The 54578-nt window shown below is 64.7% G+C and carries 57 protein-coding genes, 1 tRNA gene and 5 pseudogenes (1 of these 63 running past the window's edge); 35 read left to right on the top strand and 28 right to left on the bottom strand.

Annotated features, from left to right (window positions below; genetic code table 11):
* Both AC1RKE_RS12150 and AC1RKE_RS12145 read right to left on the bottom strand, forming a co-directional pair.
* Window positions 1-249, bottom strand: the 5' portion of a protein-coding gene (locus tag AC1RKE_RS12150; protein ID WP_333897356.1) for a cryptochrome/photolyase family protein. 1290 nt of this gene lie to the left of the window's left edge; the window shows 249 of its 1539 coding nt (coding positions 1-249); the start codon lies at window positions 247-249; the stop codon falls past the left edge of the window.
* A 3-nt stretch (window positions 250-252) separates the two neighbouring features.
* Entirely contained in the window at window positions 253-609 is a 357-nt protein-coding gene (locus AC1RKE_RS12145; RefSeq protein WP_348683804.1) for a thiol-disulfide oxidoreductase DCC family protein, read from the bottom strand.
* Between the two features lie 147 nt (window positions 610-756).
* Between AC1RKE_RS12145 and AC1RKE_RS12140 the strand changes: the two genes are divergently transcribed.
* Window positions 757-1218: a DUF3429 domain-containing protein gene (locus AC1RKE_RS12140; RefSeq protein ID WP_336969047.1), complete on the top strand. Its 462-nt coding sequence runs from the start codon at window positions 757-759 to the stop codon at window positions 1216-1218.
* A 72-nt stretch (window positions 1219-1290) separates the two neighbouring features.
* Here AC1RKE_RS12140 and AC1RKE_RS12135 read toward each other — a convergent pair.
* Both AC1RKE_RS12135 and AC1RKE_RS12130 read right to left on the bottom strand, forming a co-directional pair.
* Window positions 1291-1365, bottom strand: a tRNA-Gly gene (locus AC1RKE_RS12135).
* 266 nt (window positions 1366-1631) lie between these two features.
* Window positions 1632-2414: an SDR family NAD(P)-dependent oxidoreductase gene (locus AC1RKE_RS12130; protein ID WP_191554925.1), complete on the bottom strand. Its 783-nt coding sequence runs from the start codon at window positions 2412-2414 to the stop codon at window positions 1632-1634.
* 55 nt (window positions 2415-2469) lie between these two features.
* Here AC1RKE_RS12130 and AC1RKE_RS12125 point away from each other — a divergent pair, with 55 nt between their 5' ends.
* A complete protein-coding gene (locus AC1RKE_RS12125) occupies window positions 2470-2868 on the top strand; it encodes a YkvA family protein (protein ID WP_054764619.1) in 399 nt (132 codons plus the stop codon).
* Window positions 2869-3027: 159 nt separating this feature from the next.
* Here the strand turns inward: AC1RKE_RS12125 and AC1RKE_RS12120 are convergent, their stop codons facing one another.
* Window positions 3028-4029, bottom strand: coding sequence for an NADPH:quinone oxidoreductase family protein (locus AC1RKE_RS12120; RefSeq protein WP_348684724.1), 1002 nt, complete (start codon window positions 4027-4029; stop codon window positions 3028-3030).
* Window positions 4030-4211: 182 nt separating this feature from the next.
* Between AC1RKE_RS12120 and AC1RKE_RS12115 the strand changes: the two genes are divergently transcribed.
* Together AC1RKE_RS12115 and AC1RKE_RS12110 are read left to right on the top strand one after the other, a co-directional pair.
* Window positions 4212-5084 carry an isoaspartyl peptidase/L-asparaginase family protein gene (locus AC1RKE_RS12115; protein ID WP_287103754.1) on the top strand — a complete coding sequence of 291 codons (873 nt, stop codon included), beginning with the start codon at window positions 4212-4214 and terminating at the stop codon, window positions 5082-5084.
* A gap of 77 nt (window positions 5085-5161) precedes the next feature.
* Window positions 5162-8029 carry a M16 family metallopeptidase gene (locus tag AC1RKE_RS12110; RefSeq protein WP_395941917.1) on the top strand — a complete coding sequence of 956 codons (2868 nt, stop codon included), beginning with the start codon at window positions 5162-5164 and terminating at the stop codon, window positions 8027-8029.
* 104 nt (window positions 8030-8133) lie between these two features.
* Here the strand turns inward: AC1RKE_RS12110 and AC1RKE_RS12105 are convergent, their stop codons facing one another.
* The 3 genes from AC1RKE_RS12105 to AC1RKE_RS12095 form a co-directional block, all read right to left on the bottom strand.
* Complete coding sequence (locus tag AC1RKE_RS12105) at window positions 8134-8964, bottom strand: S1 family peptidase (RefSeq protein WP_395941916.1); 831 nt, start codon at window positions 8962-8964, stop codon at window positions 8134-8136.
* Between the two features lie 19 nt (window positions 8965-8983).
* Window positions 8984-9424 (bottom strand): DUF350 domain-containing protein, encoded by a 441-nt coding sequence (locus tag AC1RKE_RS12100; RefSeq protein WP_054764615.1) that lies wholly within the window; start codon window positions 9422-9424, stop codon window positions 8984-8986.
* A 69-nt stretch (window positions 9425-9493) separates the two neighbouring features.
* Window positions 9494-9826 (bottom strand): metalloregulator ArsR/SmtB family transcription factor, encoded by a 333-nt coding sequence (locus tag AC1RKE_RS12095; RefSeq protein ID WP_054764614.1) that lies wholly within the window; start codon window positions 9824-9826, stop codon window positions 9494-9496.
* A gap of 90 nt (window positions 9827-9916) precedes the next feature.
* On the opposite strand from AC1RKE_RS12095, the gene AC1RKE_RS12090 reads away from it, so the two are divergent.
* A complete protein-coding gene (locus AC1RKE_RS12090) occupies window positions 9917-10828 on the top strand; it encodes an acyl-CoA desaturase (protein WP_054764613.1) in 912 nt (303 codons plus the stop codon).
* Window positions 10825-11286, top strand: a complete 462-nt coding sequence (locus AC1RKE_RS12085) for a hypothetical protein (protein WP_054764612.1) — start codon at window positions 10825-10827, stop codon at window positions 11284-11286. The genes AC1RKE_RS12090 and AC1RKE_RS12085 overlap by 4 nt, the downstream gene beginning before the upstream one ends.
* On the opposite strand, the gene rlmN is transcribed toward AC1RKE_RS12085, so the two are convergent.
* Both rlmN and AC1RKE_RS12075 read right to left on the bottom strand, forming a co-directional pair.
* The gene (gene rlmN / locus AC1RKE_RS12080; protein ID WP_348685045.1) at window positions 11258-12418 is read right to left on the bottom strand and encodes a dual-specificity RNA methyltransferase RlmN; all 1161 of its coding nucleotides are present in this window, start codon (window positions 12416-12418) and stop codon (window positions 11258-11260) included. The genes AC1RKE_RS12085 and rlmN overlap by 29 nt on opposite strands.
* An 80-nt stretch (window positions 12419-12498) precedes the next feature.
* Entirely contained in the window at window positions 12499-12798 is a 300-nt protein-coding gene (locus AC1RKE_RS12075; RefSeq protein WP_348684722.1) for a DUF6356 family protein, read from the bottom strand.
* A gap of 159 nt (window positions 12799-12957) precedes the next feature.
* On the opposite strand from AC1RKE_RS12075, the gene AC1RKE_RS12070 reads away from it, so the two are divergent.
* Window positions 12958-14328 (top strand): trypsin-like peptidase domain-containing protein, encoded by a 1371-nt coding sequence (locus AC1RKE_RS12070; protein ID WP_348684720.1) that lies wholly within the window; start codon window positions 12958-12960, stop codon window positions 14326-14328.
* 293 nt (window positions 14329-14621) lie between these two features.
* Window positions 14622-14966, top strand: coding sequence for a DUF2794 domain-containing protein (locus AC1RKE_RS12065; RefSeq protein WP_348684718.1), 345 nt, complete (start codon window positions 14622-14624; stop codon window positions 14964-14966).
* Between the two features lie 6 nt (window positions 14967-14972).
* Here AC1RKE_RS12065 and AC1RKE_RS12060 read toward each other — a convergent pair whose 3' ends face one another.
* Together AC1RKE_RS12060 and AC1RKE_RS12055 are read right to left on the bottom strand one after the other, a co-directional pair.
* Window positions 14973-15536 (bottom strand): carboxypeptidase-like regulatory domain-containing protein, encoded by a 564-nt coding sequence (locus AC1RKE_RS12060; RefSeq protein ID WP_333897568.1) that lies wholly within the window; start codon window positions 15534-15536, stop codon window positions 14973-14975.
* A gap of 176 nt (window positions 15537-15712) precedes the next feature.
* Window positions 15713-16462: a Bax inhibitor-1/YccA family protein gene (locus tag AC1RKE_RS12055; RefSeq protein ID WP_152949408.1), complete on the bottom strand. Its 750-nt coding sequence runs from the start codon at window positions 16460-16462 to the stop codon at window positions 15713-15715.
* A 131-nt stretch (window positions 16463-16593) separates the two neighbouring features.
* Here AC1RKE_RS12055 and thpR point away from each other — a divergent pair, with 131 nt between their 5' ends.
* Together thpR and AC1RKE_RS12045 are read left to right on the top strand one after the other, a co-directional pair.
* Window positions 16594-17133 (top strand): RNA 2',3'-cyclic phosphodiesterase, encoded by a 540-nt coding sequence (gene thpR, locus AC1RKE_RS12050; RefSeq protein WP_152949407.1) that lies wholly within the window; start codon window positions 16594-16596, stop codon window positions 17131-17133.
* Window positions 17130-17678, top strand: a complete 549-nt coding sequence (locus AC1RKE_RS12045) for a GNAT family N-acetyltransferase (protein WP_395941915.1) — start codon at window positions 17130-17132, stop codon at window positions 17676-17678. Before thpR ends, AC1RKE_RS12045 begins: the two co-directional genes overlap by 4 nt.
* Window positions 17679-17938: 260 nt before the next feature.
* On the opposite strand, the gene AC1RKE_RS12040 is transcribed toward AC1RKE_RS12045, so the two are convergent.
* Window positions 17939-19483 (bottom strand): methyl-accepting chemotaxis protein, encoded by a 1545-nt coding sequence (locus AC1RKE_RS12040; RefSeq protein WP_395941914.1) that lies wholly within the window; start codon window positions 19481-19483, stop codon window positions 17939-17941.
* 297 nt (window positions 19484-19780) lie between these two features.
* On the opposite strand from AC1RKE_RS12040, the gene AC1RKE_RS12035 reads away from it, so the two are divergent.
* The 6 genes from AC1RKE_RS12035 (at window position 19781) to mmcB (ending at window position 23034) form a co-directional block, all read left to right on the top strand.
* On the top strand, window positions 19781-20299 hold the full coding sequence (locus tag AC1RKE_RS12035) for a lipocalin family protein (protein WP_395941913.1): 519 nt from the start codon (window positions 19781-19783) through the stop codon (window positions 20297-20299).
* Window positions 20300-20432: 133 nt separating this feature from the next.
* On the top strand, window positions 20433-20966 hold the full coding sequence (locus tag AC1RKE_RS12030) for a carbonic anhydrase (protein ID WP_395941912.1): 534 nt from the start codon (window positions 20433-20435) through the stop codon (window positions 20964-20966).
* A gap of 109 nt (window positions 20967-21075) precedes the next feature.
* Window positions 21076-21435 (top strand): type II toxin-antitoxin system RelE/ParE family toxin, encoded by a 360-nt coding sequence (locus tag AC1RKE_RS12025; RefSeq protein WP_182713382.1) that lies wholly within the window; start codon window positions 21076-21078, stop codon window positions 21433-21435.
* Window positions 21432-21722 (top strand): helix-turn-helix domain-containing protein, encoded by a 291-nt coding sequence (locus tag AC1RKE_RS12020; RefSeq protein ID WP_395941911.1) that lies wholly within the window; start codon window positions 21432-21434, stop codon window positions 21720-21722. The genes AC1RKE_RS12025 and AC1RKE_RS12020 overlap by 4 nt, the downstream gene beginning before the upstream one ends.
* A gap of 117 nt (window positions 21723-21839) precedes the next feature.
* Window positions 21840-22472 (top strand): HAD-IB family phosphatase, encoded by a 633-nt coding sequence (locus AC1RKE_RS12015; protein WP_395941910.1) that lies wholly within the window; start codon window positions 21840-21842, stop codon window positions 22470-22472.
* Window positions 22473-22578: 106 nt separating this feature from the next.
* Entirely contained in the window at window positions 22579-23034 is a 456-nt protein-coding gene (gene mmcB / locus AC1RKE_RS12010; RefSeq protein WP_395941909.1) for a DNA repair putative endonuclease MmcB, read from the top strand.
* Window positions 23035-23313: 279 nt separating this feature from the next.
* Here mmcB and AC1RKE_RS12005 read toward each other — a convergent pair whose 3' ends face one another.
* Window positions 23314-24099: a C40 family peptidase gene (locus AC1RKE_RS12005; protein ID WP_395941908.1), complete on the bottom strand. Its 786-nt coding sequence runs from the start codon at window positions 24097-24099 to the stop codon at window positions 23314-23316.
* 175 nt (window positions 24100-24274) lie between these two features.
* Here AC1RKE_RS12005 and AC1RKE_RS12000 point away from each other — a divergent pair, with 175 nt between their 5' ends.
* The gene (locus AC1RKE_RS12000; protein ID WP_395941907.1) at window positions 24275-24760 is read left to right on the top strand and encodes a hypothetical protein; all 486 of its coding nucleotides are present in this window, start codon (window positions 24275-24277) and stop codon (window positions 24758-24760) included.
* Window positions 24761-24762: 2 nt separating this feature from the next.
* On the opposite strand, the gene AC1RKE_RS11995 is transcribed toward AC1RKE_RS12000, so the two are convergent.
* Window positions 24763-26145 carry a leucyl aminopeptidase family protein gene (locus AC1RKE_RS11995; RefSeq protein WP_395941906.1) on the bottom strand — a complete coding sequence of 461 codons (1383 nt, stop codon included), beginning with the start codon at window positions 26143-26145 and terminating at the stop codon, window positions 24763-24765.
* A gap of 76 nt (window positions 26146-26221) precedes the next feature.
* Here AC1RKE_RS11995 and AC1RKE_RS11990 point away from each other — a divergent pair, with 76 nt between their 5' ends.
* The 6 genes from AC1RKE_RS11990 to AC1RKE_RS11965 all read left to right on the top strand — a co-directional run bounded on the left by AC1RKE_RS11990 (window position 26222) and on the right by AC1RKE_RS11965 (window position 31158).
* Window positions 26222-27085 carry a tetratricopeptide repeat protein gene (locus AC1RKE_RS11990; protein WP_395941905.1) on the top strand — a complete coding sequence of 288 codons (864 nt, stop codon included), beginning with the start codon at window positions 26222-26224 and terminating at the stop codon, window positions 27083-27085.
* 51 nt (window positions 27086-27136) lie between these two features.
* Window positions 27137-27802 carry an HAD-IA family hydrolase gene (locus AC1RKE_RS11985; protein WP_152949397.1) on the top strand — a complete coding sequence of 222 codons (666 nt, stop codon included), beginning with the start codon at window positions 27137-27139 and terminating at the stop codon, window positions 27800-27802.
* Between the two features lie 50 nt (window positions 27803-27852).
* Window positions 27853-28308 carry an iron-sulfur cluster assembly scaffold protein gene (locus AC1RKE_RS11980; protein WP_152949396.1) on the top strand — a complete coding sequence of 152 codons (456 nt, stop codon included), beginning with the start codon at window positions 27853-27855 and terminating at the stop codon, window positions 28306-28308.
* Between the two features lie 79 nt (window positions 28309-28387).
* Window positions 28388-28636 (top strand): membrane protein insertion efficiency factor YidD, encoded by a 249-nt coding sequence (yidD, locus tag AC1RKE_RS11975; protein ID WP_054764596.1) that lies wholly within the window; start codon window positions 28388-28390, stop codon window positions 28634-28636.
* A complete protein-coding gene (gene thrS, locus AC1RKE_RS11970) occupies window positions 28633-30567 on the top strand; it encodes a threonine--tRNA ligase (RefSeq protein ID WP_395941904.1) in 1935 nt (644 codons plus the stop codon). Before yidD ends, thrS begins: the two co-directional genes overlap by 4 nt.
* Window positions 30568-30657: 90 nt before the next feature.
* The gene (locus AC1RKE_RS11965; protein ID WP_054764594.1) at window positions 30658-31158 is read left to right on the top strand and encodes a YciE/YciF ferroxidase family protein; all 501 of its coding nucleotides are present in this window, start codon (window positions 30658-30660) and stop codon (window positions 31156-31158) included.
* Window positions 31159-31210: 52 nt separating this feature from the next.
* Here AC1RKE_RS11965 and AC1RKE_RS11960 read toward each other — a convergent pair whose 3' ends face one another.
* The 5 genes from AC1RKE_RS11960 to argB all read right to left on the bottom strand — a co-directional run bounded on the left by AC1RKE_RS11960 (window position 31211) and on the right by argB (window position 36377).
* Entirely contained in the window at window positions 31211-32353 is a 1143-nt protein-coding gene (locus AC1RKE_RS11960) for an AGE family epimerase/isomerase (protein ID WP_336968981.1), read from the bottom strand.
* A 2-nt stretch (window positions 32354-32355) separates the two neighbouring features.
* Window positions 32356-33828 carry a D-glycero-beta-D-manno-heptose-7-phosphate kinase gene (rfaE1, locus tag AC1RKE_RS11955; RefSeq protein WP_395941903.1) on the bottom strand — a complete coding sequence of 491 codons (1473 nt, stop codon included), beginning with the start codon at window positions 33826-33828 and terminating at the stop codon, window positions 32356-32358.
* A 97-nt stretch (window positions 33829-33925) separates the two neighbouring features.
* Window positions 33926-34795: a 2,3,4,5-tetrahydropyridine-2,6-dicarboxylate N-succinyltransferase gene (dapD, locus tag AC1RKE_RS11950; RefSeq protein WP_183217473.1), complete on the bottom strand. Its 870-nt coding sequence runs from the start codon at window positions 34793-34795 to the stop codon at window positions 33926-33928.
* Window positions 34792-35451, bottom strand: a complete 660-nt coding sequence (locus AC1RKE_RS11945) for a pyrimidine 5'-nucleotidase (protein WP_152949390.1) — start codon at window positions 35449-35451, stop codon at window positions 34792-34794. Before AC1RKE_RS11945 ends, dapD begins: the two co-directional genes overlap by 4 nt.
* Complete coding sequence (gene argB / locus AC1RKE_RS11940) at window positions 35448-36377, bottom strand: acetylglutamate kinase (protein WP_054764589.1); 930 nt, start codon at window positions 36375-36377, stop codon at window positions 35448-35450. The genes AC1RKE_RS11945 and argB overlap by 4 nt, the downstream gene beginning before the upstream one ends.
* Window positions 36378-36519: 142 nt before the next feature.
* Between argB and AC1RKE_RS11935 the strand changes: the two genes are divergently transcribed.
* The 7 genes and pseudogenes from AC1RKE_RS11935 (at window position 36520) to AC1RKE_RS11905 (ending at window position 44296) form a co-directional block, all read left to right on the top strand.
* Window positions 36520-37812 carry a glycosyltransferase family 4 protein gene (locus AC1RKE_RS11935; protein ID WP_395941902.1) on the top strand — a complete coding sequence of 431 codons (1293 nt, stop codon included), beginning with the start codon at window positions 36520-36522 and terminating at the stop codon, window positions 37810-37812.
* An 88-nt stretch (window positions 37813-37900) separates the two neighbouring features.
* Window positions 37901-38785 (top strand): class I SAM-dependent methyltransferase, encoded by an 885-nt coding sequence (locus AC1RKE_RS11930; RefSeq protein WP_483458079.1) that lies wholly within the window; start codon window positions 37901-37903, stop codon window positions 38783-38785.
* Window positions 38786-38940: 155 nt separating this feature from the next.
* Window positions 38941-39645 carry a class I SAM-dependent methyltransferase gene (locus tag AC1RKE_RS11925; RefSeq protein WP_395941900.1) on the top strand — a complete coding sequence of 235 codons (705 nt, stop codon included), beginning with the start codon at window positions 38941-38943 and terminating at the stop codon, window positions 39643-39645.
* Between the two features lie 3 nt (window positions 39646-39648).
* Complete coding sequence (locus AC1RKE_RS11920; protein ID WP_395941899.1) at window positions 39649-40860, top strand: glycosyltransferase; 1212 nt, start codon at window positions 39649-39651, stop codon at window positions 40858-40860.
* Window positions 40857-42395 carry a glycosyltransferase gene (locus tag AC1RKE_RS11915; protein WP_483458078.1) on the top strand — a complete coding sequence of 513 codons (1539 nt, stop codon included), beginning with the start codon at window positions 40857-40859 and terminating at the stop codon, window positions 42393-42395. The genes AC1RKE_RS11920 and AC1RKE_RS11915 overlap by 4 nt, the downstream gene beginning before the upstream one ends.
* Window positions 42392-42751: pseudogene (locus tag AC1RKE_RS11910) on the top strand (tetratricopeptide repeat protein); the annotation flags it as partial. The gene AC1RKE_RS11915 and the pseudogene AC1RKE_RS11910, both read left to right, overlap by 4 nt.
* Window positions 42752-43159: 408 nt before the next feature.
* A complete protein-coding gene (locus tag AC1RKE_RS11905; RefSeq protein ID WP_492897185.1) occupies window positions 43160-44296 on the top strand; it encodes a hypothetical protein in 1137 nt (378 codons plus the stop codon).
* A 39-nt stretch (window positions 44297-44335) separates the two neighbouring features.
* Here AC1RKE_RS11905 and AC1RKE_RS11900 read toward each other — a convergent pair whose 3' ends face one another.
* The 4 genes from AC1RKE_RS11900 to AC1RKE_RS11885 form a co-directional block, all read right to left on the bottom strand.
* The gene (locus AC1RKE_RS11900) at window positions 44336-45100 is read right to left on the bottom strand and encodes a hypothetical protein (RefSeq protein WP_492897128.1); all 765 of its coding nucleotides are present in this window, start codon (window positions 45098-45100) and stop codon (window positions 44336-44338) included.
* Window positions 45101-45180: 80 nt separating this feature from the next.
* Complete coding sequence (locus tag AC1RKE_RS11895) at window positions 45181-45858, bottom strand: ABC transporter ATP-binding protein (RefSeq protein WP_492897126.1); 678 nt, start codon at window positions 45856-45858, stop codon at window positions 45181-45183.
* Window positions 45855-46739, bottom strand: coding sequence for a KpsE/RkpR family capsule polysaccharide export protein (locus tag AC1RKE_RS11890; protein WP_492897124.1), 885 nt, complete (start codon window positions 46737-46739; stop codon window positions 45855-45857). Before AC1RKE_RS11890 ends, AC1RKE_RS11895 begins: the two co-directional genes overlap by 4 nt.
* A gap of 295 nt (window positions 46740-47034) precedes the next feature.
* Window positions 47035-47856, bottom strand: coding sequence for an ABC transporter permease (locus AC1RKE_RS11885; RefSeq protein WP_492897122.1), 822 nt, complete (start codon window positions 47854-47856; stop codon window positions 47035-47037).
* 166 nt (window positions 47857-48022) lie between these two features.
* Between AC1RKE_RS11885 and gmd the strand changes: the two genes are divergently transcribed.
* From gmd to AC1RKE_RS11865, 4 genes are all read left to right on the top strand, one after another.
* Entirely contained in the window at window positions 48023-49099 is a 1077-nt protein-coding gene (gmd, locus tag AC1RKE_RS11880) for a GDP-mannose 4,6-dehydratase (protein ID WP_492897120.1), read from the top strand.
* Window positions 49089-50027, top strand: coding sequence for a GDP-L-fucose synthase (fcl, locus tag AC1RKE_RS11875; protein WP_492897118.1), 939 nt, complete (start codon window positions 49089-49091; stop codon window positions 50025-50027). The genes gmd and fcl overlap by 11 nt, the downstream gene beginning before the upstream one ends.
* Before the next feature lie 827 nt (window positions 50028-50854).
* Complete coding sequence (locus AC1RKE_RS11870) at window positions 50855-51661, top strand: capsular polysaccharide export protein, LipB/KpsS family (RefSeq protein ID WP_492897116.1); 807 nt, start codon at window positions 50855-50857, stop codon at window positions 51659-51661.
* Between the two features lie 21 nt (window positions 51662-51682).
* Window positions 51683-52417 carry an acylneuraminate cytidylyltransferase family protein gene (locus AC1RKE_RS11865; protein WP_492897114.1) on the top strand — a complete coding sequence of 245 codons (735 nt, stop codon included), beginning with the start codon at window positions 51683-51685 and terminating at the stop codon, window positions 52415-52417.
* A 2-nt stretch (window positions 52418-52419) separates the two neighbouring features.
* Here AC1RKE_RS11865 and AC1RKE_RS11860 read toward each other — a convergent pair.
* From AC1RKE_RS11860 to AC1RKE_RS11850, 3 pseudogenes are all read right to left on the bottom strand, one after another.
* A pseudogene (locus tag AC1RKE_RS11860) lies at window positions 52420-52533 on the bottom strand (IS481 family transposase); the annotation flags it as partial.
* A pseudogene (locus tag AC1RKE_RS11855) lies at window positions 52510-52665 on the bottom strand (IS481 family transposase); the annotation flags it as partial. The pseudogenes AC1RKE_RS11855 and AC1RKE_RS11860, both read right to left, overlap by 24 nt.
* A gap of 9 nt (window positions 52666-52674) precedes the next feature.
* A pseudogene (locus AC1RKE_RS11850) lies at window positions 52675-52899 on the bottom strand (transposase); the annotation flags it as partial.
* Window positions 52900-53278: 379 nt separating this feature from the next.
* Between AC1RKE_RS11850 and AC1RKE_RS11845 the strand changes: the two are divergent.
* Window positions 53279-54127 carry an FkbM family methyltransferase gene (locus AC1RKE_RS11845; RefSeq protein ID WP_492897112.1) on the top strand — a complete coding sequence of 283 codons (849 nt, stop codon included), beginning with the start codon at window positions 53279-53281 and terminating at the stop codon, window positions 54125-54127.
* Window positions 54128-54137: 10 nt separating this feature from the next.
* Here the strand turns inward: AC1RKE_RS11845 and AC1RKE_RS11840 are convergent.
* Window positions 54138-54578, bottom strand: a pseudogene (locus AC1RKE_RS11840) (DDE-type integrase/transposase/recombinase); the annotation flags it as partial.

Genomic DNA, 54578 nt, shown 5'->3' with positions numbered 1-54578 from the left:
GATGGAGCCGCTGTTGTCCGGGTCGTCGATCGCCACATAGCGCACCCGCACGCCCCGGGCCCTCAGCCGTTCGGCGTGGTTGCGCATGGCGGCGAAGACCAGGGCGATCTTCTGCTTGTGATGGCGGACGTAGGTCGCCTCGTCGCGCACCTCGGCCATCAGCACCGTGTCCGCGGCGGGATCCAGCCCCTCCAGGGCGGTCAGCCTGTCCGACAGTTGATCGCCCAGCACCAGTCTCAGCACCGCCATGGCTCACCCCGCCCTTCGCGCCAGGGCCTGAAGTCGGGGCCGCACCATCAGAAACAGGCGATAGGCCGCCTCCAGCCCCGCCAGCACCGCCGGCGACCGCGCCGCCAGCCCCAGGGGCCGCAACAGGGGAATGGCCCGCCACATGGCCGCAAAGGCCGCCGCCCCCGACAGGATCCGCCCCTCCTCGCGCGCATGAAACCGGGCCAGCAAGGCTTCGCGATCCAACGGGCAGGCGACACCCCCGTCGCCCGCCACATCGACGAATTCGATGGCGCCGCGGCGATCCAGCCGTCGCATCAGGGCGATCTCGCGGCGGCACAGGGGACAGGCCCCGTCGTGCCAGACGACCAGCCGGCTCATCGGCTTGGTTCAGAACAGGGCGCGGGGCGGGCTGAACGTCGGATCATCGGGGAGGAGGGCTTCCGGAGGGCGCGGCGCGCGGTGATCGTGATATACGAGCCGGCGCCGGGGATCGGATTTGCCTCCCTGCGTAGACGCCGGATCGAGATGGACACGAACGCCCCCGCCCGCCTTCCCTCCCTCGCCCGCCTGCTGGGCTTCTCGGGCCTGCTGCCCCAGGCGGCGGCGGTCGCCCTGCTGGTCGGCGGCGGGGCCGAACTGCGCCCCCTGGCCCTTGGTCTGGCCTTTGGTTATGCCGCCCTGATCTTCAGCTTCCTGGGCGGGGTCTGGTGGGGACTGGCGGCGGCCGCGCGCGGCAAGGCTCCCGCCTGGGTCTGGGGCGTGGCGGTGCTTCCGTCGCTGCTGGCCCTGGCTGCGGCCTGGCCCCTCGCGTCGGGCGAGAGCGATATGGGCCTCTCGCTCGGCCCGCTGGGGGGCTTCATCGCCCTCAGCGTCCTGGTCGATGTCCGGCTGAAGGCCCTGGGCCTGACGCCCGAGGGTTGGCTGGGGCTGCGGCTACCCTTGTCTCTGGGCCTCGGCGCCCTGACGCTGGCGGCCGCCCTGCTCTGAGACATCGTTGGGTTTCAGGCAAAAAATCGGGGCCTGCCGAGAACGACAGGCCCCTGATTTTGCATCCCGACATGGAGCGGGCGAGGCGATTCGAACGCCCGACCCCAACCTTGGCAAGGTTGTGCTCTACCCCTGAGCTACGCCCGCACTCCGTAGGGAGCGATGTGTGCTCCCCGTCGAGGAGGGGGCGTATAGCGGAGGGTTGCGGCGGACCGCAACCCCTTTTTTTCGGCCTATCGCACTTCGTGCTGCTTGAGGCTGAGAGACCGCCTTTTGATCACGGCCGGAGCCCCTTCGCGCTCAAGCAGCGAGCCTCGTCATTCCCGCGAAGGCGGGAACGCATCGCGAGCGTAGCGCCCTTCCGCGCTCAAGCAGCGAGCCGCCGCGCGGCGAGCGATAGCGCGCTAAAGATGTCAGCGCGGCGCCAAACGTATGGCCCCGTCCAGGCGGATGCACTCCCCGTTGATATAGACGTTGCGCGCCAGCTCCAGCACCAGGGAGGCGTAGTCGGCGGGCGTGCCCAGACGGCTGGGGAAGGGGATGGCGGCGGCCAGGGCGTCCTGAATCTTCTGGTCCATGCCGGCCATCATCGGCGTCCACATGATGCCGGGCAGGATGGTGTTGCAGCGCACCCCTTCCTGGGCCAGGTCGCGCGCGATCGGCAGGGTCATGGCGTAGACCCCGCCCTTGGAGGCCGAATAGGCCGCCTGGCCGATCTGGCCGTCCTGGGCCGCCACCGAGGCGGTGTTGACGATCAGGCCGCGCTCGCCGTCCGCCATGGGCTCCAGGGTCACCATGCCCGCCGCCGACTGCGACAGGACGCGGAAGGTGCCGAACAGATTGACCCGCACGGTGCGCTCGAACTGGGCCATGTCGTGGGCCTTGATCTCGCCGGTGTCCTTCTTGCGCGAGACGGTCTTCATGCCGGTGGCGATGCCCGCGCAGTTGACGGTCAGCCGCTCCTGGCCGTGGGCGGCGCGCGCCTTTTCGAAGGCGGCGGCCACCGAGGCGTCGTCGGTCACGTCCACCTGGCAGAAGACGCCGCCGATCTCGGCGGCAATGGCCTCGCCCCTTTCGGCGTTCAGATCGAACAGGGCCACCTTGGCGCCCGTGGCGGCGATGGCGCGGGCCGTGCCTTCGCCGAGGCCGGACGCCCCGCCCGTGACCACGGCGGCGATGCTGCTGTCGAGTTTCATCTCGGTCTTTCCTATGTTGTAATGAACCTGAGTTTCGTTTGAGGATTTAGCGGCCATGACCGCCAAAGCCAAACCCGTCTCGCCCGAAGACGCCCTGGACCCGAAAAAGGCCCTGGTCCCCACCGTGGTGAAGGTCAATGAGGCGCGGGTGACGCGCGGCTTCTGGCCCAAGATCCAGCGCACGGCGGCCCGCATCCCCTTCGCGGATCAGGCCCTGGCCGCCTGGTACGCCGCCCGCGATCCCCAGACTCCGCTTCCGGCCAAGGGGATGATCTTCGCCGCCCTGGCCTATTTCGTCATGCCGGTGGACGCCATTCCCGACCTGTTCGCCGGCATAGGCTACACCGACGACGCGGCGGTCATCGCCGCCCTGATCGCCACCCTGGGCGCCAACATCAAACGCCGCCACCGCGACCAGGCCGAAGAGGCGGTTGAGCGGCTGAGGGGCGGATGACCGACCTTCCCCCGCTCGCGGGGGAAGTGTCAGGCCGTGGCGCGCAGCGACACGCCTGACGATGGGGGAAGTCTTCCTTTCGGCGAAACTCTCCTCTCCGTCGCTGGTCCGCTACGCGGACGCCGCGACACCTCTCCCGCAAGCGGGAGAGGGTCTGATCTAATCCCCCACCGTCACCACGATCTTGCCCAGGGCCTGACGGTCGCCCAGGGCCTTGATCGCCGCCCCCGCCTTCTCCAGCGGGAAGGTCTTGGACACGCGCGGCTTGATCTTGCCCTCGGCGTACATCCGCATCAGCTCGGCCATGTTGGCGGCGTGGCCCTTGGGATCGCGCGCCACGGCCGCGCCCCAGAAGACCCCGATCACCGACACCGACTTCAACAGGGTCAGGTTCAGCGGCAGGGACGGGATCCCCGCCGGGAAGCCGACGACCAGATAGCGCCCGTTCCAGTCCATGGCCCTGAGCGCCGGATCGGCGTAGTCGCCGCCGACCGCGTCATAAACGACGTCCGCGCCGTCGCGGCCGGTCGCCAGCTTGAACTCGCCCGACAGTTCCTTCTGCGCCGCCTTGTCCATCGGTCCCGACGGATAGATCAGGCCGTTGTCGGCCCCCAGCTCCAGGGCGAACTCGACCTTGTCATTGGTCGAGGCGGCGGCGACCACGCGAGCGCCCATGGCCTTGCCCAGCTCCACGGCGGCGGCGCCGACGCCGCCTGCGGCGCCCAGCACCAGCAGGGTCTCGCCCGGCTTCAGCTGCGCCCGGTCCTTCAGGGCGTAATAGCTGGTGCCGTAGGTCATGATCAGGGCCGCCGCCTCCTCGAAGCTCATGGCCTCGGGCATGGGAATGACCGTCTCGGCCCTGACCGCCAGCCGTTCGACCAGCCCGCCCCAGCCGGGCACGGCGATGACCCGGTCGCCCTTGGCCACGCCCTTGACGCCCTCGCCCACCGCCTCGACCACGCCCGCCACCTCTGCGCCGGGCGAGAAGGGCCGTTCGGGGCGGAACTGGTATCGGTCCTCAATGATCAATGTGTCGGGATAGTTGATCCCCACGGCCTTGACCTCGATCACCACCTCGCCCGCCTTGGGCGTCGGATCGAGCACCTCTTCCACCACCAGGGTTTCGGGACCGCCGGGGGTCTTGGACAGGACAGCGCGCATCATTCCTCCTTTGGGCCTACCGCGCTTCGCGCTGCTTGAGGCCCGTTTGTTGAGCCTACCGCGCTTCGCGCTGCTTGAGGCCGTTTGTCTTCGACCGACATGGCGCGGCCTTCATCGCGACGCTAAAGAGCGCCACGCCCGATTGAAAGAGGCGACGAAAAGCAGGTTCGGAAAGACAGACCATGACCGCCCTCATCCTCCACGGCGGCGCCGGCGCCCGGCGCGAACGCAACTATGACGCCGAGGTCGCCCACATGCGCCAGGTGGTCGAGGCCATGAAACCGCGTCTGGACGCGGGCGAGAGCGCCCTGGACGTCGCCGTCGCCGCCGTCGTCATGCTGGAGGACTCCGGCCTCTATGTCGCCGGCAAGGGCGCCTCGCCCAATCTGGCCGGCGCCTATGAGCTGGACGCCAGCCTCATGGACGGATCGACGAAACGGGCCGGGTCCGTCGCCGCCCTCCAGGGCTTTCGCAACCCTGTCGTCGCGGCCCGCGCGGTGATGGAGCGCACCCCCCACGTCATGCTGGTGGGCGAGGGCGCGGCCCTGTTCGCCCAGGATCAGGGGCTGGAGCCGATCGCCGACGAGGCCGCCTGGTATACGGGCGCCGGTCAGGGCGAGGACAATCATCCGCCCGGAACCCTGAGCCACGGCACGGTCGGCGCTTGCGTGCTGGACAGCCAGGGCCGTCTCGCCGCCGCCACCTCGACCGCCGGGGTCTTCGGCAAGATGCCGGGCCGCGCCGGCGACACCCCCATCCCCGCCGCCGGAACCTGGGCCGACGGCCACGCCGCGACCTCCTGCACCGGCCAGGGCGAATATTTCATCCGCGTCGCCGCCGCCGCCCAGGTCGCCTGGCGTGTCGCCGCCGGTCAGTCGCTGGCCGATGCGACCCAGGCCGTCATCGACGAGATCGGCCAGATGGGCGGCGACGGCGGCCTGATCGCCCTTGACGCCGCGGGAAACATCGCCGCCCCTTTCAACAGCCAGGGAATGAAACACGCCTGGCTGACGCCGGACGGCGAGATCGGCGTCGAGGTGTTTGAACGACGATAATTACAGCTCGGTAAGGTGCATGTCAGCCGAGGGCTGATACGGTCTCATCGCCCGGCGCTCCGGGCCTGGAGACCCGCATGAAATTTCGCCTCACCGCCACCGTCGCCGCCTCGGCCCTGCTGCTGGGCCTCGCCGCGCCCGCCTTCGCAGCGCCGGCCGCCGCACTCGCGCCTGCGCCTGTCACGGCCCAGGCCCAGCAGGGCGTGGTCGTCCCGCCCCTGGGCTTCACCAAGCGCGTCCTGCCGAACGGGCTGGAAGTCTACACCGCCCGCGACGCCGACACCTCGAACGTGACGGTTCAGGTCTGGTACAAGGTCGGGTCCAAGGACGACCCGGCCGGCCGCTCGGGCTTCGCCCATCTGTTCGAACATCTGATGTTCAAGGCGACCAAGAACCTGCCGCCCGAGACCTTCGACCGGCTGACCGAAGATGTGGGCGGCTCCAACAACGCCTTCACCGCCGACGACACCACCGCCTATTTCGAGACTGTCCCCGCCAACCACCTCCAGCGCATGCTGTTCGCCGAGGCCGAGCGGATGGGCTCCCTGGTCGTGGACGAACCGACCTTCGTCGCCGAGCGCGACGTGGTGAAGGAAGAATATCGCCAGCGCATCCTAGCCAACCCCTATGGCCGTCTGTTCGGCCTGTTCGTGCCCGAGACCCTGTATCAGGAAAGCCCCTATCGCCGTCCCGGCATCGGCTCGATCGAGGAGCTGAACGCCTCGTCCCTGGACGACGTCCTGCGTTTCCACGCCACCTACTATCGGCCCGACAACGCCTATCTGATCGTGGCCGGCAATTTCGACCAGGCCCAGCTGGACCGCTGGATCGATCAGTATTTCGTCCCGCTGAAGAACCCGGCCACGCCGCTGCCGACCAACAATGTGGCCGAGCCCGAGCCGACCGGGCCGCGCGACGTCACCTATTATGCGCCCAACGTCCCCCTGCCCGCCGTGGTGATCGGCTGGCCCACGGTCAAATACGCCGACGCCGACCGCGCCGCCCTGACCGTGCTGGACGGCATACTGTCCACCGGTGAATCGAGCCGCCTGTACCGTTCGCTGGTCTATGATCAGCAGATCGCCGCCCAGATCGGCTCGACCCCCGACTTCGCCCAGCAGGCCGGCAATCTGACCGCCCTGGCCATCATGGCCCAGGGTCATACGGCGGAAGAGGGAATCGCCGCCCTGAACGCCGAGATCGCCAAGCTGCGCGACGCCCCCGTCACCGCCGCCGAACTGACCGAGGCCAAGAACGAGATCGTCGCCGACGCCCTGCGCAATCGCGAGACAGTGGACGATCGCGCCTCGGCGCTGGGCTTCGCCCTGATCAACACCGGCGACGCCGCCGCCGCCGACCGCGAGATCGCCGAGATTCAGGCCGTCACGGTCGCCGACGTCCAGCGGGTGGCCCGCAAATATCTGACGCCCCAGCGGCAGTCGACGATCCGCTATCTGCCGGCCGACGAGCAGAACCCGCCTTCGGTTCAGAAGATGAACGTGGACGCGCCCGTGAAGGTCGCCGACCTGGCGCCGGCCGGAACCCCCGCCGTCCTGCTGCCGGAGGCCGAACGCACGCCCCTGCCCCAGCCCGGCGCGGAAGTGGCCCCGGCCACCCCCGCCGTCGCCGACTTCCGCCTGGACAACGGCCTGCGCGTCCTGGTCGCCCCGACCGACGGCCTGCCTCTCGTCTCGGCCCGTCTCAGCTTCGACGCCGGCTCGTCTGACGATCCGGCGGGCAAGGCCGGGGTCGCCACCCTGACCGCCGCCCTTCTGACCCAAGGGACCAAGACCAAGACCGCGCCGGAAATCGCGACCGAGATCGAACAGCTGGGCGCCTCCATCGGCGCCGGCGCGGGCGTGGACTTCACCAATGTCTACGCCAACGCCCCGGCCAACGCCTTTCCCCAGACGGTCACCCTGATGGCCGATCTGGTGAAGAACCCGACCTTCGCCGCCGAGGAGCTTGAGCGTCAGCAGGCTCAGACCCTGGACAATCTTCGAGTCGCCCTCAGCCAGCCGGGCTCCATCGCCGGCCAGGCCGTGGGCCGGGTCGTCTATGGCGACGCCCCCTATGGGGCGCCGGGCTCGGGCACGGTCCAGTCGGTGCCCGCCATCACCCCGGCGGACGTCGCGGCCTTCCACGCCGCCCGCTATCGCCCCTCGGACGCCACCCTGGTCTTCTCCGGCGACATCACGCCCGCCGCCGCCCGCGCCCTGGCGCAACAGGCGTTCGGCGACTGGCGCCCGGCGGGTCAGGCGGCCGCGCCCGTCGCCGCCCCGGCCGGTCAGGCCCTGGCCCCGCGCATCGTCGTGGTGAACCAGCCGGGCGCGGGTCAGGCTGCGGTCGTCGCCGCCATTCGCGGCGTGTCGCGCACCGACGCCGACTATTTCCCGCTCACCCTGGGCAACACCCTGCTGGGCGGCGGCTTCTCGTCGCGGCTGAACCAGGAGATCCGCATCAAGCGCGGCCTGTCCTACGGCGCCGGCTCGTCCCTGGGCGCCCGCGCCGATGCGGGCCTGTTCACCGCCTCGACCCAGACCAAGAACGAGACCGCCGACGAGGTGGCCGATCTGATCCTGGCCGAGATCGCCAAACTGGGCGCGGAAACCCCGACCCAGGCCGACCTGGCGCCGCGCCGGGCCACCCTGATCGGCGGCTTCGGCCGCTCGCTGGAGACGGTCGACGGCCTGGGCGCCCTGGTCGCCAACCTGGCCCTCTACGACCTGCCGATGAGCGATCTGGCCGACTACGCCGGCCGCGTCCGCGCCGTCACCCCCGAACAGGTCCAGGCCGCCTTCGCCGAACACCTGCCGGTCAATCGCGCCAGCCTGGTGATCGTCGGCGACGGGTCGCTGTTCCTCGACGCCCTGCGGGCCAAACACCCGAACCTGGAGGTCATCGAGGCGAGCGAACTGAACCTGAACAGCGGTTCGCTGAAGTAGGGGTGAAGTGAAAAGTGCTGGGGCTAGTGAGCAGAATGGAAGGCAGCCTCGGCTTCGTTCTCCCCTTGCTCACTAGCACCACTCACTAGCACGGATCGCCTCTCTCAAACCGACAGACACACCACCTGCGCCACCCGCAGATCCCGCCGCAGCGTGTCCGCGACGCGGCCGTAGTTGTCGATGGTCACCGGCTCGCCCAGCGCCGCCTCGTCCGCCCGCTGTTCGCCGCGAATGGCGGGGGCGAAGGATTCAGGGGCCGTGGTGTAGATCCGGCCCCGGCGCGGCGCCTCGGCGATGGTGACGCCCAGCACCCGCCCGCGCCCGTCCATCACCGGCGCGCCCGACAGTCCCGACAGGGTCCCCTCCAGCCCGTCGGTGCGCCCGACCTCGGCCCAGGCCAGAACCGGTTCGTCATGGGCGCCGCGTCCGAACACCTTCAGGGTCTCGCGCCCCAGCAGGCGCGAGGTCACCTCGCCCGCCCGCCCCTGGGGAAAGCCGGGGTGAAAGGCGCGCTGGCCCTTGCGCAGCGGGGCCTGGACCGCGACCGGCAGGGCGGGCGGCCCGCCTTCGGTGAGCAGCAGGGCCACGTCGGCCCGGGGGGCCAGGCGCACGTCGGCCGCCACCGCCCGACCGCCGCCCACCACCAGGGCCGGCCGACGACAGCCCTCCACCACATGGCGGGCCGTGACCCAGCGACCGCGTCCGGCGATCGAAAAGGCGGTGCCGGATTTCGGCGTAAAGGGCGTGTCCGGCGCGTCCAGGGTGACGGCCGTGTCGAAGGGGGTGATGGGGCCCAGCAGGGCGCCCTCGATCTCGTCGGGCGGCGGCGGGGCGGGCGGGGCGTCGGCGTTTTCGCGCCGGCCCAGCGACACCGCCAGCAGCACGCCCGCCACCGCTCCGTAGATGGCCCAGTCCGGCAGGCGGGGGAATTGCATGACGCGATCCGTTCGCCGCTCAGCCGGTCAGGGCGGCCGACAGGATCAGGGCGGTCGCCAGCTTGGCCCCGACCAGGACCACCGAGGCCGCAACCTCGCCGTCCTTGATCCGCTGCGGCAGGCCGTGCAGCATCAGGTCCACAACCCGGAAGGCCAGCAGCTGCAGCACCAGGGTCGCCACGCCCCAGATGGCCACGTCCCGCACCGAGGTCGAAACCGACAGGGACACCGCCAAGGGAATGGCCAGACCCACCAGAATGCCCGCGAACGCCACGGCGGCGGCCGGATTGCCCTCGCGGATCAGGGCGATCTCCTTCCACGGCGTCAGCAGGGCGTAGACCGTCGCCCCCGCCGCCAGCAGCAGCAGGGTGACGATCAGGTGCGTGACCATGACCGGAAAGCCCGAGGCGAAAGCCTGCACCTCGGCGCTCGACAGGACGTTCGTCAGTGAGGGGTCCATGTCTCTACGCCTTGCCCGATTGCCGCCCCAATCCGCAAGCGCGGCGAAGCAACACCTTGTGACGAAAGATTACAGGCCTGCGTCATCCGGCTTGTTCGCGCGCGCCTTGGCCAGGGCCGCGCTCTCGCGTTTCAACGGCTTGGCGACCGGGCAGACCTCCTGGACATAGCCGTTCAGGGTGTTGGTCAACTGGTCCGGCGCCAAGCTGTAATGGACGTACTGGCCCTTCTTCTCGCTGGTCACCAGACCCGCGACCTCGAGCACCGACAGGTGTTGGGACACCGCCGGCTTGGAGATCTCGAACTTGGCCGCAATCTCCCCGGCGGTCAGGTCCGCGTGGGCCAGATAGGCCAAGATCTTGCGGCGGACGGGACTGGAAAGGGCTTCGAACACGCGTTGCATGGGCGGTATTTAAGCGATTTGCTAAGCGCTTGCCAGCGGGTCATTTCAATGTTTAAGTGATTGCCTAATTACCTACGAAGGGAGGCCGACATGGACCACGCTGATCCCTGCGCCGTGAACAGTCTCGTCGAGACGCCCGGCTGCAGCCCGATCGAAGGCCGTGTCGTCTGGGACCCGCGTCACTCGCTGTGGAACGGCGCCATGTTGGCCGCCGCCCTGATCTTCGGCGCCAAGACCTTCAGCCTCGCCGCTGTCGCAGTCTTCGTCGTCGTGACAGGGACGACGCTTCTGCTGGGCCATTCGGTCGGATTTCACCGTCGGCTGATCCACGGCAGCTTCGATTGCCCGCTGTGGCTGGAGCGCGTCTTGGCCTGGTTCGGGACCCTGGTCGGCATGAGCGGCCCCTTCTGGATGATCCGCACCCACGACATCCGCGACTGGGCCCAGCGCCAGACCGACTGTCACGACTATCTGGCGCACCGGCGGCCGATGGCGGTCGACGCCTGGTGGCAGATGCACTGCCGGCTGGTGCTGGAACGGCCGCCCCAGTTCGAGCTGGGCCGGATCGGCCGCGATCCCTTCTATCGGTTCCTGGAACGGACCTGGATGCTGCAACAGCTTCCTGTCGCGGCGGCGCTGTGGCTGATGGGCGGCTGGGGTTTCGTGGTCTGGGGCGTCTGCGCCCGGGTCTCGGCCAGCGTCATCGGCCACTGGTTCGTCGGCCATCTGGCCCACCGTCGCGGTCCGCAAACCTGGCTGGTGCGCGAGGCGGGCGTCCAGGCCCATGACGTCCCCTGGGCCGCCATCCCCACCATGGGCGAGGCCTGGCACAACAACCACCACGCCTATCCCGGCTCGGCGAAGATCGGCCTCTACCCGGGCCAGAGCGACTGGGGGTTCCGGTTCATTCAATTGCTGGAACGGCTGGGTCTGGCCTGGGATGTGCGGACGCCGGAAAGCATGGGTCCGAGACCTCTAAACAGAGTTGTGGCTAAGATATGATCAAGTCGATGTCGGATCGGCTTGGTACGCTCATCATTGCAAACGTCCTTGCCGCAAGCACCACAGCTGGAATGTCGGCCATAGGAATGTGGATCAGCATAATCGTTTCGCCCGGCGAAACTGGCTTGGGCAACGCCCTGGGCGGGGGACTTCTGTTCGGGCTGCTCGCAGCCCTCTACGGCTTCATAATCTCTTTCCCGGTCTATCTTGTTGGCCTGATCGTCGTCGGAATTCCAACTTGGTGGATTCTGCATAATTCAGGCCGAACCAGCGTAGGCGCCTTCTCGATTACGGCCGCAATCGAAAGCGTTATCGCGGGCGCAATCGTCTTTCGGCTTCTTGCCCCGGGCACGGAATTAGCCGCCCCACTGTTGGCGATCCCAGGCGGGCTGGCCGGATGGATCATTTGGAGGCGTAGTTACAGGCCGCTCACGCCGCCGCCTGCTCCGCCTTCCTGATTGCGCTCGCCCGCAGCTTCTCGCTTTCGGACTTCAGCTGGCCGCAGGCGGCCAGGATGTCGCGGCCGCGGGGGGTGCGGATGGGGCTGGCGTAGCCGGCGCGGTTCAGGATGGCGGCGAAGGCCTCGATCGTCTTCCAGTCCGAGCACTGATAGTCCGTGCCGGGCCAGGGGTTGAACGGGATCAGGTTCACCTTGGCGGGAATGCCCTGGATCAGCTTGACCAGGGCGCGCGCCTCATCCGGGCTGTCGTTGACGCCCTTCAGCATGACATATTCGAACGTCACCCGCTTGGCGTTGCCCAGGCCCGGATAGGCGCGGATGGCGGCCATCAGCTGGTCCAGCGGATATTTCTTGTTCAGCGGCACCAGGACGTCGCGCAGCGAGTCGTTGGTGGCGTGCAGGCTGATGGCCAGCATGGTCCCGGTCCGCTCGCCCAGTTCAGGGATCATCGGCACGACGCCCGAGGTCGAGACGGTGATCCGCCGCCGCGAAATGGCGATCCCCTCATTGTCCGAGATGATGTCGATCGCGTCCGAGACGTTGTCCAGATTATAGAGCGGCTCACCCATGCCCATGAAGACGATGTTGGACAGGCGGCGGTCTTCCTTGGGCGACGGCCATTCCTCCAGATCGTCGCGGGCCACCTGGACCTGGGCCACGATCTCGGCGGCGGTCAGGTTGCGGACCAGCTTCTGGGTGCCGGTATGGCAGAAGGTGCAGTTCAGGGTGCAGCCGACCTGGGACGAGACGCAAAGGGCCCCGGCCCGGCCGACGTCGGGGATGTAGACGGTCTCGATCTCTATGCCCGGGGCGGTGCGGATCAGCCATTTGCGGGTGCCGTCCTTCGACACCTGGCGTTCCACGATCTCGGGCCGGGCCAGGGTGAAATGCTCGGCCAGCCTGGCCTGCATGTCCTTGGCGACGTTCGACATGGCCGCGAAGTCGGTGACGCCGTAGTGGTGGATCCAGCTCCACACCTGGCTGGCGCGCATCTTGGCCTTTTCAGGCGGGCAGACGCCCGCATCGATCAGGGCCTGGCGCAGGCCGGCGCGCGTCAGACCGGACAGGTTGACGGGGGCCTTCACAGCGGGCGCGTTCGAGACACGGGAAAGATCGAGCGTAATGCTCAAGGCGGCGATCCTGGATGCGGTTTAGCCCGCCTCTATAGCACAAACCCCGGCAATTGCATGACCGGGCCGGTCGGAGCGCCCTAAAGCCCCACGTCCCAGACCCCGGCGTCGCGCATCCGGCTCTGTTTCGCCTCCTCCGCCCGGCCGCCCATCTCCTGGGCCATGCCCCGGATGGCGGTGGAGACGGTGGTCTTGTGCACGCCGGGGATCAGGGCGTGGGCGAAGGCGGCGCCCGCCAGCCGCAGCAGGCGAAAGCCGAAGGCGGTCGAGGCGGCCATGTGCTGGAAATAGGTCTCGCCCACCTCGCGCGGATGGTCGCGGAACAGGCGGTCGAACGCCGTCGAGCCCCGGCGGGCGCGGTCGATCGTCGTCTGGCTCATGCGGCGGCTCCCGGTGTTCGCCCGACGATGGTCACGCGGGAACGGTCGCCGCGCAAGCCCTGTTTCGCGGATCCGACGCGACGGCCTTTGATCGGGACGGCGCCCATCGTCAGTTTGATCAAGTCGGGCTAAGGTCGGGGCTCGATCAAGGGACATTCCATGACGCTTCGCTTTTCGGCCGCCGCCTCCCTGACTGTCGCGACCGCCCTTTTGGCCGCCGCCGGCCCCGTCCTGGCCCAGTCGGCGCCCACCGTCCTGCCCTATGACGCGCGTCGCGGCGTCTTCAGCTTCGCCGCAGGTCTGGAAAGCTCGCTGCCGGCCGTGGTCAAGGTGACGACCCTGGGCCAGTCGCGCGGCCCCAGTTCCGATGCGGACGATCCCAAACCCTACGCCTCCGGCTCCGGCGTCGTCATCGACGCGGCCCAGGGCCTGGTGATCACCAACAACCATGTGGTCGAGAACGGGCGGAAATTCACCGTCGATCTGATCGACGGCCGGCTGTTCGACGCCGTCCTGGTCGGGGCGGACAAGGCCACCGACATCGCCGTGCTGCGGATCACGCCCGACGGGCGGCCGCTGAACCTGAAACAGGTGCAGACGGTGGATTCCGACACCCTTCGGACGGGCGACCTGGCCTTCGCCGTCGGCTATCCCCTGGGGCTGGACCAGACCCTGACCATGGGGGTGATCTCGGGTCTGAACCGATCGGGCCTGGGCGATGCGGTGGAGGACTATATCCAGACCGATGCGGCCGTGAACTCGGGCAATTCGGGCGGGCCGCTGCTGGACAGCCGGGGCCGGCTGATCGGGATCAACACCGCCATCCTGTCGGGCGGCATGGGCGGGGGCAATGACGGCATCGCCTTCGCCGTCCCCACCCGCATCATGCTCTATGTCGCCGACCAGCTGCGCACCCAGGGCGAGGTCAAGCGCGGCGAGACCGGCGCCATCTTCGCCTCCCTGACGCCTGAGCAGGCGCGCCGGATGCGGCTGGGCATCGTGCGCGGCGCCGTGGTGGCCGATGTGGCCCCCGGCTCGCCCGCCGAACGCGCGGGCCTGCGCGAGGATGACGTCATACTGCGCCTCCAGGGGCGACCGGTCGCCAACGCCGGCTCCGTCAACGCCACCGTCGGCGTCGCCGCGCCGGGCTCCCGCCTGAACGTCGTCTATCTGCGCGGAGGGCGCGAGGCCACGACCGCCCTCGCCGTCGAGCCGCCGGTCGAGGCCCCGGTCCAGGTCGGCGTGGACCGCGTCCTTGCCTATGGCGCCACCCTGCGGGACATGGAGGGCGAGGTTCAGGTTTCGGCCGTCGAGGCCGGCACGCCCGCCGCCCAGGGCGGAATGCTGGCCGGCGACCTTGTTCTCGCCGTCGACGGCGTTGCGACGGCGGACATCCGGGCGGCGGCTCGGGCGCTGGAGGCCGCAGCCGGCTCCGTCGCCCTGGAGGTGCGGCGCGGCGGCGACACCCAAACGATCACATTGGAGAAGACGCCCCGGGAGAAGACGGCTGAGGAGAAGACGCCCGCCTGAGCGGCTCCAGCCGGGCTCCAGACAGCGAAACGCCCGCCTTGCCTGGGAGGGGGAGGGGATCGGCAGGGCGGGCGCTCGCTTGGAGGAAGCATCGGCCGCCGGAGCCCTTGTTGGAAACATCCAGGGGGCTGGGGGGGCTGTTCAGGATCCGGACGCTTCCGAACTCCGACGAGCCGATGATCGTTATTTCGCCGCCCAAACGGGCGGGCGAAGGACCGAAACGGGGCCATTTGGTGTCTGAAGCGCTTTTCCCCCCCTCTGGCGTCCCGCGCCGATGCGCCTAAGTTCAGATCATGAGCCTGACCCCGCACGAGCCGCCGCCCCCCTCTCCACCGGCCGGCCCGGTCTTCTTCGAACGGCGCGAGTTGGACCTGATCCTGCGGGTCTACGGCCGGATGGTGGCCCTGGGCGACTGGCGCGACTACGCTATGGTGGGCCACAAGGACTTCGCCGAATTCGCCGTCTTCCGCCGCTCGGGCGACGCGCCCCTGTACCGCATCGAAAAACGCCCGGCCCTCCAGACCCGCCAGGGGCAGTGGGCCGTCATCGGCGAGGGCGGCCAGATCCTGAAACGCGGCCGCGACCTGGCCCAGGCCCTCAAGGTGTTCGACGGCCGGAAGTTCCAGGTGGTGGACTGAATCCGGTCACCTCTGGCGCACGACAGGGGAAAGCCAATCGTCGTCGCTCAAGCGAATGTTCAGCTGAGCCCTTGATTGTCCGCCGGATACTCTGACCGATTTCAGCACAATATCAAAGCCTTCGCCAAAATCGTCGGCCGCGTAGGCTGGAGGCGAAATCTGGGCCATCACGAGGTAGCCGCCGTCCGGTACGCCTTCGAACCGAAACGCGCCTCCTGCGCCGCAGGTCGCTTCTCGGATTAAACCCGTCGGCTCGGGCCACCGCCACTCAGTCGGGGATCCGTTCCGCCAGACGCCTTCCTCCTGGAGGGGCAACCACATCCTGTTCGCGATGAGCCATCGATTTCGGGGCGTGTCCGGAATAAGCCGAATCGCCTTGCCTTCACACGTCAGCGTCTCCTTCGGCCCAAAGCCCATGCCGGTCGGCAGAGGGCGGGTGAGACGGGCGGTCATCTGCAGCATGCCAGACAAGGGAAAGCCCTGCGCTTGGAACCACGTGAGTTCAGCGGCTCCAGGCTGGCGAAATCGATCTGCCGCCTGCTCCTCGTGCAGCCTTTGATAGGCGGCCAATGTCAGGCACCCCCCGAGCGACGACGTAATGAGCAAGCTCGCGACAAGCCCTGCCAAGCTCCGTCCGCGTTTCAACATCGCTCATCCCCCCTTTGGTCGAGCCAAGGCTAAACATCATGCCGCAAAAAGAAAGGGCCCCGCGAGGGGCCCTTTCCGCATCCGTCTTGCGACCGACCTCAGTTCCGGTTGCCGCCCATGAAGGCCAGCAAGAACTGGAACAGGTTCACGAAGTTGATGAACAGGCTCAGCGCGCCGAAGCCCGTGGCCACGCCCATGGCGTTCTGGTCGCCGCCCAGGGCGTAGTAGGTCATCTTCAGACGCTGGGTGTCATAGGCGATCAGGCCCGCGAAGATCAGCACGCCCAGACCCGAGATGATCAGATAGAAGGTCCCGGATTGCAGGAACATGTTGACGATCATGGCGATGATCAGGCCGATCACGCCCATGATCAGGAAGGTGCCCATGCCGGACAGGTCCTTCTTGGTGGTGTAGCCCACCAAGCTCAGACCGCCGAAGGCCGCCGCCGTGACCAGGAAGGTCGAGGCCAGCGAGGCGCCCGTATAGCGCAGGAACAGGATGCCCAGGCCCGCGCCGATCGAGGCCACCACGGCCCAGTACAGCAGGTTCACCCCCTTGGCCGTCGGGTTCTTCATGAAGAACATCGAACCGAACAGCAGAACCAGGGGCGAGAACTGGACCGCCATGCCCAGCACCGTCAGGCCGACGCGGCCGTCGGGCGTCACGCCGAACAGCAGCTGCTGCACCGCCGGCACATTGCCGGTGACATAGGCCAGGGCCGCCGCGACAACGAGGCCCAGGGCCAGCTTGTTGTAGACGCCCAGCATGAAGCTGCGCAGGCCGGCGTCGACCGACATGTCGGCCGTCTGCGGAAGCGGGCGGGCGTAGCCGTTGTTGAAATCGCTCATGGCGACGAACCTTCTCCGAGTCGGCCGGGGAGACTTCCCCGGTCACAGGCCTTGAATATCGGAAGCCGAGGCTCCCAGTGCAAGGAAAACCGGACTTGGAAGCGGCGGTTCCGACCGCTACCAACAGTCGCATGTTGCGTCTGTTCACCGCCCTGACCCTGCCGCCGGACGTCGGCGAGACCCTGCAACGGCGTCAGTCCGGCCTGCCCGGCGCCCGCTGGCGGCCGCTGGAGGCCCTGCACGTCACCCTGGCCTTCTACGGCGAGACCGACGAGCGGCGGGCCGACGACCTGGCGTCCGAACTGGCCCGCGTGGCCGGCGCCCCCTTCGAGATCGTGCTGAAGGGGGTCGGCGCCTTCGGCGACAACCATCGCAGCCACACGATTTGGGCCGGCGTCGAGACGCCCAACGAACCCCTCTCGGTCCTGGCCGGTCGCTGCAGGAAGGCGGGCGAGCGGGCGAACATCGTCCTGGAGAAGCGCGACTATCGCCCCCACGTCACCCTGGCCTATCTTAAGCCCCAGACCAATCCGGACCGGATCGGCGCCTGGATGGCGGGCCACAATCTGCTGCATTCGCCGCCGATCCGCATCGACCGTTTCGGCCTCTATTCCAGCGTCCTGACCGACGACGGCAGTCACTATGAGCTGGAGCGGGAGTATCTGCTGTGACCGAGATCCGCATCGAGACCGAACGGTTGACCCTGCGTCCCCCGAGGATGGAGGACTTTCCGCGTTGGGCCGAGTTCCAGGCCGATCCCGATGCGACGCGCTTCATCGGCGGCCCCAAGACGCCGGCCGAAACCTGGCGGATCATGGCGACCGTCGCCGGCGCCTGGAGCCTGACCGGCGAAAGCTTCTTCTCGGTGCTTGAGAAAACCACCGGCCGGTGGCTCGGACGGATCGGGCCGTGGCGACCCCACGGCTGGCCGGGGCCGGAGGTCGGTTGGTCCCTGCACCCTGACGCCACGGGACGGGGCTATGCGCTCGAAGCCGCCGCCGCAGCCATCGACTACGCCTTCGACGTCCTGGGCTGGGACGAGGTGGTGCACACGATCGACCTGGACAATACGGCCTCGATCCGGCTGGCCGAATGGCTGGGCTCCACGGCGCGCGGCCCCACCCGCCTGCCAGAACCCTTCGCCGACCTGCCTGTCCATCTGTGGGGCCAGACGCGCGCCGACTGGGCCAGGAACCGCCTCGCCCTGGCGGGCTAGGGCCAATCTTCCCGCGTCAGCGGAAGGGAAAACGTCTGGCGGCGGAACGCTGATTGAGGGCGGGTTCATCACAACGGGGCACGACGAGGTCACGGCGAACACGGCGCGTTCAGACGGCGTCGTGACCGTTGTGAATCCGCCGTGATCGCTGTGATGAACCCGGTCGCCGCATCAAGGCCCTCTGACGCGGAAAGAGCGGCCTGACCGCAGTCAGCAGAATGTCGATTGAACCTAGAGCCGATCAGGCTCTGGGGGCGCCGTCAGAACTCTTCCCAGTCCTTGAGCGCAGCATTGCCCTGGGTCGCCCCGACGGCGAGCGCGAGCCGTCTTTGGGCCTTGCCGACCGGATTGTCGGCCGGGGCGTGGCGGCCGGCCTGGGCCGGCTGAGGCCGGTTCGCGGCCTCTCCGGTCTGGAACCGCGCCACCAGCCGCTCCAGCTCGCCCGCCTCGTTGCGCAGATTGGCGGCGGCGGCGGTGGTCTCCTCCACCATGGCCGCGTTCTGCTGGGTGACCTGGTCCATCTGATTGACGGCGGTGTTGACCTCGTTCAGCCCCGTGGACTGTTCCTGCGACGACTGGGCGATTTCGGACACCAGCCCGTCGATGTCGGCGATCCGCTTGACGATCCCCCCCAGGGCCTTGCCTGTCTCTCCGACCAGTTTGACGCCGCGCTCGACCTGGGCCGTGCTGTTGGCGATTAGGGCCTTGATCTCGCGCGCCGCCTCGGCCGAGCGCTGGGCCAGGGCCCGGACCTCCTGGGCCACCACGGCGAAGCCGCGCCCGGCGTCCCCGGCGCGCGCCGCCTCCACGCCTGCGTTCAGGGCCAGAAGATTGGTCTGGAAGGCGATTTCGTCGATCACCCCGATGATGTTGGTGATCTGTTTGGAGCTTTCCTCGATCTCGCCCATGGCGGCGACCGCCTCGCGCATCTCCTCGCCTGAGCGGGCGGCGCCGACGGTGGCGTCGGAGGCGGCGGCGGAGGCCTGTTTTGCGCCCTCGGCGCTGCGTTTCACGGTGGCGGTGATCTGGTCCAGGGCGGCGGCGGTCTGTTCCAGACTGGCCGCCTGCTGTTCGGTGCGGCGCGACAGGTCGTCAGAGGCCGAGGCGATCTCGTCCGAGCCGGCCCGCAGCCCGCTGGTGGAGGTCGAAATCGCGCTCATGGCCTCGCGCAGACTGTCGATCGCCGCGTTGAAATCGTCCTTGATCTGCTGATAGCGCCCGTTGAAGGGCGCGGTGATCACCGCCGTCAGATCGCCGCGCGCCAGCCGGTTCAGACTCTCGGCCAGGGCGGCGACCACCGCATCCTGCTCCTCGGCGACGCGCCGCCGTTCCGCCTCGACCAGGGCGCGCTCCTCGTCAGCCTTGGCGTTCAGGATCTGAAAGTAGTTGAACATCACGACGCTGGCGTCGGAAAAGACCGACCGCATCAGGCTGAGCATCAGGGCATGGTCGGCCTTCTCGTTCCAGGGCTTTTCCTTCATCAGCCCCGACGCCAGGCCGGCGGCGTAGGCGGCGTAGGTCTTGCTCAGATAGGTCGCGTAATCGAGGCTGCTCGAGATGTTCTCGGTGATCACCGCCTGCTGTTCGAAATATTCGGGCGGAAAGTCCCCGCGCGAAATGAAGGCGAACTTCCGCTTCTCGTTCTCCCACACGTCACGCGGCAGGGCGTCCAGCGTCGGGTCGATCACGCGATAGGCGTCCAGCAGGGCCTGTTCGAGATGTTTGCCTGCACGCTTATAGACCACTTCACCCACTTCGCGCTGCTGCGCGTTCCAGGTGACGATCTTATTGCTGATATCAGACATTTGGACTCGCTCTTCTAAATACTTTTGGTCCTAAGCATATGCGATGTTCGCATCTCTATTTCGATTTACTAAGGCGATCGACGCTCTTAACGAAGCGTGAACCTCGTCCCGCTCCACGGACCACGGTTCGAGACTGCGGGGCGGACCTGTCTCAGATCTGCGACAGGTGTCAGGATTTTTTCCTCTCAGACCGACGCCTGGCCCCGGCGACGGCGTCGCCGCGCGCGCGTGTGTGGGGGGGCAACCGCGCCTCGCCGTCGGACGTATCAAGACGAGATTCAACGAGGATCACCCCGGATGTTCCGCGCCGCCCTGATCGCCGTCTCGCTCATCGTTGCGCCGTCCGCAGCCCCGGCCCAGTCGCGCGCCGTCGATCTGGATCGGTTTGACGGTCGGTGGTTCGAGATCGAGCGCAGCCACAACGACGTCCAGAAGGATTGCAGCCGGACGCAGATCGACTTCACCCCCCAGGGCCGGCCCGACCGGTACGGCCTCGTCGTCACCTGCACCCGCCTCGCCGACGACCGCAACGAGACCCTGCGCGCCGACGCCCGGATCACCGACACGACCACCAACGCCAAGTTCCGCTTCACCCTGCCCGGCCTGCTCAGCTTCGGCGGACTGGCGGGGCAGAACTATTGGGTCTGGGATCACGATCCGGACTATCAGTGGGCCATACTGGCCCTGCCGAACAAGTCCGACTGGTGGATCTGGCATCGTGACCAGAACGCCTCGGCGGCGGATCGCGCCCGCCTTCTGGCCCGCGCCCGCGCTCTGGGACTGGACATGAGCCGGGTCGTCAGCACCGGTCGTTAGGGCAGGCCGGCTTCGCTCGGACGCGCTGCGATCGTTAACGTCAGGTTGTCTGCCGGCTCCGGAAGGGTACGAGCTAGGCGCTCTGAACGAACGTCGTTACCCGTGATCGCCTGATCAATCCGGAGCGATCGCCATGCCCGACTGCTGCACCCACACCCCGTCCCTGTCCCGCCGCGGCGCCTTCGGCCTCTTGGCCATGGCCGGCGGCGTCAGCCTTCTGTCCACCCTGGCGCCGGGCGTAGCCCGGGCGCGGGGCCATACGGAAATCCTGCTGCTGACCTGCATGGACTACCGCCTGACCGACGACACCGTCGCCTATATGGAAGGCCACGGTCTGCACGACAAATACGACCACGTCGTTCTGGCCGGCGCCTCCCTGGGCGCCCTGACCGACAAATTTCCCAGCTGGGGCCAGACCTTCTGGAGCCATCTGGACGTCGCAATCGACCTGCATCACATCCACAAGGTCGTGATCATCGACCACCGCGACTGCGGCGCCTACAAGGTCATCCTGGGCGCCGAGACGGTGGACACTCCCGACAAGGAGCTGGCGATCCACACTCAGCAGCTCCACGCCCTGCGCGACGCGATCAAACAGCGCCACCCCCATCTGGAGGTCGAACTGGCCCTGATGGACCTGGACGGCCATGTCGAAGAGATCGCGTAAGGCGGAGATCGCCTAAGACGGGGCGCAATCTCGCACCCCGTCCTTCTCGGTCCGATTCAGTGTCGCCGCCGGATTGAAGTGTGGGCGTCATTGACGTATATCTCGGTCGATGCAGACGCGCCCGATCACCGTCGCCGAGACGCAGGCCTTCGTGCGCTCGGCCGGAACGATATGGAGCGATGAGGAACGGGCTGCGCTCATTGATTACGTGGCGCGCAATCCGGAAACAGGCGACCTGATCCCCGGCACGGGCGGCGTGCGCAAGCTGCGCTGGGGACGATCGGGCAGCGGCAAGCGCGGCGGCGCCAGGGTGATCTATTTCTATTATCGCCCCGACTGCCCGCTGTACCTGTTGCTGGCCTACGCCAAGGCGCAGGCGACCGATCTGACGTCGGATGAGAAAAGGACGGTGTCCGCATTGGCCGGCGCCATCAAGGCCGCTGCGGACAGAGAAGGAGACAGGCAATGAGCACCTTTGGACAGGATCTGATCGCAGCGATGCAGGAGGCCGCCGACCATGCGCGCGGCGCCGGCGAGCCGGCCGGCCTCCACACGATCGACGTTCCCAACGTGCGCGCGATCCGCGAGGGGCTGGGCCTGTCGCAACAGGCGTTCGCGACCGCCTATCGCATTCCCTTGGCGACGTTGAAGGGCTGGGAACAGGGCCGCCGTCAGCCGGATGCGACCGCCAGCGCCTATCTGTCGGTCATCGCCCAACTGCCGACCCAGGCCCGCGACGCCTTGCGCGCCGCCTAACAGGCTGATCGCCGACCGCAGGTCTGCCGCTGGAGGCGCTCCGAAGCCTTGCCGACCTGCCCCTTCCCCATGGCGCATGGATATTCCCGCGAAGCGAAAACCGTATAGATTCGCTATATGGCTGTCGCTCCGACTGTAGTCTTCGATCTTGATGGAACGCTGATCGACGGCGATTCCACCACCCATTGGATGCTCGGCAGGATTAAAGCAAGTTGGTGGAGGATCGCACTCGCGTTCTGCTTGATCCCCATTGGCGTGTCGCTGACACTGCTCTCTAGGCGTCTCGGTTCGTCAATGCCTCTATGGGTCGCCAGCGTCGGTATGGGTGAAAGAGCCCTTCGTGGCTCTTTCTCGGCAGCCGTTGGTCCCGCTTGGCGTTCGGAAGGACTTAAGGTGCTCCAAAAGCACATTTTGCAAGGCGACCGTGTCGTGATTGCTACCGCCGCGCCTCGCTGGCTCGCCGAGGCAATGTTTGAAAAGCTTGGTGTCGAACTGCCCATTATTGGATCGGAGCTCGCACCGTTCTGGGCTGGCTGGATAGGCGCGCGGCACTGTCGCAATGACGCAAAATGCCATGGGCTGGCTGATTCCGGATACCATCAAGGCTGGGCCGTCGCGTATTCCGACAGTGCCGATGACTGGCCGCTTCTCAAGCGCGCGGAGAAATCTTTCCTTGTCAACGCTTCACCAAAAACCGTCGCGCGACTGGCACGAAAGGGTATAGCCGCGCATCGCGTGGAATGGCGGTGATCACGACCCGAGACATGGATCTAGGCCCGCTTGGTTGAGGTCCCCATGCCATACCAGCCACCATAGGCCGCTTGCGTTCAGAACATAGCCGGAACATAAAGTCGGCATGGCCGCCGCCGCCCTTCATCTCGAACTGGTCTTCAGCCGGCCGGAAACCACGCTTTCGGTCACGCGCGGGGCGGCGCGGCTGATGTTTGACCTGGGCTATGCGCCCTTGCTGGAGGTCGGCCTGCCCAATGGGCGACGCGCCGACGTCATGGCCCTGGGGCCGCGCGGCGACGTCGTCATCTGCGAGGTGAAGTCCGGCGTCGACGACTATCGCGTCGATCGCAAATGGCAGGAGTACGGCCCCTTCTGCGACGCCTTCTATTTCGCCGTGGCGCCCGAGTTTCCCCAGGACATTCTGCCCGAGGCGCCGGGGCTGATCGTCGCCGACGGCTTCGGCGGGGCGGTGGTGCGCGAGGCGCCGGCCACCCCCCTGGCGCCGGCCCGACGCAAGGCCCTGACCCTGGCCTTCGCCCGTCTGGGCGCCCTGCGGACCTTCCGCGACGAACGCCCCTAGTTTCGCAAGGAGTCCCTCGTCGATTCAATCGGTTGCGAAACAGGCCGGCGGTTCGACGCGACCGGGGCGCGGCCGGGGCTAGGCTGGCGATCCGGTCTTTGACATGGCGAACCGACTGAGAGGACGCCGACCGTCCTCCCCTCGCTAGATTCAATGCCGAATTTCAAAAATGAAACCGCCCGCCGCAGCCTGAACCGGACACATCGGACACATCGGACACATCGGACACATCGGACAGTCTTTTTAGGGGCGTCACAACCCCGAGGGTCCCGCCCGGTCTCAGAGGCGGCGGAAGATCGCCGTCGCAAAGCCTTCGGCGGTCAGCCGGGCCTCGACCTCGGCGAGGGGTTCGATCAAGACCCCCTTGCCGCCCGTGGCGTGGATGATCCGTTCGGCGTCGATCATCAGGGCCGAATGGCCGGTCCAGTCGTGGTCGCCGCCGGGCGCCAGCCAGATCACCAGGTCGCCGCGCGCCGGGGCCTCGGCCGAAACGGCCCGGCCCAGTTCGGCCTGGGCGTCGGACCGGCGCGGCCCCGGCAGGCCGCAGGCCAGCAGGGCCTGCTGCACCAGACCCGAACAGTCGGTCGAGACCGAGGACCGGGCGCCCAGTTCATGCGGCCGGCCCAGCAGGCGTTCGGCCACGGAGACAGGATCCCGCTCAAAGGTTCCGATCGGCGCCAGGTCGGCGTCCGCAACGCCCTCCGCCGTCTCGACCACCAGGGCGTTCAGCGGCAGGGCCGCATCGACCGCAGCCACCCTTCGCGTCGGCAAGGCCGCGCCGGCCGACAGACTGTCCAGAACCACCCAGCCGACCACGCCGTCGCGGCGCGCCCGACCCCAGGCCCGGCCCTCCGAACGATCCAGAACGTCGAAGATCTCGCCATGCAGAAGCTGATCGATCCGCTCGCCCCCGTCCGACCAGACGTCGGCGACGGCCACGCGGCAGGACATGGCTTCGGTCGCCCGATAGGCGGTCGCCCGCACCAGACCCTCCAGCGCCTGTTCGGCCAGGTCCGGGCGGGCGAGACGATCGCCGGGCGGAAGAAGATCGAGGCGGTCAGTCAAACCTGGGCTCGCATTGGCTGAAGCGGCAGTCTTATCCCCGGAAGCCGAATCGGCCGTTAATGGGCACGGTCTTTCTGTGGAATTCTCATCCGCAGGCCGACCTTGCGTCTGGTCGATGGACGCCCATCTCGATGCGGAACGGCCAAGCCGCCGTGCGCCGTCCTGGGGATTTTCGATGCTCGCGCCCTTGTGTCTGCTGATCGTCCTGGGATTGACGCGGTTCGACCAGGGCCCCGTCGGAACCGTCCTGCGGCTCTGGCTGGTCGAGCGGCCTGCATCGCTCCTGTCGCGCCTGACGCGCGGTCAGATCCTGGGCGTGATCCTCGTCATCGCTCTCGGTGCGGCGGTGGTCGCCCTGTTCGAAGCGGAAGGCGTGCGGCTGTTCGCCATGGCCGCGCCGGACCTGATCGCCTGGGTCCTGATGTTCGACGTGACGGTGCTGTTCGATCTCGCCATCCTGGCCCTGAGCCTTCGCGCCGTCGCCGGCTGGCGTGGCCTGGTCAGGGCGGGCGAGGCCGTCCGGGCCCAGACCCGCCTTGCGGTGCAGCGACTGCGATCCCGCACCCGCGCCCGCCGCGTCCGCCGCCTCCGGCCGCCGCGGCCCCGCTCGCCCGACGATGAGCCTCAGGGGGCGTGGACCTTCGGGCTGAGCCCGGCCTGACCTCAACCGCCGTAGCGCGCCTTCAGCACGGCGTAGCAGGCCCTTATGGCCTGGGCCTCTCCCCCTTCGGGGAAGCCGGGCCGGGCGCGGGGATTCCAGGCGAAAATGTCCATATGGGCCCAGGCGCCGCTGGCGGGGGCGAACCTTTGCAGGAACAGGGCGGCCGTGACCGACCCGGCTTGCGCCCAGGCCGAGGCGTCGTTCTTGATGTCGGCGATCTCGGTGTCCAGGGCGGCGCGATAGCCGGGCCACAGGGGCATGCGCCACAGGGGGTCGCCCACCGCCCGCCCTGCGGCCAGCAGATCGGCGGCCAGGGCCTCGTCATCCGTATAAAGGGGCGGCAGCTCCGGCCCCAGGGCGATCCGCGCCGCCCCCGTCAGGGTGGCGAAGTCCAGGGTCAGATCGGGCGAATGCTCCCCCGCCCGCGTCAGGGCGTCGGCCAGGATCAGCCGCCCCTCCGCATCCGTATTGCCGATCTCGATCGTCAGACCTTTTCGGCTGTTCAGTATGTCCCCCGGCCGGAAGGCGTCGCCCGAAACCGCATTCTCCACCGCCGCCACGATGACCGCCAGCCGCACCGGCAGATCGGCCTGCATGACCAGCCGCCCCAGGGCCAGGGCGTGGGCGGCCCCGCCCATGTCCTTCTTCATATTGCGCATTCCGGCGGCCGGTTTCAGGTCCAGCCCCCCGGTGTCGAACACCACCCCCTTGCCGACCAGGGCCACCAGAGGCAGGTCGGTCCGGTCCAGCTTCCAGCCGATCTCGATCAGCCGCGGAGCGCGGTGCGGAGCGGCCGCACGACCGACCGCGTGGACCGCCGGATAGTTCGCCTCCAGCAGGGCCTCGCCGGTGGTCACGGTCACGGCAGCCCCCGCGCTCTCGGCGATCTCGCGGGCGATGGTCTCGATCTGCAGCGGCCCCATGTCGGCGGCGGGGGTGTCGACCATCTCGCGGGCCAGGGCGCAGGCGGCGACGATCCGCGTCGTCTCATCCAGGTCCAGCCCCTCGGGCGCGACCAGCCGAACCGGCGCCCGCTCCGGCCGGGCCTTGTAGCGGTCAAAGACATAGGCCCCCAGGAGGAAGGCCAGGGCCGCCGCCCGCGCCGTCTCAGGCTCGGCCTCCAGCCGGTACAAGCCGCCGGGCAGCCGCGCCGACAGGCCGCGCGCCAGGGCCGGATCGAAGGCCGCGCCGCTGCCCAGGAGCACCTGACCGATCCCTTCGCCCTCCGGCACGATCAGCAGTTCCCCGGCCTTGCCGGTGAAGCCGTGCCGTTCGCCCCAGGACTTCGCCGCCCCGTCCAGAACCGCGCCCGGCGCCGACAGGCGGATCGGAACGGCCCGCTCTCCGGCGTTCGCGGCGACCAGCAGGGGATGGGAGGCGAGCATGGCGAACCTTCTTAACCAAGAGTTGACGCGAACCGGCGATTCTGAGGCGGACCGAGGAACCGTCAGGACTCCCCCCATGTCGCCCATGCCCGCCCTTCTCGCAACCGTCGCCCTTCTCAGCCTGTCGGCGGCCCCCGCCGTCGCGGCCGCCCCGGTCCAGAGCCAGGGCGCGCCCCAGAACGCCGTCCAGAGCGGCGGTCAGAGCGCGACCCGCGCGCCCGCCTCGGCCGAGGTCCGCGCCGCCTATGATCGGATGGACGCCCTGGCGCGTTCGGTCTTCTGGTCGGGCGAGCACGACCTGAACCCGGCCGATCCCGTGGCGGCGATCAAACTGGCCCAGGCCCTGCGCGAACTGGGCCGCTATGATCAGGCCGCCCAGACGGCCGAGGCCCTGCTGGCCCTCCAGCCCGCCAATCTGGACGCCCTGCTGGAGCTGGGCCGCGCCCACATCGGCCGGGGCCAGGCCTTCTACGGCATCGCCCCGCTGGAAAAGGCCCGCGACCTGGCGCCCCGCGACTGGCGGCCCTATTCGCTGCTGGGCGTGGCCTATGAGCAGGTGCGCCGGTTCGACGACGCGCGCGCGGCCTGGAACCAGGCCCTGGTCCTGTCGCCCGACAATCCCGACGTCCTGACCAACGCCGCAACGGCGGCCCTGACCCACGGCGACGCCCCCGGCGCCGAGGCCCTGCTGCGACGGGCTGCGGCCCAGCCGACGGCCTCCAGCAAGGTGCGCCAGACCCTGGCCATGACCCTGGGCCTGCAAGGCAAGATGGGCGAGGCCGAACAGATCCTGCGCCGCGAACTGCCCCCCGAGCTGGCCGATCAGAACCTGGCCTGGCTGGCGGCGCGCAATACGCCGGCCGCGCCCCAGCCGGAGGTCGCCTCCGCCCCATCGCCCAGCGACACCGCCCGCACCTGGTCCTCCTTGAAAGGCGGCTGATCGGCAGGAACGTCGGCTTGCCGCCCGGCCGGCGCCGTGCTGGATAGGGGCATGACCGTCTCCCCCGGGTCCGCCCCCCGCGCCTATCGCGCCTTCCTGTTCGACATGGACGGCACCCTGATCACCTCCACCGCTGCGGCCGAGCGTGTCTGGACCCGCTGGGCCGAACGGCACGGGATCGACCCGGTCGCCTTCATCCCCACGATCCACGGGGTGCGCACCGCCGACACCATCCGCCGCCAGAACCTGCCGGGCGTCGATCTGGCGGCCGAGGTCGCCTGGGTCGAACGGGGCGAGATCGAGGATGTCGAGGGCGTCGCCCCCATTCCCGGCGCGATCGACTTCGTCAAACGCCTGCCGCCCGACCGCTGGGCCGTCGTCACCTCGGCTACGGCGCCCCTGGCCCAGGCCCGGCTGAAGGCCGCAGGGGTCGAACCGCCCGCCGTGCTGATCACGGCCGAGGACGTGGAACGCGGCAAGCCCGATCCCGCCGGCTATCGGCTGGCGGCGCAGAGGCTGGGCGTGGACGTCGCCGACTGTCTGGTGTTCGAGGACGCCCCGGCCGGCATCGCGGCCGGCGAGGCGGCCGGGGCGGACCTTCTGGTGGTGACCGCCGCCTGGACCCACCCTCTGGCGACGGACCACCCGCAGCTGTCCGACTATGGAACCGCGACCCTGGTGGTCGAGGCGGACGGCGGTCTGACGCTGAGCGTCTAGCGGACGTTTCACGCCTTCCACTCGCCCCTTCAGCCCCCTATCTTCCGGCCATGATCGACGACCTCTACAGCGCGCGCATCCTGACCCTGGCGGCCAACCTGCCCCATGCCGGTCGGCTGGCGTCGCCGGAAGGGACCGGCGAGCGGGTCGCCAAATTGTGCGGCTCGCGGGCGATCGTCGATGTGAGCCTGGACCACCAGGGGCGGGTCATGGACTTCGCCCAGGACGTGAAAGCCTGCGCCCTGGGCCAGGCGGCCGCCGGCGTCCTGGGCCAGTCCGTCCTCGGCGCCTCGGCGGATGAGATCAGGGAGGCCCGCGACGCCATGACCGCCATGCTGAAGTCCGGCGGCGAAGGCCCCGACGGTCGTTTCGAAGGACTTCGTGTGCTGAAACAGGTCGCCGACTATCCCGCCCGTCACGCCTCGACCCTGGTGGCGATCGAGGCGACGCTTGAGGCGGTCGATCAGGCCCTGGCGGGGCGAACTCGTCTCGCCGGCGCGGCCTGACGGGCTCTGACCGGTTGATCCCCCTGCTGTGACAGGGGATAAGCGCGGCGAACCCATCCAGCCCCCGGCGAAGGGACAAATGTCTCTCTATGAACGCGGCGTCCGCGCGGCCCATCGAGGCTACAAGTTGACGCTGTCTCCCCTGATCGGCCAGCAGTGCCGGTTCCTGCCGACCTGTTCGGACTATGGGCGCGACGCCCTGATCCGGCACGGGCCGCTCAAGGGGGGATGGCTCACCGTGCGTCGCCTCTGTAAATGCCATCCCTTCGGCGGTTCGGGTTATGACCCGGTCCCGCCCCTGAAGACCGACGAAAAAGAACAGTCATGATCGATCTGAAATTCCCCGACGGCGCGGTGCGTCAGTATCCGGCCGGTTCGACGGCGCGGGACGTGGCGACTTCGATCTCGCCGTCCCTGGCCAAGAAGGCCGTGCTGGCCGAGCTGAACGGCGAGCAGCGCGACATGGGCCGGGTGCTGGAGACGGGCGGCGACTTCCGCCTGATCATGCGCGACGATCCCGAGGCCCTCTACACCATCCGCCACGACACGGCCCACGTCCTGGCCGAGGCGGTCCAGACCCTGTTCCCCGGCACCCAGGTCACCATCGGCCCGGCCATCGAGGACGGCTTCTATTATGACTTCTACCGCGAAGAGCCCTTCTCGACCGACGACTTCGCCGCCATCGAGAAGGAGATGGCCCGGATCGTCGATCGCGACGCCAAGTTCGAGCGCGAGGTCTGGGACCGCGACGAGGCCATCGTCTTCTTCGAGGCGCGGGGCGAGAAGTTCAAGGCCGAGCTGATCAAGGACCTGCCCGAGAACGAGACCATCACCCTGTACAAGCAGGGCGACTGGATCGACCTGTGCCGCGGGCCGCACTTCCCCTCGACCCGCCACGTCGGCAAGGCCTTCAAATTGACCAAGCTGGCCGGCGCCTATTGGCGCGGCGACTCCAAGCGCGAACAGCTGCAGCGCATCTACGGCACCGCCTGGGCGACCAAGGAGGACCTGGACGCCTATCTGCAACGGCTCGAAGAGGCCGAAAAGCGCGACCACCGCAAGGTCGGTAAGGCCATGGAGCTCTTCCACATGCAGGAAGAGGGCCGGGGCATGGTCTTCTGGCACCCGAAGGGCTGGGTGCTGTGGCGGGTGCTAGAGGCCTATATGCGCCGCCGCCTGGACGCCGCCGGCTATGTCGAGGTCAAGACGCCCCAGGTTCTGGACCGCAAATTCTGGGAGGCCTCGGGCCACTGGGACAAGTACCGGCCCAATATGTTCGTCTGCGAAACGGTCGAGGGCGAGACCCTGAGCCTGAAGCCGATGAACTGCCCCGGCCACGTCCAGATCTTCGACCAGGGCCAGCGCTCCTATCGCGAACTGCCGCTGCGCATGGCCGAGTTCGGCGCCTGCCACCGCTATGAGCCATCGGGCTCGCTGCACGGTCTGATGCGGGTGCGCGGCTTTACCCAGGACGACGCCCACATCTTCTGCCGCGAGGACCAGATCGTCGAGGAGACGGCCGAGTTCATCAAACTGTGCCGCAGCGTCCATGCGGATCTGGGCATGGAGACGGCCTACATAAGCCTGGGCACACGGCCCGAGCAGCGCGCCGGCACCGACGAGTTCTGGGACAAGGCCGAGGCCCAGATGCTGGAGGCCGCCCGCGCCGCCGGCTCCGAGCCGATCATAACCCCGGGCGACGGCGCCTTCTACGCGCCCAAGCTGGACTTCATCGTCAAGGACGCCATCGGCCGCGAATGGACCTGCGGCACGATCCAGCTGGACTATGTCCTGCCGGAACGTCTGGATGCGACCTATATCGCCGAGGACGGTCAGAAGCACCGGCCGGTCATGCTGCACCGGGCGATCCTGGGATCGTTCGAGCGGTTCATCGGCATCATGATCGAGAACTACGCCGGCGCCTTCCCCCTGTGGCTGGCCCCGGTCCAGGCGGTGGTCGCCACCATCACCTCGGACGCGGACGACTACGCCCGCGAGGTCATGGACCGATTCAAGGCGGCGGGCCTGCGCACCGAGATCGACCTGCGCAACGAAAAGGTCGGCTACAAGGTCCGCGAACACTCGGTCGGCAAGGTCCCGGTCATCGCCGTCGTCGGCCGCAAGGAGGCCGAAGAGGGCAAGGTCGCCATCCGCCGCCTGGGCTCCCAGGAGCAGACGGTGGTGACGGTCGAGGAGGCCATTCGCCTTCTGACCGACGAGGCCACGCCCCCGGATCTGAAGCGGGCGACGGCCGCCTAAGCCCGGATTCCGACACAGGAACATAAGCCGGCCTGATCGCTTGTGATGGGGTGCGCCCCCGCGCCCCATCATCATTGCGAAAGACGACCCATGGCCGAGAAGACCCTCGACACCCTGTTCCACGACACGCTCAAGGACATCTATTACGCCGAGCGCAAGATCCTGAAGTCCCTGCCCAAGATGGCCCGCGCCGCCCAGTCGCCCGAGCTGAAGGCGGCCTTTGAAAAGCACAAGGACCAGACCGAAGGCCAGATCGAACGCCTGCAGCAGGTGTTCGAAATCATCGGCAAGGCCCCGCGCGGCAAGACCTGCGACGCCATCGAAGGCATTCTGGCCGAGGGCGACGAGATCATGGAAGAATACAAGGACAACCCGGCCCTCGACGCCGGCCTCCTGGCCGCCGCCCAGGCGGTGGAGCACTATGAGATCACCCGCTACGGCACGCTGAAGCGCTGGGCCAATGTCCTGGGTCTGAAGGACGCCGTCGCCCTGCTGGACGAGACCCTGCAGGAAGAATCCCAAACCGACGAAGACCTGACCGGCATCGCCGACGCCGCCGTCAACAAGGACGCGATGAAGAGCGCCGCCTGAGACCCTTGAAGCGAGGCGGGAGGCGGGGCTGCGCCCCCTCCCGCCCTTCGTCCTAAAGGTCCGCCCGCTCCAGCTCGGCCACGGCCGTGGCGATGTGATAGAGCGAACTGGCCGGGACCGGGGTGTCCAAAAAGCCGCCCGCCCCCGGATCCCATTGTTCGAACCAGAGACCGGGCGTCGGGGTGTTCAGGAACCGGCTCAGCGCCCCCCAGGCGTCAGGCCAGCTTGGCGCCAAGGCCGGGACGCGCAGAGCCGCCTTCAGCCATTCACCGTGCGGCCAAAGCCGGACGCCCGCGACGGCGACCGCGCCGTCCTCGAACACCTCGCCCCGCAACAGGCCCGACGCCGGGTCCAGGCCGTGCGCAAGGGCGAACCGCCCCAGCCGCTCGGCCTCGCCGTCGGCGCCTGCGCTCGTGTCCATGCCCAGCCGCTGCGCCTCCCGCAACAGCCAGGCCCATTCCATCTGATGACCCGGCTCGACCACGGCCCGCCCTTTCGGCCGCAGCGGGGCCGTCAGATCGTCCTGAAAATACTCAAACAGAAGCCCCCGCGCCCCGTCCATGAACCGTCGCCGACACAGGCCGACCAGTTCCGCCGCCAGGGCGGAGAAGGCAGGGTCCGGCATATGTTCGACACAGGCCAGGGCCGCCTCCAGCAGATGCATATGCGGATTCTGCCGACGCGGGGCGCGCGGCGGCAGGGCCTCGACATAGCCGCCTGCTGGATGGCGCATGGACGTTTGGATGAAGTCTAAGAGCGCCAGGGCCTCCGCCTTCAACCGACCGTCCCTCGTCAGCCTATAGGCATGGGCCAGGGCGAAGAGGACAAAGGCCAGGTCGTACAGATCGCGCGTCTGATCCAGGCCCTCCCCGTCCAAGTCCAGTCGACTGATGAAGCCGCCGTCCGGATGGCGGGCGCGGTTCAGCAAAAAATCCAGACCATGCTCAACCGCCGCGCCGGCGTCCGAGACGCCGCGCTGCGCCCCCTGGGAAAAGACATAGATCTGGCGGCTCAACACCCGCAGCCGCTTATAGTCGTGGACCGGGCTGAGGTCGTGGTGAGACAGGGCCTCATAGAAGCCGCCACGCCGACGATCGACGCCGTGTTCCAGCCACAGCGGCAGGGCCGTCTCGTAAAGCCAAGCTGTCGCCTGGCGCGCGGCGGCCTTCAGCTCGGTGCTGGGATCGGGGCTCATATCTAGGCCGAGGGCGTACGGCTGCGGTCCACCAGGCCGGTGGTGGAATGGCCGGCCCTCAGCTCGACCCGGACGATGATCCCGCCCTTGGCCCTGACCAGATCGGCGCCGACGATCTGATGCTCCTGATAGTCCGCGCCCTTGACCAGGACGTCGGGCTCCAGGGCGGCGATGAGTTCATAGGGGGTGTCCTCTTCGAACAGGACCACCGCGTCCACATGTCGGATGGCGGCCATCACCTCGGCGCGCGCCCCCTCGCTTTGGATCGGCCGAGTCTCGCCCTTCAACCGCCGCACCGAGGCGTCGCTGTTCAGCCCGACGATCAGCCGGTCGCAATGGCTCGCGGCCTCACGCAGCAGGGCCACATGGCCAGGATGCAGCAGGTCGAAACAGCCGTTGGTGAAGCCGACCGAAAGCCCCTGATCCCGCCAGGCGCCGCGGACGGCCCGGGCGTCTGCGCGCGACAGGATCAGTCCGTCGCGATGGTCGTCGCGCTGATCCTGGAGATTCAGCACGGTGCGCAGCTCCGCGGCGGACACCACCGCCGTCCCGGCCTTGGAGACCACGATGCTGGCCGCCGTATTGGCCAGGCGCATCGCCCGCACGACCGGCAGGCCCGAGGCCACGCCCAGGGCGAAGGCGGCCATGACGGTGTCGCCGGCGCCCGAGACGTCGAACACCTCCGCCGCCTCCGTCTCCAGCAGGATCGCCTCCCCGTCCACGCCATAGAAGGCCATGCCCTGTTCGGAGCGGGTCACCAACAGATTGGCGCCGGTCTGGTCCACCACCTGCCGGGCCGCCTCGCCCACGGCCGCGTCGTCGTCGCAGCGCCGACCGGTCGCGCCCGCCAGCTCCGACCGGTTCGGCTTGATATAGGCCGCGCCGCGATAGGCGGAAAAATCGGGACGTTTGGGATCGACGAAGACGGGAACCCCGACCTCGCGCGCCCGATCGAACACGGCCGCCAGAACCGCATCGGTCAGACATCCCTTGGCGTAATCCGACACGATCACCGCATCCGCCTGATCCAGCGCCTGTTCGAACAGGGCGATCAGGGCGGCCTCATCCTCGGCCGACAGGGCGTTTGAGCCTTCGCGGTCGATCCGGACCACCTGGTGGGCGCCCGCCAGGACCCGGGTCTTGGTCGTGGTCTCTCCGCCCTTCAGTCCCAGCAGCCGGCAGGAGACGCCCGCCTGTTCGGCGATCGCGCGCAGCTGATCGGCGGCCTGGTCATCGCCCACCACCCCGATCAAACGCGCCGAAGCGCCGAGCGCCACGGCGTTCAAGGCCACATTCGCCGCGCCGCCGGCCGTGAACCGGTCCCGCGCATGTTTCACCACCGGCACCGGCGCCTCGGGCGAGATGCGGCTGACGTGGCCCTGGAGATAGGCGTCGAGCATCACGTCGCCGATCACCACAACCGTCACGCCCTCGAAACTGGTGAAACGGTCCAGCGGCGAAGTCCGATCGGTCATTGCAGGTCTCAACGGAAGGCGGGGTCAGAACGGCGGGCGCGACGCAGTGTGCGCCCTCGGACGCCGCGGCGTCAAAGCCAGGGCGGGCGGCGGACGATCAGTCGCGCAGCAGCTCATTGACGCCGGTCTTGGCGCGGGTCTGGGCGTCCACCCGTTTGACGATGACGGCGCAATAGAGCGAAGGCCCGCCGTCGGCGTCCGGCAGGGCGCCGGGCACCACCACCGAATAGGCGGGCACCTCGCCCCGGAAGACCTGACCGGTCGCCCGATCGACGATCTTGGTCGAGGCGGACAGATAGACCCCCATGGCCAGCACCGCGCCTTCGCGCACGATCACGCCCTCGGCCACCTCGGCTCGGGCGCCGATGAAGCAGCCGTCCTCGATGATTGTCGGATTGGCCTGGAGCGGCTCCAGCACCCCGCCGATGCCGGCGCCGCCCGACAGGTGCACGTTCTTGCCGATCTGGGCGCAGGAGCCGACCGTGGCCCAGGCGTCGACCATCGACCCCTCGTCAACGAAGGCGCCGATGTTCACGAAGGACGGCATCAGGACGACGTTCCTGGCGATGTGCGCGCCCCGCCGGACGACGGCGCCGGGAACCGAGCGGAAGCCGGCCGCCTGATAGTCGCCCGCGCTCCAGTCGCCGAACTTGTTCGCAACCTTGTCCCAGAACGGGCCGAGGGCGGCCGGATGATCGGCCGACAGAGGGATGGTGGAGGCGTGGCCGGCCCGCATGATCTGGTTGTCGTTCAGGCGGAAGGACAGCAGCACCGCCTTCTTCAGCCACTGGTGCGTGGTCCAGGCGCCGTCCGCCCCCCGCGACGCCACACGGGCCTGGCCGGAATCGAGCAGGTTGAGCGCGGTCTCGACCGCGTCCCGGACCTCGCCTCCTGTGGCGGGCGACACCTCGGCCCGGTTGTCCCAGGCGGCCTCGACGACGGATTCGAGATGCGACAGGTCGGTCATGCGGCGTCCTTGAAGGTCAGGGCGTTGAGAAAGTCGAGAAGATCGGGGGCGATATGGTCGATATGATCGCCCAGGGGCTTTCCATGGCCGTCGCCGATCAGGACGGTCGCCATCCCCAGGGCCTTGGCCGGCTCCAAATTCCTAGGCGTGTCCTCGAAGAAGGCGGCGCAGCGCGGCTCGAAGTCGAACCGCTCGATCATGCGACGAAAGGCCGACGGGGCCGGCTTGGGCGTCAGATCGCCGTCCTCGATGGCGAAGACCCCGTCGAAACAGTCGGCGATCCCGATCCGGTCCAGAACGCGGTGGGCGTAGTCCCTGGCCCCATTGGTGAAGACGAACCGGCGCCCGGGCAGAATCTTCAGCCGCTCGGCCAGACGGGGATTTCGCTCCACCCCGTCCAGGGGCACCTCATGCACCACCCTCAGAAAGTCCTCGGGATCGATGGTGTAGTTGGCCATCAGCCCGGCCAGGGTGGTGCCGTGCTCGTCCAGGAACTGGCGCTGCAACAGCCGCGCCTCCTGGGGCGCCAAGCCGACGGCCTCGACCACATAGGCGTTGATCCGCGCCTGAACCAGGGACATCAGCCCCTGTTCGCGTGGATACAGGGTGTCGTCCATGTCGAACACCCAGGCGTTGACGTGCGACAGGTCGATCAAGACGCCTTCACCAGGGTGCCCGCGCCGAATTCGGTGAACAGCTCCACCAGCATCGCATGGGGCCGGCGGCCGTCCAGAATCACCACGGCCTCGACCCCGGCCCGCACGGCCGCCATGGCCGTCTCCAGCTTGGGGATCATGCCGCCCGAGGCAACGCCCGTGTCGATCAGGCCTTGCGCCTCCTCCAGGGTCATCTGGCGAATGATCTCGCCGTCCGCCCCCTTGACCCCCGGCACGTCGGTCAGCAGCAGCATCCGCTTGGCGTTCAGCGAACCGGCCACGGCGCCCGCCACCGTATCGGCGTTGACGTTGTAGGTCTGGCCGTCTTCGGCCACGCCGATGGGGGCGATGACCGGCACCCAGTCTTCGGTCTCCGAGGCGATCAGCCCCTTGATCAGCTTGGGGTCCACCTTGGTCGGTTCGCCGACGAAGCCCAGATCGACCTCATGCTCGATCATACTGTCGGGATCGCGCTTGGTCCGGCGGGTCTTCTCGACCGTCAGCAGGCCGGCGTCCTTGCCCGACAGGCCGACGCCGCGCACGTCCGCCTCCTTGCCCGCCATGGTGATCCAGTGGGCGATCTCCTTATTGACCGCCCCGGACAGGACCATTTCGGCCACCTCCATCGTCGCCGGATCGGTGACCCGAAGACCATCGACAAAGGCCGACTTGACCCCCGCCTTGTCCAGCATGGCGCTGATCTGCGGCCCGCCGCCGTGCACGACGACCGGGTTCACCCCCATCAGCTTCAGCAGCACCACATCGGCCGCGAACTGTTTCGCCACGGCGCTCTCGCCCATGGCGTGACCGCCGTATTTGATGACCACGGTCTCGCGGTCATACACCTGAATATACGGCAGGGCCTCGGCGAGCGTCTTCGCCGTTTCCCAGCTGCGTTCCTCGGATTGGCGCTCGGTTTCGTTCATCACCGGCGCGAGATAGCGGGGGATGGCGGCGGTGTCACGCGGTCCATCCCGATTCTTGCCGCTGCGCCTCAGTGCAGTCGGCCAGACGCGGAAAACCACTCGCTCCATTCCATTAGCCCACGAAAAATTCTAGGCACTATCCATGAGCACAGTTTGCATTGACGGTTATAATCTGGCGCTTCCGAACGGGACCGGCATCGCCACCTACGGACGCAATCTCTTGTCGTCGATGAAAAGTCTCGGCTTGGGTCGGCAGGTGCTGTTTGGGCCGCCGAATGCGATCAGCGGGGACAATGTCCTGAACGAGGTCGCCCTCGCGGATTCGCTAAACACATCTGCGAAGATCCGGAAAGGCCAGAGGTTCGTCAAAACGCTATCGACGCGGTTTGGGCGCAGCGCCACCGGCGTTCAGCCGAGTGGCGAAGTGATATGGCCAAGCCGCAGCGGCGGACGGCCGGACGCGGACTCCTTCTGGGCCGCGCAAAATCTATTTCACTACGCGCTGCGGGGTTTTCAGGTCTATGGAACGCCTACGCCTGTGACCTTCGACGCATCGCACGCCGCCAAGCCGGATGTGATGCACTGGACCGCGACTTTGCCGCTCCACGCCACAAACGCCGCAAACATCTACACGATCCATGATCTGATCCCGCTTCGCTTGCCGCACAGCACCACCGAAAACAAGGCTTCCTACCGCAAGCTCTGTAATCACATCGCGAAGAAGGCCGACCATATCGTCGTCGTATCGGAAACAACCCGACAAGACGTGATTCGCCTGCTCGGGGTCGATGAAAACAGGGTTACGAACACTTACCAGGCTGTAGAGGTGCCGGAGGAACTTCGTACTCGACCGCAGTCCGAGATCGAATTGGAGCTGGACGGCATCTTCAATCTCGAATGGAAAGGCTATTTTCTTTATTTCGGCGCAATTGAGCCGAAGAAGAACGTAGGACGCATGATCGAGGCCTATCTGTCGTCAGGCGTCGAAAAACCACTGATTATCGTTGGAGGTCGGTCCTGGTTAGCAGAGGGCGAGACCGCGTTGCTGGACCAGGTCAAGCGAGACGGCGGTCGCAGCGCGGACCGCGTCAGGCGTTATGAGTATATGTCTCAATCGATGCTGATCAGCCTGATCAGAGGCGCTCGCGCCACGCTGTTCCCCTCCCTCTATGAGGGGTTCGGATTGCCCGTGCTGGAGTCGATGCTCCTTCAAACAGCGGTGCTGACGTCCACCGCGGGCTCCTTGCCCGAAATCGCTGGAGAAGCCGCCTTGATGGTGGACCCGTATGACGTGCGCGCGATAACTAGGGGGATCAAGGCGTTGGCTTCAGATAATGATTTAGTAGCGTCCCTGACTGAAAGAGGTATCGCTCAGGCAGGTCGCTTCTCTGCCGAACGGTACAAGGACAGATTGATGTCCGTGTACAAACAATAAATTGAGACTGTCGACTGAGCCATAGCCGCATTCCAAGTCCTATGGTACCTCGAACGTACACTGTTAACTTATACCCAAGGAGATCAAGGTGCTCACCGACCGCAGCGAAGAACTATTTCATAAGTATCAGGTGCCGCCGGAGGACGTGGATGTCGACCCCAATTGCTTTGCAAATTGCTTTGGCGTGCAAACACGCGCGGACCTCTTCTACACTGCTTCCGGCTATTCAGGTCAGATGATACCTGGCTTTCCCATCCCCGACGACCGCGTCTACGGCGGTCAGGCAGAGTACACAGGACTCCTGACTGCATTCGAGCACCGCGCGTCGCCGTCTAGCTTCGTCGCTGTTGAGCTTGGAGCGGCCTGGGGGCCCTGGGTTGCGCTAGCCGGAGTGGTTGCAAAGCGTAACGGGGTGAAAAACATCTCCTTAGTAGCCGTTGAGGCGAGCGAGCAAAAGATCGGTGCCTTGCACGATCACCTCTCCAGAAACGGCTTAATTGGCGCTGAAGGCATCGACACACGTATAATACACGGGGCCGCTTGGAGCGAAGACACTACTCTCCACTTCCCCAAGGAAATGCCGATTACCGACTATGGAGGAGCCGCGTCGAGTGTAGAAGCGGAGAATGACTATCGAGGCTTCACATATGAAACAGTACCGGTGAAAGCTTTTTCCTTGGCGACTCTCTCTGAGGGGCTTTCTAGAATTGACTATATGCACTGGGATATTCAGGGTGCCGAGCGCGACCTCGCGCTATCGTCAGGTGATTTTCTTGATGCGCGTGTGAAGTATCTTTACATCGGCACCCATAGCCGATCCATCGAGGGCGTGTTGATGGATAAATTCTTCCAAATGGGTTGGGATCTTCTTTGGCAGCAACCGTGCTCATTCACGTATGACAAGTCGAAGCCGTCTCTCGAGGGTATGACTACGACCGATGGTGAAATGCTGTGGGTCAACCCTAAAATTTGAGGACGCCTATGCGCCTATATCCATGTGGGAATTTTTTTCTCTCCCTCCCCGATGACCATAAGCTGCCGGAGATTCAGAAGACTCACGCGCTCTATGACAGATCTTATGCGAGCATTTTGAGGCCCTTGTCAGGCTGGAGGCCCTCGGGAGCTATCGTGGATATAGGCGCAAATGTCGGCGATACGGCTGCCTTCATAAGAACGCATATTGGAAACCCAATCGTATGCGTCGAGGGCGGTAATAACTTTGTGACGCACTTGCGGCATAACGCTCGTATCATTGATGACCACAATATTCACATATTAGACAGATTTGTCGCTCCGGACAGCAAGGCACACCTTCCTGCAGCCTACGTGGAAAAAGACGGCACCGGCTATCTCCATTTAGAGGGAGAGGGACGGGTAAATTTTATCACAACAGGGGATTTATTGAGTTTTGCGAGGGATTTAGGGCAGGGGGAAATCGCCTTGCTTAAAAGCGATACAGACGGAATGGATGGCCTGATTATAAGGGACGTGATCAATCAAGATCCCGATTTCGCCATTCATTTCGAGTGTGATTATATGGTAACCCAGTCGCTGGGCCGCCCCGATCTGTGGAACTCTATATTTGAAGATCTTGAACGTCTTGGTTGGTCATCCATTATTTTTGACAATTGCGGATTGCCATTCATGTTTATGGATAAAACATCTTCGTCTATAATAGATAATATCCAGGGATGGATTCATCTTCAGCGTCAGCTTGGGGTTGTTCGCACACATTACATAGACGTTTTTTCATTTCCGCCTACAGCTAGGGCGGTTTACGATGCAGCGAAGTCTTGCATCGGCGATAGCTTTCTTCAGCCGTACAGATATTGAGGCATGACCTTGACGCCTCCATTAGCTCGCTCTGGTGACGGACGTGTTTTTGTTTGTGACCCCATGTGCGTCCTCCCCTTCGGACATAACGTTCCGGCGATGGGCTATTTCCGGGATTGGTTCAAACGAACCACCAGGGACGTTGTGGCGGTCTGCTGCCGCGAACTGCCGGGGCCTATTGCGCAAGCAAACGGCTTCACGCCCTTCTTTCGTTTTTACTATGAAGATTATTTCCCGCGAATTCGGAACAGTTCGCCCGGCGGCGACGCTTCTGGGTGGTTTATCGACAACGCAGAGCGAATGGCGACACAAGACGCCCTGGCCCTGCTGAAAGAATTTGATGTAGGCCCCTCCGACACGCTCTTTCATCCCCATCTGGACTTCTATGGCGGCCTTGGGTTGCTCAACGCCTTGAAGAATTGGCCGAAGGATCGACGCCCTCGGCTGCTGCTGCGCTTCATCGGAGTGATGGAAAATGCGTCCCACGCCTACCGCGACCCGCTCGCCGAACTGCTGGGTCGGCTGAAGCAGGCGATGGCTGACGGGGTGGAGATTTCGTTCAGCGCCGAGACGCCCCGCTATGCCGACATGCTTGCGGAGGAGCTCGGCACGATCGTCACCGTGACGGCCTACCCGGAGATGTCTCAACCCCTCCCTATGCGTGAGCACGGGCCCTTTGTCTTCTATTGTGCGGGCTCGGCTAGGCACGACAAAGGCTTCATGCGCCTTCCGGAGATCTTTTCGGCGGTCCGGCGACGTGACCCGGAAATGACGATAAGGTTCGTCACTCAGATGCTGCCTGCAGCTGAACTGAAGCAGCACCTGGCCGTCGCCCGCGCGCTGTACGCCATTCCTGGTGTTGAAGTTCAGGGCTCCGCGATCTCGGCCGAAGAGATGATCGCGACCTATGAGCGGAGCCACGCCGTTCTTCTCCCTTACGACGCCGCCACGTACAGATATCGGGGTTCCGCCGTGCTTATGGAGGCGGCATTCCATGGCCGCCCTGCGATCACCTTCGATGGTTCTGCGTTTGCCGATCTCGCCCGACATTATAACCTCGGCGTTGTTGTGAGCGACGTGCCGGCGATGGTTGAAGCTATTTTCCGAATGGCTGACACGCGACGCTCGACACTTTCCCATAGAGCCGCACAGGCGCGTCATCGTTTTGACCTGGATAACACGGCCGCCTTTGAGAGCTGGTTGAAGCTGCCATGAAGACTCTGCTGTTCGTCGATCATGCTTTTCATACATCCACAGCTTCCAGCAGGTTTTTCACCGACCTTTTGAAGAGACGGTTTGATGTAAAGATCGCCTATGTCGATCCACCCTCAAATATCGCTGCTGAAACGCTCTCAATTGCTGCATCGGCCGACGTCGTCGTCATCTGGCAGATGGACTACCTTGCTCCCATTTTCCTGTCGCTGGGCGTGCCGACAGTCGTGGTGCCAATGTACGATGGTTCTGCGACGATGCCGGATCTCCATTGGGCGTGCTCTGCGCAAGCGCAATACATCAATTTCAGCTTTACGCTGCACCATCGCATCGTCGGCTTGGGAAACAGGTCGTTCCTCGCCCGGTACTTCCCGTCGCCAGCCCCAGAGGATGATCGAGCGACCTTTGATGAAGGACTCAAGGCGTTCCTTTGGCAAAGACGCCCCGAGCACGGGATCAATGCGCCGGCCGTCTTACGCCTGCTTGAAGGGCAGGTCAGCTCACTTCACGTGCACAATGCGCCAGACGTGGCAGATTTGGATATGCGTCCCTATAAGGTGACGTCAACCTCGGCTTGCGAGGTAACGCAAACCAAATGGTTCCCTAAGGCGGAGGACTACCGTGCGGCGCTTGGTCGCGCTAACGTGTTCATTGCTCCGCGACGCGCTGAAGGCATCGGCATGGCGACGCTTGAAGCTATGGCGCGCGGCATGTTGATCATCGCTGGTGATGAACCTACTCAAAATGAGTACATCGCTAACTGGCTGAATGGAATTCTGTATGACCCAGATGCGGCCCAGTCCATTCGGATCGACAAGGATACTGCGGAAGGGATGGGTCTGCTGGCGTACGAGACCGTCCGCAGCGGCCGGCAACAGTGGGAACTCCAAGCGCTGGAGATATTGGCTCTCGTAGAGAGCGGTCGCCCGACCGAGCCGGTCGATATCCCCGACCTGGTGAGCTTTTCAGACGCGCTCTCCCGGGCCTACTATTCGGGTGTACGATCCTACACGGCGTTCATGCTGAACAACGCAGATTTGATGTCCAGAGTTGCGGGTAGGGAACTGCGGGGATGTTTTGACGAAGCAGGCCAGCGCTTGCTTCCAGACCACGACGCTCGGGAAACAGCCACAGACAAGCCTTGGCTAGAAGAGGGCCGGGTGTCCCTCTCGCCTAAACAGTCAGATCGCTACCTCACCGCAGGCGCTTTAGAACACGCTGGCAGGACCGCATGGCTTTGCGGCCACTGTGCAGAGTTCCAGTTCAGAGCGGATCCCCTTACTGCGGCTTTCAGCACCCTCACGATCCGCTTAGAACTACCGGCGGGGCTGGAGCGACAGCAACTCGTCGCTACCCTCAACAATTGGACGCTTGGTATTGTAGAACTGAACCCCGCCGACGAGACGGTAGATTTCGATCTGCCTCTGCATGTTGTCGAAGGCTCAAACACGCTACGCATCCAAACTGCAGCTCTTGGCGAGGGAGCAGGAGTACACGGCTTCGTATCGCTGGGTCTAAACGAAATCCGATTCTTATGAAGCGACAGGTAGCGAGATTTTACCGTCGGCTAAGGAGGGCTTTGAGACCCGAAGCCTTGCCGGCGCGGGAACATGCTCGGAATGGAGATGTCGCACGTGATTCAGGTGATTGGGAGTTGGCCAAGGCCCACTACCTTAAAGCGCTGGCCGGCGACTCGTCTCTTGAGCCGATCTGGGTTCAACTTGGACACGCTCACAAGATTGCTTCCGACTTCCAGGCGTCGGAAGAAGCCTACCGTCGCGCGTTGCAGCTCGATGCACAAAATGGAGATACCTGGCTTCAGCTCGGCCACGTACTCCGACTGCAGGGGCGATTAGTAGAGGCTCGAACTTGCTACGAAAAGTCGGCGTTGCTGTCGCCTGACAACACCGACGCTCTTCGAGAAGCGGCAAGCTTGGGGGCAGACTCGACCCTTTTAAGCCAGGCTCCAATCTCCGCCAACAGAAGGGCCTCGTTGGTTTCGTACAGCTCCAGGCTGATAGGCCGAGGGCGGCTACTTATTGACGTCACGGCGGCGGCCGACCTTGGGGACTCTCCCGTCGCCGAGGTTTGTGACGCTCTGTCCCGTCACAGGGACCACCCAGTCGATCTTGTTATATGGCGGGAGGGGGGGTGGCGTACATTAGCCGGAGGGCCGTACGACGTGGCGACAGCGTGCGTCGCCATAGTCGTTATAGGTCCCTGGTCGATCTATCGGCCAGATCACGCTCAAGCGCTCAGGCACTACTCCTTGCATCGCGGTGTTCCCGTGATTGGAGGGCTCATGGATTTGACGTCGCTTCTTGAGCCGGAGCTGTTTCCCGACGCTGCGGCGGACGCCGCGATGCACTATCTGCAGTTCCTTGGCGCGATTTCGTCCGGCGTCTTGACGCTCCTAAGCGTCGACAAGGAAGAAGCACGCGCCATCGTTCGGCGTTTCACGCCGAACGTCGGCGACGTCAGTGGATCATTCGGCTCGGAGGCGCCCTCTCAGGAGGCCGCTGAACACATCGAAATCGTCGGCATTGAAGGCTCTGCTGAATTCCAAGTGGCAAGACGCGCCTTGGGACTGCTGACTGCGAGTGATGCGGCTCGCTTTAGATTTACAAGCCCAACGGACGGCACAGCGACCATCCGCAGCATCGGAGGCGTTCTACTCAGCTCAGATGTTCATACAAGGATGTACGGACGGCGAATGATCGGACGCGGACGTCCGATCGCCTTAGGGGCACGCAGAGGGCTTTCAGCCTTTGCTCATCAAGCTGCGCTGAGAATGCCCGTTTTGGATGTTCGGCTCGCCGCCTCTCACCTGAAGGCCTTCGCCGCCATCTGCGCCGAACCCTTTACGCCTGAAGTACCGGCCTTCCCTCGCGGCACCAACGGCCTAGATGAGATCGCCGGTTGGCGGATCCGTGAACCAGCGTCCCAGGAGGGCGTGGAATTGACCTTCATCGCAGATGCAGCCGCAACACGAGCGCCTCTTCTAAGCGGGAGGGTCTCGCTGCCCCCGCAGAGTTTGCAGCGAGTCGAGCCTGCAGGTCTGCGTCTACAGCGGGATCCCGTGGAGGTCGGCGTGTTCGGTGGGTCTCAAGACACCGTGGCTATGCTTCTGGTCACATCCGAGCAAGCGTTCACCACTATCTCTATCGCGACCGCAATGGAGGGCGAGGCAGTTCAAACGCACATCCCTGTCGCAGCGGTGAAATGGATACCGGTCGTTTTACCTAAAAAGAACGTCGCGCACACCCTCTCGATCTCAATTGACGCTCTGCATGACGAACGTGCCCATCTTTTAGCTATTTGCTTACATCCTGCTAATAATCGAAACGCTTGGCTTAGATTCAGCGACCAGATCGAACGAGGCACCTACCCCCGGCTCAAAGCAGAGACTAGAAAAATCGCCGAAAGCTTCCTAGCCTAGGCTGGCTGATCCACGAACGAGGCGGGCTGAAGTCGGGCTTCACGGTTGCAAATCGCCGGCGGCTCCGCTCGCCAACTCAACCCCCAAAATCGTGAGTTCGCCAGCAAGGCTGCTATTGGCTAAGACGAGCCTCAACTCGGTCTGCGCGGCCTGATCGACGACGGTAGTTATTGAAATCTTGTACTTGCCCGCTTGTTGCGTGCGGAAAACGTGCTGGGAGAAGGCGCTAACCCCTCCCCACTCTATTCTGAAAATACGTGGATTTGCGTCTTGGTCTACTGAGAACACAATCGTTGCAGTCCACACGCCACGAGGCAGCCAATGATAAGCCCCATATAGGAGGTAACGTGCGCGTCCCGTCAGACCTATTCGCTCGCGCGGCAGTCCTTTGTCTGCATGTCTGCGATCTAGACAAAACATTGCCAGAGGCAAAGAAACCGACACATGCGGCTCTGCGGGACGCGCAAGGAGCGACAGCAGCGGATGCGCGGGCAAGGGCCGCGCTTGCTCAAGTTCGTTGAGGAAGCCTAATACTGCGGCCGGCAGGAGGGCGGGCGAGACAACTTTCCCTCTCGGCCATCCGTCGAAGGCCAGCGCAAGCAGGCGCGACGCCGCGTCGATGTCCTTGGTGTGAAGCATAGGAGGCTGGGGGTTGATGCTCGCCCAGAAGGCAGGCGAGCACGCCCTGACTTCCCCCACTGAGGCGGCGACGACGACGTCTAGCTCATCCGAGCACGAATAACTGCCGGCGAACCCTATCCGCACACCATTTCTACGCGCCAGATCGGTAACCTCGTACCGCACGGCATCTCCCTCTGAGTAGAGATCAGGGATGACGGCACAAAGCACTGCTGGAGAACGCTGAAGGGTCAAGTGATTGCCACCTACTCGGCGCGGAGCCATTTATAGACATCCACGCCCTCCTCCACGTCGTCGAATAACTTAGCCGTACCGCTTTCGATGACCAAGGCTCGCTCACAAAGCGCGCTTATCAGGTTCATGTCGTGGGACGCCATTAGGAAGGCTCTCTGGCTCCGCTTCAAAAAGAGTTCCTCCTGGCACTTCTTCTGAAACCGTGCATCTCCCACAGCCACCAGCTCGTCGATTAAATAACAGTCGAACTCGATGGCGAGGGACAATCCGAACGCAAGCCGCGCCCTCATACCGGAGGAATAGTGCTTGACTGGCTGTCGAAGCGCGTGCCCCAGCTCAGCGAAATCGTCGACACGTGCGAGCACGTTGGCGAAGTTCTTTCTGTAAATGCGAGACAAGAAGCGGATATTGTCCAACCCTGACAAGCTGCCTTGAAAGCCGCCACCGAAACCGATGGGCCAGGAGCTTGACATTGACCAAGTCACGGAGCCCGTCGTGGGGGGAAGCACGCCGCCTAGGATCTTGATCAGCGTGGACTTGCCCTGCCCATTTCGTCCGAGGATCGCGATCCGCTCGCTGCGGGCAAGCGTGAAGCTAAGATCGGAGAACACCCTCTTTGATCCGCTCGGGTACACCTTCGAAAGACTCTCGACATTGAGGCCGACCTCGCGCCCCGCTTCGGGCATCATTGCTGACGGTGCTCCTTGACCCCGGCCCAGATCAACCAGCCGACTCCATAAAGCAAGAGCAACGTCCCGAAGACTGCCAGGACTGCGGAGAAGCGCTTCGGCTCCGCGGCCTTGTCGGCAACGCCCGGACTAACCACACGCTCGAGGTACAACTGCTGTCGCCTAGCATCCTGGCGAGCCGCGTTAAGCGTCGCCGTAGCAGAAGCCAAGTTTCTGGCTGCAAGCTCTCGCCGTCCGATCAGCATTTCGTAGTCGGCTACCCTCGGCGCCAAGGAGTCGCTCGAGCCAGAGATCCGTTGGCGCTGCGCCTCGATCTGCGTGGCAATGGCCCGCAAGCGTGCATCCAATGAAGCCAGTTGAGGGCTCTGGGGAGCCTGGGAGGCAAGTTGCTCCCTTTCGGCCTGAAGCTCAGCCTGCGAGAGCAGCAATCCGCCAAGAAGTTCCGAACTTTCTGCGGCGATGTTAGCCGGGTCGATGAAACGTTGAGCTGTTCGAAACCGGGTCAGCTCCACCTGAACCCGCTGAACATCATCCTCAGCCGCCCGCACGGCCTCTTCCGCCTCGGCGACTGCGGTTTCCACGGCGCGACGGTTGAGGCGATTGACCAAATCCTCACCGCCGGCGAGCAGACCGTTTGCTATCGCCGCAGCGTCCTGAGGCCGAAACGCCTCCACGCGCAATGTGCTCATTCCGTTGGTCGAGTCATATCCCACGACCACGAACCGCTGGAACCCCTCATAAAGAGCTTCGGCGCTAGGTCCATCCCAAGGCCTTTGCAGCCGGGACAGCGGATCAGCGCTGGCCGCATTGAGCATTTTTCGAACGTCATAACGGCGCTGCAAATCGTACAGGGCGTCGCGCGACCGCACGTATTCATGCACGGCGAAAGCGTCGCTCTGAGTCGTTGAGAGTCCCACCCCTTGTAACGCAATTCCAAGAGCAGACGGCGCTTGCTGCGACTGCGCCCGCACGATGAACCGTGCTTCCGAAACGTACCTCGGTGTGGCTATAACGAAGTAGTATATCGCGACTACGACAGTCGGCGCGACAACAAGGCTCATGAACGGCCATGGCACACGCGTATACCAACGCCTTCGCGCCTTCTGATTCAGGTCGTTCGTTTCGGGACCTAGATATGTCAACTGTGATTCAGACATTCATCACCACATTCACTCCTTACTCAACATCAACATATTTGAGAGCGGAGGACAGCACGATTAGAGCGAAAAAGAGGAGCACTGTACCGAACAGGGCGGGGTAAGTCGGATGATAATAGGCCTCAAAAAACTCACCAAAAAAGCCCGCCCTGACCATCTCGACTGCGTTAGGCATCGGCACAAGAAGGAACTCTTCTCGGTACGCAGCAGGCACAATAGAAACAGTAAAAAATGCGCCCGAAAGCGGTATCAGCATATAAGTGAAGAGCTGCGTAATGCGTTCGACCACTTCAAATCGAACCGCCAAAGCGCTCAGAAGAAGTGCAAGCCCAAAAGAAAGCCAAGCCAAGGATATCCACCCCCAATACAACAGTAACGGATCTTTCGGGAAAGACACCTGGCCTATTAAAAGCAATATCACGAACACAGCCAAGAACGCCGTGGTGGTTCCCATAAATTCCACCAATGCCCTGGCGACGTAGACGTGTATTATCCTCACTTGACGGTGATGCAGCAACCCAATATTGGCTTGAATAGCGCCCAAACTATGTTGAATGAAGTGCCTGAGCAGCAGCAGACACATATATCCTGTCATGACAAAGGCGCCGACGCGGACGCCATGCTCGTAGGCTGGCTTCAGCACGCTCCACATTACGATGACGCCGAGGCAGAACAAAAGCGGTTCGCCGACCACCCAAAGGAACCCGAGTCCCTCACGTCCGTAACGAGTCACCATTTCGCGCATCATCAGGGCGCGCGTTATGCGAGCCTGGCTCGCCAAACCGCCGGCCAAAGCGCCGAAAGAGCCTATCCCGCGTGCCAAAAGCTTGCCTGACGCCATTCTCATGAGACGCCTGAATACACCATAAGTTCTGTCGCGAAACCCCTTCACCGGGACGATCTTCCAGCGTTCAAAAAACGGGTTGAAAACGCGCTCGCATCCGCGCTGAAGGACGTCTATCTACGCATTGCCGTGTGCATCAGCACGATAACTTCTTGGGTATATGATGGCTGTACAATCGAACGGGAAGGTCGCGCTGATCACGGGCGTGACGGGGCAGGACGGCGCCTATCTGTCGGAGCTTCTCCTGGAGAAGGGCTACACCGTCCATGGCGTGAAGCGCAGGTCTTCGTCGTTCAATACGGGACGGATCGACCACATTTATCAGGATCCGCACGAGCAGCATCCGCGTTTCGTCCTGCACTACGGCGACATGACGGATTCGACGAACCTGATCCGCATCGTCCAGCAGACCCAGCCCGACGAAATCTACAATCTGGCGGCCCAAAGCCACGTGCAGGTGTCGTTTGAGACGCCCGAGTACACCGGAAACGCGGACGCTGTGGGCACGCTGCGCCTGCTAGAGGCGATCCGCATCCTGGGGTTGGAGAAGAAGACCCGCTTCTACCAGGCCTCAACCTCGGAGTTGTACGGCAAGGTGCAGGAAGTGCCGCAGTCGGAAGCGACACCCTTCTATCCGCGCAGCCCCTACGCCGCCGCCAAACTCTACGGCTATTGGATCGTCGTGAACTACCGCGAGGCCTATGGCATTCACGCCTCGAACGGCATTCTGTTCAACCACGAGAGCCCGCTGCGGGGCGAGACCTTCGTGACGCGCAAGATCACGCGCGCCGCTGCGGCCATCAAGTTGGGTTATCAGGACAAGCTCTATCTGGGCAATATCGACGCCAAGCGCGACTGGGGTCACGCCCGCGAATATGTGCGCGGCATGTGGCTGATGCTGCAGCAGGACGAACCGGACGACTATGTGCTGGCCACCGGCGAGACCACCATCATCCGCGACTTCGTCACCGAGGCCTTCAAACAGATCGGCGTGACCCTCCGCTGGGAAGGTGAGGGGCTCGATGAAAAGGGCTTCTGCGCCGACACCGGCCGGGTCTATGTCGAGATCGATCCGCGCTACTTTCGTCCGACCGAGGTCGACCTGCTGATCGGCGATCCCACCAAGGCCAAGAACAAGCTGGGGTGGGTTCACGAGACCAAGTGGCAGGCCCTGTGCGCGGAAATGGTCGCCGCCGATCTGATCGCCGTGGCCAAGGAGCAGCGGCGCAATGCCGAGTGAGGTCATCTTCCCGCTGGCGGGCAAGCGGGTCTGGGTCGCCGGCCATCGCGGGATGGTCGGCTCGGCCATCGTACGCCGCTTGGCCAGCGAGAGCTGCGAGGTCGTGACCGCCACGCGCGCCGAGGTCGATCTGAAGAACCCGGCCGAAGTCCAGGCCTTCGTTGCGGATAGGTCGCCCGACGCCATCTTCATGGCGGCGGCCAAGGTCGGCGGCATCCTGGCCAACGACACCTATCCGGCGGACTTCCTATACGACAATCTGATGATCGCGGCGAACGTCACCGAGGCGGCGTATCGCAACGGGGTAGGCAAGATGCTGTTCTTGGGCTCCAGTTGCATCTACCCCAAGCTGGCGCCCCAGCCTATCCCGGAAGACGCTCTGCTGACCGGCCCGCTTGAGCCGACCAACGAATGGTATGCTATCGCCAAGATCGCCGGCATCAAACTGGCCCAGGCCTATCGCAGACAGCACGGCTGCGACTTCATCAGCGCCATGCCGACCAATCTTTACGGCCCCGGCGACAACTTCGACCTGAACACCAGCCACGTCTTACCCGCCTTGATCCGCAAGGCGCACGAAGCCAAGGTCGCCGGCGCTGATCACATCACCATCTGGGGGACGGGCGCGCCCCGGCGCGAGTTCCTGCACGCCGACGACTGCGCCGACGCCTGCGTCTTCCTGCTCAAACACTATTCGGACTTCGAGCACGTGAACGTCGGCTCGGGCGAAGATATCGCCATCCTCGATCTGGCGCGCCTGGTGTGCGAGGTCGTTGGCTTCACCGGCCAGATCCGCACAGACACGACCAAACCAGACGGCACAATGCGCAAGCTGATGAGCGGCAACAAGTTGAAGGCCCTAGGATGGCAGGCGAAGATCGGGCTACGGGAAGGCGTGGAGGGGGTGTACAGTAGTTCACCTAGATGAGCTGATCTAGTTCACCCTCTGCACCCACCAGATAGGGTTTGGATGTGGCCTCGGACCAACGAGATATATTCCTAAAGGCCAACACGGCCCTTACCAATGCCTATGCTCGCAAGACGACAGGTGGAGCAATCTACGTCGATATGATGCATAATAGCATCGGATATGTTATGCGAGCATTGTACATAGCGAGATCCCTATCAATTTTAACCGGGTCTCCGATTGTCGCTCTAGCTGGCAATCCGGGCGTGGTGACCCGGTCTGCTTTCCTATCGCCTGATAGGCTGGATGTTGCGCTTGCCCGATCCTTCGGTGTCGGCGATATCATTTTCGTCCCAGAGACGCTCGACAGCGACGACGAAAGTCAGCAGTCGGCCCGACCTATTTTTGCATTGTTGGAGGCCGCGCTGGAGGAGCAGCGAGTCCCACCCTCTACGCTAAAATCGTTGCGGCGCATTTGTAACCACGACGGCGTTCAAATAGGTCGTGCAATCCAAGATACATACATGCGATCTAATCTATTGCCCACCCTATATGGTGGGCATAAGCTGCGCGCGGTTATAGAAGATGTATCTCGGCTAGACGCTTGGGCAAAAGGCCTTTTTTCTCGGCGGCCGCCGTTTGCGTTCGTTTCGGGGCATATCGATTATTCACCATGGGGCCTGATCATGCAGCGCTGCATGCGGGCAGGGGGATTGGGCGTTTACTACCGATGCGACGTCCGAATTCCGCTATATGTGTTGAGGCGATGTAGAAGCGGTGAGACTCTGAACGGCCTGTTGCGAAGAGCCGACGCGGCCGCATTCAGCGGCTACCGCCGGATGTGCCCTTTGCCGGCGAACAGCGCCAACATCCGCTACACGCTGGACCAAGGGGTTGCGAAGAACTGGCGATGGACAGATCACCCTGGCCGCACGGACGGGGGCCAATGGCCATTTGACGGCAACCGGCCTTGCATCTGTCTTTTCACGCACACATTCACCGATCAGCCGAGTGCAGACAAATCTGTTTTCTCGGATCATCTCGATTGGTTGGAGCAAACACTTGAACACGCTGCGAAGAGTGGGAGCTATGATATTCTAGTCAAGGTTCATCCGCTGGACGGCCACTTTGACTTGGCAGGCAGCATATCCCGGTTGGCGGCAAAGCACGCTGATGCGGCCAACATCTTCTTCCAGGTCGAGCCCATTGCAAAGGAAACCCTTGCGGAGCGTTGCATCCTCGGTCTAACCGTCCGTGGGACGCCGGGCGTGGAAATGTCGGCTCTGGGGCTACCCATGTTGCTAGCGGGGCGGGCATATTACGATCACCTTCCGTCTGTGTCTTATGCTGAAGACGCGCATGACTACTTCAGCCAGATAGAACGAGCGGTTAGAACCGGGCCGGCGCCAAAGGACGTGACGATTGCGAGGGACTACGCCGCCTTTGACCGGTTTTGGGCAGCTCCCTATGCTCCCATGGTTGGACCATTCAATCCACACCTGGACGATAGCATTCAGTGGACCCTTGCAGCTGCAGCTTGCTCGTCCACGGCCTTTGAACTGGACGAAGTGACTGCAGCTCTTCAGGCCGCGATGACCTTTGATATCCAAAGTGACGCCGTTCGAGCGTTCAACGCGCCAGCAACATCTGCGTGAATCTTAGACCAAGAGCTCAGCATGGAAGCTTCAATAGACTGCTACATTCCAGCACGAATAGGCAGCCAGAGGGTTCCGATTAAAAACCTACGTATGCTGGGCGACCGTCCTTTGATCGCGCACGCGATAGATATCGTGACGAAAGTTCCGCAAATCAGTTCCTTCTGTGTCAATACAGACCACGACCTAATAGCCTCCGTTGCATATCGTTACAAATGCAATGTTTACCTGAGAGACCCTTCGCTCGCGGTGTCCACAACATCTACAGACGAAATACTATACGACTACGCCACAAACTCTACATCCGATCATATACTAATACTTAATCCTACAGCGCCATTCGTCAGGTCAGACACCTTGGAGGCAGCCGCGCTGTTTTATCTGTCTGGAAAAGGAACTCTGTTCTCGACCACAACTATCAAGAAGCATGCAATCCGAAGTGGAAAGCCTGTTAATTTCGATTTCAACAAAAGAAGTCCCCGAACTCAAGAACTTCAGCCAATTTCTTTCATAAATTTTATATTTATATTCGTAAACCGCAAGGAAATGATATCAGCATACGAGCGTAGTGGTTTCTGCCTTTACACCGGCACCCCGCGATACTGGCCGATCGAAGGCATCGAGACGTGGGATATTGATGACGAGTTCGACTTCCGGTTGGCTGAGCTGGCGCTGAAGAACTCAAAAACTTCGCCTGCTGAGTACGCGCCTGAGGTTGCCGAACTGGTTCGATCGGGGGTTCGATTCGAACGTTAGGGCTAGCTGTTCAGTCCCGAGGTCCAGTGGACAGGATCTAACCTGAAGCGGTCCGGCTCGCCCGACCAAGGTTTGCAGATGGCTTCGTAGGGTGTGAGCCCGCGCAAGGTCTTGACCATCGCCTCCTCCTCGGCGCTCAGCACCGTCGAGCGAGTGGACTTAGGACCCATGGCTGCGGCATGGACAAAGGCCCGCTTGCGCCACTTGGCTACCGTCTTCCGGTTCAGCCCGTACCGCGCCGCTAGAGCGGTTTTCGTTCATGTAGCGTCGTATCCGCAGGTGGCGAAGTAGTTGGCGCACTCGGTCGGGGAGAAGGCGTCGAGGAAGCGGCCGATGGCGGTCCAGAACCGTTCGACGGTGCGCTCTGCGGCCTTGCGCAGGAGCGCCTTGAGCTTGGTGAAGACCTTCTCGATGGGGTTGAAGTCGGGGCTGTAGGGCGGGAGATAGAGCAGGCGCGCGCCGACGGCCTCGATCAGCTCCCTCGCCAGCCCCCACGGTGAATCAGATCACGACCCCCTTGGGAATCCCCCGCGATTCCAGACGCGCGAAAACCCCTCTAGATCTTTGAGCGAAGCTTTCGATCACTGTATCGCCGCTCGCACGGCGTGCGTGGTCGTGGCGCTGCCGTGGATTATCTGGCCCATAGCTCCTCCCGATGTGCGCACCCAGCTAAACTGAGGCCATCACACAGCGGGACTGAACACCTAGTCTAGATGTGGAGGCTCATGTTGGGGAATGGATTGGCGATCCGTGTGACGGTTGCGGTTGTTTGATCGATAGCAATCAGGTAAGCGGCGAGTTGGCCGAACGGGCGTGCTCGGGCTCAGGCGCCCTAGAACCGTGGTTGAGCCGGGAAGCGTTATGAAAAGATTGTGGAAGTCGTTCTCCTGGACGCGGCGCCAAAAAAGAGACGGAGAACGCAACACGACGGCCGGACGCCCTTATTTTTATTTGGGTGAAGGTCTAGCGCTCACGAGGCTGAAAAGTGGTCATTTCATCTATGTTGATCCGCTTGAGGAGAGCGTCTGTGCACATCTCATCGCGCACGGCACTTGGGAGCCATGGATTGAGAAGGTCGTACTGAGTTTGCTTCGACCTGGAGACCACGTCGTGGAAGTCGGCGGCCATGTCGGGTTCTACACGCTCGCAATGGCGCACCGGGTCGGACGGATGGGAAGCGTGCTGACGTTCGAAGCTAATCCTAGACTTGCAGCGCTATCCTCCCGATCAATCAGGCTCAACGGATATGCGCCCTGGGTGCAGATCGTGCAGAAGGCCGCAAGCGACACCTCTGGGTCGGTCCGCTTTTCAACATCGAGACAGTATGGCGGCGGTGGCCACGTCTACGTTGGAGAAAACTTGCTCGGCGGCGACACCCAGGTGCTTGAAGTAGATGCCGTACGTCTAGATGATCTCGACTTGCCGAGGGTCCGACTGCTGCGCATTGATGCGGAAGGATCAGAACCTCTGATTCTGGCTGGGGCGGAAAATCTCTTGCGACAGCCCGACATCATTCTTTGCATCGAGTGGGACGTCGTGCAGATGCGTTCGAGGGCAGATCCTCAGCAGTTGGCGAAAAAACTGCAGCAAATGGATTTCAAGTTTTGGCGTATCGCGGTTTCGTCTGAACTCGTGCCCGTGGACTGTGAGGCTCTGGGCCAGTTGGACGCTTGCGATCTCGTGGTCGCCCGCTCGGAGCCAATGACGTGACCCCCGTTTCTCATCCAGCCATAACGAGAGTCCTGGATTGATCTGAGCTGGGGTTGTCGGGGGTTGGCAAGAGGCCGGTCAGCGCAGCGCCCAACCAGCGCAGCAGACCAGCCGATCTGTCCGGTGAGGGCTTCTGCATAGGCCTGCGGCGTCAGCCACCCGAGCTTCGAGTGCGGACGCCGCTGCGATGTAGTGCCAGCCGACGCCGGTGTCGTCGGCCCAGGCCAGCACCGCGTTCGAGGTGTATTCCGTCTCGTTGTCGCTGACGATGGTGTCGGGCCGGTCCCGCTGCCGGATGACGACATCCAACTCCCGCACGACCCGCGCGCGCGACAGCGAGGTGTCGGCCACCAGCGCCAGGCATTCGCGGGTGAAGTTATCGATCACCGTCAGGATGCGGAAGCGCCGCCCGTCCGTCATCTGGTCGGCGACGAAGTCCAGCGACCAGCGC

The organism is Brevundimonas sp. GW822-FHT03E11 (assembly GCF_058801445.1).
This window is presented reverse-complemented; position numbering and strand designations above follow the sequence as displayed.

Bases quoted from the DNA above. Each gene is read 5' to 3' on its own strand.
- AC1RKE_RS12145 (WP_348683804.1), bottom strand. From the start codon at position 609: ATGAGCCGGCTGGTCGTCTGGCACGACGGGGCCTGTCCCCTGTGCCGC.
- AC1RKE_RS12140 (WP_336969047.1), top strand. From the start codon at position 757: ATGGACACGAACGCCCCCGCCCGCCTTCCCTCCCTCGCCCGCCTGCTG.
- AC1RKE_RS12130 (WP_191554925.1), bottom strand. From the start codon at position 2,414: ATGAAACTCGACAGCAGCATCGCCGCCGTGGTCACGGGCGGGGCGTCC.
- AC1RKE_RS12125 (WP_054764619.1), top strand. From the start codon at position 2,470: ATGACCGCCAAAGCCAAACCCGTCTCGCCCGAAGACGCCCTGGACCCG.
- AC1RKE_RS12120 (WP_348684724.1), bottom strand. From the start codon at position 4,029: ATGCGCGCTGTCCTGTCCAAGACCCCCGGCGGTCCCGAAACCCTGGTG.
- AC1RKE_RS12115 (WP_287103754.1), top strand. From the start codon at position 4,212: ATGACCGCCCTCATCCTCCACGGCGGCGCCGGCGCCCGGCGCGAACGC.
- AC1RKE_RS12110 (WP_395941917.1), top strand. From the start codon at position 5,162: ATGAAATTTCGCCTCACCGCCACCGTCGCCGCCTCGGCCCTGCTGCTG.
- AC1RKE_RS12105 (WP_395941916.1), bottom strand. From the start codon at position 8,964: ATGCAATTCCCCCGCCTGCCGGACTGGGCCATCTACGGAGCGGTGGCG.
- AC1RKE_RS12100 (WP_054764615.1), bottom strand. From the start codon at position 9,424: ATGGACCCCTCACTGACGAACGTCCTGTCGAGCGCCGAGGTGCAGGCT.
- AC1RKE_RS12095 (WP_054764614.1), bottom strand. From the start codon at position 9,826: ATGCAACGCGTGTTCGAAGCCCTTTCCAGTCCCGTCCGCCGCAAGATC.
- AC1RKE_RS12090 (WP_054764613.1), top strand. From the start codon at position 9,917: ATGGACCACGCTGATCCCTGCGCCGTGAACAGTCTCGTCGAGACGCCC.
- AC1RKE_RS12085 (WP_054764612.1), top strand. From the start codon at position 10,825: ATGATCAAGTCGATGTCGGATCGGCTTGGTACGCTCATCATTGCAAAC.
- AC1RKE_RS12075 (WP_348684722.1), bottom strand. From the start codon at position 12,798: ATGAGCCAGACGACGATCGACCGCGCCCGCCGGGGCTCGACGGCGTTC.
- AC1RKE_RS12070 (WP_348684720.1), top strand. From the start codon at position 12,958: ATGACGCTTCGCTTTTCGGCCGCCGCCTCCCTGACTGTCGCGACCGCC.
- AC1RKE_RS12065 (WP_348684718.1), top strand. From the start codon at position 14,622: ATGAGCCTGACCCCGCACGAGCCGCCGCCCCCCTCTCCACCGGCCGGC.
- AC1RKE_RS12055 (WP_152949408.1), bottom strand. From the start codon at position 16,462: ATGAGCGATTTCAACAACGGCTACGCCCGCCCGCTTCCGCAGACGGCC.
- thpR (WP_152949407.1), top strand. From the start codon at position 16,594: ATGTTGCGTCTGTTCACCGCCCTGACCCTGCCGCCGGACGTCGGCGAG.
- AC1RKE_RS12040 (WP_395941914.1), bottom strand. From the start codon at position 19,483: ATGTCTGATATCAGCAATAAGATCGTCACCTGGAACGCGCAGCAGCGC.
- AC1RKE_RS12035 (WP_395941913.1), top strand. From the start codon at position 19,781: ATGTTCCGCGCCGCCCTGATCGCCGTCTCGCTCATCGTTGCGCCGTCC.
- AC1RKE_RS12030 (WP_395941912.1), top strand. From the start codon at position 20,433: ATGCCCGACTGCTGCACCCACACCCCGTCCCTGTCCCGCCGCGGCGCC.
- AC1RKE_RS12025 (WP_182713382.1), top strand. From the start codon at position 21,076: ATGCAGACGCGCCCGATCACCGTCGCCGAGACGCAGGCCTTCGTGCGC.
- AC1RKE_RS12020 (WP_395941911.1), top strand. From the start codon at position 21,432: ATGAGCACCTTTGGACAGGATCTGATCGCAGCGATGCAGGAGGCCGCC.
- AC1RKE_RS12015 (WP_395941910.1), top strand. From the start codon at position 21,840: ATGGCTGTCGCTCCGACTGTAGTCTTCGATCTTGATGGAACGCTGATC.
- mmcB (WP_395941909.1), top strand. From the start codon at position 22,579: ATGGCCGCCGCCGCCCTTCATCTCGAACTGGTCTTCAGCCGGCCGGAA.
- AC1RKE_RS12000 (WP_395941907.1), top strand. From the start codon at position 24,275: ATGCTCGCGCCCTTGTGTCTGCTGATCGTCCTGGGATTGACGCGGTTC.
- AC1RKE_RS11995 (WP_395941906.1), bottom strand. From the start codon at position 26,145: ATGCTCGCCTCCCATCCCCTGCTGGTCGCCGCGAACGCCGGAGAGCGG.
- AC1RKE_RS11990 (WP_395941905.1), top strand. From the start codon at position 26,222: ATGTCGCCCATGCCCGCCCTTCTCGCAACCGTCGCCCTTCTCAGCCTG.
- AC1RKE_RS11985 (WP_152949397.1), top strand. From the start codon at position 27,137: ATGACCGTCTCCCCCGGGTCCGCCCCCCGCGCCTATCGCGCCTTCCTG.
- AC1RKE_RS11980 (WP_152949396.1), top strand. From the start codon at position 27,853: ATGATCGACGACCTCTACAGCGCGCGCATCCTGACCCTGGCGGCCAAC.
- yidD (WP_054764596.1), top strand. From the start codon at position 28,388: ATGTCTCTCTATGAACGCGGCGTCCGCGCGGCCCATCGAGGCTACAAG.
- thrS (WP_395941904.1), top strand. From the start codon at position 28,633: ATGATCGATCTGAAATTCCCCGACGGCGCGGTGCGTCAGTATCCGGCC.
- AC1RKE_RS11965 (WP_054764594.1), top strand. From the start codon at position 30,658: ATGGCCGAGAAGACCCTCGACACCCTGTTCCACGACACGCTCAAGGAC.
- AC1RKE_RS11960 (WP_336968981.1), bottom strand. From the start codon at position 32,353: ATGAGCCCCGATCCCAGCACCGAGCTGAAGGCCGCCGCGCGCCAGGCG.
- rfaE1 (WP_395941903.1), bottom strand. From the start codon at position 33,828: ATGACCGATCGGACTTCGCCGCTGGACCGTTTCACCAGTTTCGAGGGC.
- dapD (WP_183217473.1), bottom strand. From the start codon at position 34,795: ATGACCGACCTGTCGCATCTCGAATCCGTCGTCGAGGCCGCCTGGGAC.
- argB (WP_054764589.1), bottom strand. From the start codon at position 36,377: ATGAACGAAACCGAGCGCCAATCCGAGGAACGCAGCTGGGAAACGGCG.
- AC1RKE_RS11935 (WP_395941902.1), top strand. From the start codon at position 36,520: ATGAGCACAGTTTGCATTGACGGTTATAATCTGGCGCTTCCGAACGGG.
- AC1RKE_RS11920 (WP_395941899.1), top strand. From the start codon at position 39,649: ATGACCTTGACGCCTCCATTAGCTCGCTCTGGTGACGGACGTGTTTTT.
- AC1RKE_RS11915 (WP_483458078.1), top strand. From the start codon at position 40,857: ATGAAGACTCTGCTGTTCGTCGATCATGCTTTTCATACATCCACAGCT.
- AC1RKE_RS11905 (WP_492897185.1), top strand. From the start codon at position 43,160: ATGGATTTGACGTCGCTTCTTGAGCCGGAGCTGTTTCCCGACGCTGCG.
- AC1RKE_RS11895 (WP_492897126.1), bottom strand. From the start codon at position 45,858: ATGATGCCCGAAGCGGGGCGCGAGGTCGGCCTCAATGTCGAGAGTCTT.
- AC1RKE_RS11885 (WP_492897122.1), bottom strand. From the start codon at position 47,856: ATGGCGTCAGGCAAGCTTTTGGCACGCGGGATAGGCTCTTTCGGCGCT.
- gmd (WP_492897120.1), top strand. From the start codon at position 48,023: ATGGCTGTACAATCGAACGGGAAGGTCGCGCTGATCACGGGCGTGACG.
- fcl (WP_492897118.1), top strand. From the start codon at position 49,089: ATGCCGAGTGAGGTCATCTTCCCGCTGGCGGGCAAGCGGGTCTGGGTC.
- AC1RKE_RS11865 (WP_492897114.1), top strand. From the start codon at position 51,683: ATGGAAGCTTCAATAGACTGCTACATTCCAGCACGAATAGGCAGCCAG.
- AC1RKE_RS11845 (WP_492897112.1), top strand. From the start codon at position 53,279: ATGAAAAGATTGTGGAAGTCGTTCTCCTGGACGCGGCGCCAAAAAAGA.